The organism is Nostoc sp. DedQUE09 (genome assembly GCF_034530915.1).
In the GTDB taxonomy this organism is placed as follows: Bacteria; Cyanobacteriota; Cyanobacteriia; order Cyanobacteriales; family Nostocaceae; genus Nostoc.
The window spans coordinates 1-57,671 of the sequence record NZ_JAVRCE010000037.1 but is presented as its reverse complement, the minus strand read 5'-3'; the positions used below and the strand labels follow the sequence as shown (position 1 = coordinate 57,671).

The window sequence follows — 57,671 nt, the reverse complement described above, 5'->3', positions numbered from 1 at the left end:
TGATTCAAAGATGCTATGGCTTCTGGTGAGATAGTCAGTATTATTTCTGGTTGAGCATTATTTGTTAAATCAATCACTTGAACGGGCCAATCACCCAATTTTTCCTGCATCTGTTCAAAGCTAGGAATAGCACCAGATGGAACTTCACCGGATTTTTGTAAAGATTGCCACAGGCTCGATAGCATTACTTTCACCCCTTGGGGATTTTGTTGATGCAGCTCTTGTAGAGTAATAGGAGATGGTTGCACCCATTCCAGTGCTGCATTTGTCAAAGCTAAAGGTTTGGGTTGGAGAACATCGTTTTGATTATCTGGAATTTTTGGACCGGCAGCTAATAGGCGCAAAACTTTACCCCGTAGTTGCACCGCTTTGATAGCGGCTATAGTAATTTTTTGTTCTCCGTTAGGCAACCAGACTACAATCTGGATTTCTGGGTCAGAACTGATTCCCAAAGTTTTCCAGAAAAATTTGGCGGCGTCAGGTTTCGGTGGGTTGAAATTTTCAAAAGGAAAATTTAGCCAGCGTTTCCCGTCATTAAATGCACTCACCTCCACCTGATACCAAACTTGGTTATCCGTAAGTTTCAAATCTGCTGGGGAATGTGGTTGCAGCCATTCGGTGTTGGTAACTTGAGTAATTAGTTGCACCGTACCAACAATCTGACTAGGGTGAGTAGAGGATATTTGCGATGTCCTCTTACCATTGAGTCTTGCCAACAAACCTTGAATATACGCAAGATTCTCTTTTGTAATTTTTGGTTGCGCCTTTAACCAAGAATTAGCGTGTTCTTCTCCTCGCTGAACTGCTAAAATCAACGCGAACCAAGCTTGCACCTCTCGTCTATTTGGGTTTACCTGCAACGCTGCTGTTGTGCGATTCCACAATCGTTTTTCATCAGCTTTGAGTAGAGTAGCAATTTCTTGGGCATTATGTGGCGACGCTTCAAACACCTGTAAAGCTTTCTCCCAGCGGCCATCAATCAAATCTGCTAGCACTTCTTGACTAGGACTTGCCCAAATTTTCTGGGCTTGGGTTTTAGTAAGTTGAGAATGCAAGCGAATCAAATCCATTTGCGCTTGCGCTGCTTCTGGTAAAACTCCTTTGCGCTGTTTCTTGACGAATTTCAACCATTCAAAAGCTGGTGTCCACAATCCACTACGGGCAATTAATAGGGCATTTTGGTATCCAGAATCCTTGAAGGTCGATGATTTGAGGCTAATCGCCTCCAATTGAATTGGTTTGAGGAATAACTTCAAAGGTTTGACTTGGTAAACCTGTAAGTGCGGTTCTAAACCTACTGTTTGCTCGACAACTAACTCTTTTGTACCATCACCAGTTACCTGCTGCCATTTAGGCAATTGTCCATTAGGACTAGTCCAAGACAACATTTGTAGTAAATTCGTGCGTTCTGGATTGTAGTATACGACGTAACCGTAGCGGATAGAACCAGTTCCTTGTTGGCGTTTACCGCGCAAATCAAACCAAACCCCTGATGATGGTGTCTTACCTTCAAAGCGTTGTACTTCAGTTAAAGGTAGGGGAATACTGATATCCTGGGGTTCTGATGTTCCATCAAGCAAAGAAGAAATCACAAAAGATTCATCTGGACCAGTGATAGGTAATTTAGTCGCTAAATAGTAGTAATTTTCTGACTGAGATTTAAACTCTAACTCAACTGAGCGCTCGTAAACCCTGAGTTCCACCAGTTCTTCACAATCAGATTGACAATTAGCACGTTGTTGAAAAACTGGTAGTAAAAATGAGGTTTTCACATCCTGATGTAAAGGCAGAGTTTCCCCAAATATTTGGTTTTTTTTACTCAAATCGAGTTGAATTTGTTTGAGAGTTTTGGGGCGTTCGTGTTTACCAAGGGGGATTTGTGCCCATGTAGGTAAAATTTTATTGAGCCAGCTTACCTCGTCTGGATTGAAGATGAAGAGAACACTAATCCAGGCAAAAGCCATAATTAGACTAGCACTACTTAATAGAATTGCGATCGCTAGCATTGACGACAGCCAACTTCCCCGTTTTAGCTTTTTCTGGGGTTTTTTAGCGACACGTTTCATCGCACCAGCACGAGGTTGATTTGGTTTAGAGGCTTTTGGCGTCAGCTTGCGTGAACGATTTGCCATAAATTCGGGATTAGAGAATTGAGGATTAGGGATTGAGAAACTCTTTCCTAGTCCCCAGTCCCCACTCCCAATACCCTGTTATACTCGCCCTTGCAAAAGTTGCCCAGAAGCATTAAGTCTAATTTGCGACAAAATCCGTAAATGTCCCCATGTGAACCCTAGATGATCGCGAATACACTCTTCACTTAAGTATGTGAGCAGAGTGTAAAAAATTGAAAGGTAGACTTATTAGCCGCAGTCATCGCAAAACCTGGATGCTCGCATCGTTACTAATTGCGGGAATAAATGGAGTTGCACAAAAATCATTAGCACAAGAGTACATCAATCCAGAAACTACTCAGGAGATAGGAGTTAAGAGCGATAATATTATTCCCTCATCCCCCTCTCTCTCCCCAGAAGAACCGATGGCTCAAGTTACATCGGTATCTCAACTCAAGGATATACAACCCAACGATTGGGCATTCCAAGCCTTGCAGTCTTTGGTAGAACGTTATGGTTGTGTAGCAGGTTATCCAGATAGCAGCTATCGCGGTAATCGCGCCTTAACTCGATATGAATTTGCTGCGGGTGTAAATGCTTGTTTAGATAGAGTCAACGAATTAATCACTACAGCCACCAACGATTTAGTCACTCGTGAAGATTTAGCAACATTACAAAAATTACAGTCAGAATTTGCTCCTGAATTAGCAACTTTGCGGGGTCGTGTCGATAATTTAGAAGCAAAAACTGCTGAAATTGAAGCCAACCAATTCTCAACAACAACTAAACTTAGTGGATTACTAATAGTTGGCATTCAAGGACGAACTAACAATCGTGGTGATGTTAATCCTAGAGATGGACAAAAGGATACAGATGATGCAGGGACAAATATTAATGTTATATCTCTGGCACAGCTGTATTTAACTAGTCAAATCACTCCCAGTAGTTACTTGTTTACAGGTCTTTTAGATGGTAACGGAAAAACTACACCTAGATTTACCAATAGTGTTTCCCGAAATGATGTTTTACTTGGCTATGAATTTCCTACAGATAGCTTGATTGTAAGTGACCTAAATTTTCATTGGCTGGTGACAAATAAATTAGCAGTAATGGTAGGAACAGAAGGCGTAAGTATGCCAGCAGCTTTCCGAGGCCCCAATCGGGTAGAAAGTGCTGCAACAGGACCATTATCTTATTTTGCCCAAAGAAACCCAATTTTAAATATGGGATATGGTCACGGTGGTATAGCTATTGATTGGCAATTTGCTAAACGCGCTAGTTTGCAGGCAATTTACACTAGTTATCAACCAGGAAATTCCGGTAAAGGTAGCGGTTTATTTGATGGAACCACTACTACAGGCGTGCAATTACTGCTAACACCAACTGATACTCTAGATTTAAGTTTATATTACGTTAACAATTACGCTTCAGATGGTTGTTTGCTAACCTTTGTTGGTGATGAGTGCTTAACTACAGTTAATACCGCTACCGGAAAATCAGCACCACTACAAACTAACGCGGTGGGTGCGACTCTCACTTGGCAAATTTCTCCCCGCATTAGCGCAGGTGCGTGGGGTGGTTATACTAAATCTTATATTCCTGGGCAATCGGGAAGTGTAGAAACGACAAATTATATGGTGTTCATGAATTTTCCTGATTTATTTGCTAAAGGAAATTTAGGAGGAATTTATGTCGGTCAACCTCCTAAAATCACTAGTAGCGACTTACCAGTAGGAAATAATGTCCCTGATTTTATCAATACAGGTTTAGGACGAGCGGGTGGACAACCAGGTACGACCACTCAAATTGAGGCATTTTATCGTTTCCAGCTAACAAATAATATCAGTGTTACGCCAGGGATAATTCATCTTATCCAGCCTGGTAACACACCAGATAGTGACTCAGTTACTGTCGGCATTTTGCGGAGTACTTTTAGTTTTTAATTTTAGTTTCACATAATAAGAAGCTTCTGCCCCTTAGTACAGGATGCACTGCAAGCCAGCGCTCAGAACTTTGGAAGATGCAGAGATTAATTTATAGGGAAATGTTATAAATTTGGTCTAAACAATCAACATATCTCCTTTTATGCTCAATGCTATATTTTCATCTTTTATAGTTGCTGTTAAAATCATTTACAAAAGTTTTCAATATACTGAATTTGAAACCAATAAAAATAAGCCTGCCACTCGCGGCAAGCCTAAATGTATTCATTTACTAAATTCTAGGTAGATGTTTTCAGGATTAACCACCAGCAACAGCAGGAACAATACTGACTTCATCGCCATCTTTCAAGGCTGTGTTAATACCATCTAAATAGCGGATATCTTCGCTATCGACGTAAAAATTTACAAATCGGCGTAGCTTGCCTTCTTCATCGCACAACCGAGATTTAATACCAGGAAAGCTTTGTTCTAAGGAGTCTAACAATTCAGCAATGGTGCTACCGTTAGATTCTAGACTAGCTTGATTATTAGTAAAACTCTGAAGAGTTGTAGGAACTAAAACTGTTACAGCCATAGAAGTGAGAAGTGAAGAGTTAAAAGTGAGGAATACAGTTAAGAGTTAGGAGTCATGAATAAAAAACTCATAACTCATAACTCCTAACTAAACGAGGACTTGTTGCCATTCCAAGCGATCCAGAGTACGCGATCGCTCTAGCGCACGTTCAAAACTATCGAGTTTCGCATCAATCGTCAAGGGTTCACCAACGTAGCCTTGGATTGCTTCTTGGGTTTTCAAACCATTGCCTGTGATGTAAATCACGGTAGTTTCATCTGGATCGATTTTGCCAGCTTCTACCAGTTTTTTCAGCACGGCCACAGTTGTACCACCAGCCGTTTCTGTGAAGATGCCTTCGGTTTCTGCCAGCAACTTGATGCCATCAATAATTTCGGCATCATTGACTGATTCAATATTACCACCAGTCTTCTGAGCTAACTCCACAGCATAAATACCGTCTGCTGGATTACCTATTGCTAGTGATTTCGCAATTGTATTCGGTTTGACTGGCTTAATAAAGTCGCGTCCTTCTTTGAAAGCTTGGGCGATAGGCGAACAACCATCAGCTTGAGCGCCGCTGAAACGGACGCTCTTGTTTTCTACCAAACCAACTTCGACAAATTCTTGGAACCCTTTATAAATTTTTGTAAAGAGCGAACCAGATGCCAAAGGAGCAACAACATGATCGGGTAGTTCCCAGCCTAATTGTTCCGCAACTTCAAAACCTAGCGTCTTAGAACCTTCAGAGTAATAAGGACGCAAATTAATATTGACAAAACCCCAGCCATGTGTATTCGCAACTTCCGAACAGAGACGATTAACTTGATCGTAGTTGCCTTTGACGGCCATGAGGGTGGGACTGTAGATCAAGCTACCGAGAATTTTACCGGCTTCTAAATCTGCGGGGATGAACACACAGCAGTCTAAACCGGCGTGAGCTGCGATCGCAGCTGTAGAATTTGCTAAATTACCAGTGCTAGCGCAAGAAACAGTAGTGAAACCTAACTCCCGCGCTCTGGATAGAGCGACTGACACCACCCTATCCTTAAAGCTTAGGGTGGGCATATTCACGGCATCATTTTTTATATAAAGCTTATTTAGACCCAGGCGACGAGCAAGACGGTGGGAACGAACTAGGGGAGTCATACCAGTTCCCACATCTATAACATTGTTAGTTGCGACAGGCAAAAAGGGACGGTAGCGCCAAATTGAATTGGGACCAGCTTGAATTGTTTCACGAGTGACAGTCAGACGTAGGGCGTTGTAGTCATATTTAACTTCTAACGGGCCAAAACATAACTCACAAACATTACTGGCTTTGAGTTCATATTCCGCACCACATTCCTTACACTTCAAGGCTTGAAAGTAGGCAGTGCTGGTTTGGGTTTGGGTTTGGGTTTTGATTGCCTGAGTCATAAACTAGCTTTCCCTGTTTGTCTCGTCACTTGTCGCCTGATACTAACACGAGCAAAAATACCAGTCAAACATACCCGACTAAAAATGTCGGGTATGTTTAGTATTGAGAGGAATGATTCTTGTAAAACTTTAATACTAGTAATCTCTATTTCTAGTATTTACACGTACATTATTAACGTTATTAAAAAATAAAATAGCTGCTCTTAGTCAGCATTAACACGGTAAAATTATATGATTGAACTGCATTTTTTTATGACAAAAATGCATTTATTCAAATTGCTATCCTCTTTAAGCGATTTAAATCGCTTAGTTAACCTTCAATTTTTTTATCTAAATAACTCTCCAGAGCAGTGTATATTTCTGATAACAAAGACTCAAAAACACTTTTATATATAAGTTTTAGTGTTTTCACCATCTGAATCAAACCACTGAGATTGCTATGTGTGTTGCCAAAATAAAGTTAATTTTTCAACTTTGATGCACTCATTCATAGCTTAAGAAGTTACTTATTTATACGGAAGATTTTTTTTGCTTTAAAAGCTACATTGCTATTTACATCTCTAACTAGGCAAAATACAGTAATAAATTATACATATTTGCGATTGCCAGTCTTGATTCTCAAGGGTAAGCGTAAAACAAGTAGACAAGTAGTTTCTGGTTATTGTCTCAATATAATTTCCCAGGAGTGTCAATAATTTAACTCCTTAAATATACATTCCCAAAACGTTGAAGTTTTGGGCAGCCATAATCGGTAATTCCTTAAAGGGAATTGCCGAACTTTATCCTGTCTCAAAATCCAAGATACAAGTTCAGCAGACAAACTACTTATATGGAAAGTCGAAATCAATCCGTAAATAAGCAGCGTAAACTTTACCAATTTCTAGTAGCAACAGCATTATTAACTGGTAGCCTTTTCCAATTTCTCGCACCCGTATTAGCTGACGGAACGACTGCGGGTACATCTATCAGTAACACTGCAACAGCAACCTACGAAGATCCTAACAGTCCAGGGACAACTATAAATGCCACTTCTAACACTGTCGTTGTCACCGTGGCAGAGGTTGCTGGTATCACTGTTAGTGCGTCTGGTGTTACAGATGCCACTTCTAGTCCTACCAATACAACAGTCCAGGTTGGTGACTTACTCATCTACACCTACACTTTGACGAACGTAGGTAACGACCCCACCCAATTTCGGATTCCTAACTTAGCTACAACAACTGGGCCAGGTACAGTTTCTGGCACATTACCAAATGGTGGTATAGCTAATAGCCTGCAATATAGTATTGACGGTGGTCAAACCTGGCAAAATATCACTAGCACTGAGGTATTCACACCCTCGGTTTCGCCTGGTGGTACGGTATTGGTGCGTGTGCCAGTTACCGTACAGGCTGGCGCTCAAACCAATGACATAATTACCGTTACCCTTGGTAATACTCCTGGTAATGCTCAAAATCAACTGCGAAATCCAGACGGTGGTGACATTTATACCGTAGATAATCCTGATGGTAGTGTTGTTGGTGAAGTAGCTGGCACACCAGTTAATGGTACGCGGGAAGCTAGCGCCACCAATCAAATTCAAGTTGGTTTAACGGTGAAAACCTATACTTTAGCCACCATTCTCAAGATTCGCAGTGGCTATAACAATGCTGGCACGACTCAAATTACAGATGACAAGCTGACCTATGATTTGAGTTTACGAGTTGAGTCCAACGATCCCACAGGGCAGGGAATTACACCAGCAGCTTTGACGGGTACAAGCATCAATGTTAATGGTGTTGCTGGCACTTATATCTTGGTTTCTGATGCGATTCCTGCGGGTACAGATTTAGCAGTAGCGCCAACTGCGCCTCCTGGTTGGCAAACTGTCTATACCACCACTCCAATTGGAACTAATGCTAATACAGCTAGTTGGACTACGACAGCACCAGCCTCTTTGGCCTCAGTCACTCGCGTTGGTTTTATCAATAATCCAGCGACTATTACTTCCATCGCTCCTGGTACAACTGTAAATGGCTTCTCGATTCAGCTAGCCGTTGAATCAACTGCAACTTCACCCTTAACTGTCGCCAATATCGCTCAATTGTTTGGTCAAACGCCTACTAGCAACTTACCAGTTTACGACGAATCTGGCGACCAAAATCCCAGCAATTATGACGGTTCCCCAGGCAGTATGACACCTCCTGTGGGTACAGATACTAACGGTGATGGTATTCCTGATACTCTACCGCCCGGTAGCGTTGATGATGGCTATATTAACACTCCAGCAACTCCAGAAACTGGAACTGACACGGGTAATAACAACAGCGGTACTGGTACAGGTGGTGAGGCGAACGTCTTCACAGTGCAAGCACCTGTTACTTCGGCGTTACTCAACGGGCCACAGAATGCACCGGATGCTACTGGGCCATCAGGCCTGACCAACGATGATTTCACTAATAAATCTTCTCTCGTTCCTGCTGGTACAGCGCCTGGTAGTACACTTGATCCACAATCAGTTGGCTTCACCAACACTGTTAAGAATAGTGGTACTGACTCAGGTGTTTTGAAGATAGAGCCAACTAAACCAACAAATATAGGAGATTTGCCAAATAATACGAAGGTGACTATTACTTATGGTAGTCAGTCTGCTGTTTATACTTACAATAGTGCAACGGGAGTGTTTACAACACCTGGTACAGCAATTACAATCCCCAACGTTGCTCCTGGTGCAAGTATCAACTATGGTGTAGAAGTTGATTTACCTCCAGGTACGCAGTTATCTACTGATATTAATAGAGGCTTCCCAGTACCTATCACTGCTTCGATTGACAATTACACGACGGACACCAACGGTGATGGAATTAAGGATACTGGCAACGATAATATCTTTGATTCATCCAATATCACTATTGATCGCGTCTACACTGGTTTCCTGAAACTGCTGAAAGTGTCGCGAGTTTTACAAGGAACTGGGCCTGTAGTCCAGGGAAATGATGGCACATTCAGTACCGATGCGAAGAAGCCTGCACCAGGAAACATTATTGAGTACCAAATTCAATACACAAATATTTCCGATCCTCAATCTGGAACTGGGAATGTGATTTTGAATGCTAACAAAGTTGTGATTACTGAAGATGGTACGCAAAGCCCCAACAACTGGGCGCGAGACAATGATAGCAGTGGTCAAATTGATACTAGCAACATTATTGGTTCAGCGAAGGATTCTGGAACTGCAACCATCCAATTCTACAGTGGTAATCCAGCTACTAGCTCTGGCATAGATCAAACTGGAACTACGGTAAACACTGATGTCACCAAGTATGTAGATAGTGTAACAGGCACGATCGCACCGGGTATTCAAAGAACATTTACCTTCCAACGCAAGGTGAACTAATTCGTTGGGATTGAGGACTCTGAAGTTCGCAGACTTAAAGAATCTGCGAACCATTTGACCTTATCCCCACCCCCAAACAGCAAGCAAATAGGAGAGTGACTTTTTCTTACCAAAAGCTGGGAAAGATAAGTCAACAATTCACATTCTGGAAGTTTTTTGAGGTTATTTATATGAAGCGTGTTTCTCTTGCAGGTTTAGGAGCATTCGCTCTCATTACTACAGTTCCCTTTATCGGTCAAATTCCGGGAATCGCAAATGTATGGCATTCAGGAAGTGCTGTTGCTCAGAATATCAAAACTCAAGGGCAAATACAACTGCGTTTAGAAGCAGAAAAGCAAGTAGTGGCAAAGGATCAGCAGGGTAAGCAAAGCCAGAAATGGGAACCTTTGAAAGGTCAAGTTGTGGTGCGACCAGGAGATGTATTGCGATATACCTTGAGTGGCGAAAATCAGAGCGATCGCCCGGTGAAAAATTTGATTTTTAATCAACCTATTCCTAAAGGAATGGTCTACGTGCTGAATTCTACCAATGTCGCCAACAATGCCAAAGTTATTTACAGCATTGATGGTGGGCGTAGCTTTGTTGAAAATCCGACGGTTAAAGTTACTCTTCCTGGCGGCAAAGTGGAAACAAAACCAGCACCAGCCATTGCTTACACTCATATCCGTTTGCAGATTCCATCACTTGCAGCGAAGACAACAGTCAAGGCAACTTATCAAACCCAAGTGCGCTGATTCACACGCCGCCTTGCTAACTCGAAAAAGAGCCGCAATCAAGAATATTTTCAGATTCCACTGGAAACGAGATTTTTAAAGGGTTTTAGCTTAATTGGATTTCCCCGAATAAATAAGTGCTTTTATTAACAACAAGCTTGACATTTCAGAGGAGATGTGTTAGGTGAACCGTCCTCAAAACCAAAAGCAAATTACTTCTAGCGGTAGCTGGTGGCGACGGTTAACAGCTACTGTTCTTCTGGGAAGTTTTTTGCATACTACTATATCTATGCCAGCGATCGCGCAACAGACTAACAATCTGGTTGCGTCTGTGCCATTAATAAATCAAGCTACTTATACTTATACAGATTCTGCTAGCAACGATCAATATCAAGGAAGTTCTGAGCAAATTAATGTTAGTCCTATCCCCTTACTCGATCCATTAGGACGGATTTTAGGTTGCGCTGGGACGATTTTACCTGACTATACAGGTTTTTCAGTTGGGGTATACGAACCCAACTCTAGCGATCCAACGGGGATAGAATTGGGCAGTTTGGTTGCTTTGACTCGAACAGAGTTACCAGATATTCCTAATAACAACGTTCCTGGTGGGAAATCACCGAATACTGAGAATAGTAATCCCTACTTCGTTACGAATAACCCTGCGGGTGTCTACAATTTCCTACTCGATCCAAATAAGGGTCAAACTGCTCCAGGTAGAACCTACATTTTTGTAGTTAATCCACCACCAAATTCTATCTATAAACAGCGGCGGGTCAAGATTGAAATCCTTGCTAACAATGGCACACAAGCTAATGGTGTTGTGCGATATGTCGCAACTTCTTTAGATGGTCAACCAATCAGTCTTACAGGTGAAACCAGGGTAGAGCAAACAGTTGTTTTAGTTCCCAATGCAGAAACAGTGGGACTGGATTTATTAGCCTTTGAATTCACTACAAATTTGTGTCAAGCCAATCAGTTACAGATTATCAAAACAGGCGATCGCGCTACTGCTGAACCTGGAGATACGGTAATCTACCGCCTGTCGGTAAAAAATCTTGCTGATGCTGGTTTAAGTAATATATTTGTCACCGACGATCTACCTTTAGGATTCCAGTTTTTACCGAAATCTGTGCAGGGAGAGCTAGATGGTCAACCAGTCGCGATCGCTTCAGAACGCAACGGTAACACAGTGACATTCCGCACAGACGTAACAATTTCCCCAGAGAAAGTCTTGAATATTGCCTACGCTGCTCAAATAACAGCTGATGCGCTGCGTGGTACTGGTCGTAACACTGCGATCGTTAATGGTCAACGAGCTGATAACCGTTTTAGTACTAAGGATGGCCCAGCAACCCACCAATTGAAAATTCGTCCAGGGATCGTTTCTGACTGTGGCACGATTATTGGTCGCGTGTTTGTTGATAAAAACTTTGACGGAGAACAACAGCGTGGTGAGCCTGGAGTAGCCAATGCGGTGATTTTTCTGGAGGACGGAAACCGCATCACTACAGATCCTAATGGTTTGTTCTCTTTAGCTAATGTCTTACCTGGATACCACACAGGTGTACTAGATCTTAGCAGTGTAGCGGGTTACACCCTAGCTCATAACGAAAAATTCCGCGAACGAAATAGCCAATCTCGCTTGGTGCATTTAGAGCCTGGTGGCTTAGTACGCATGAACTTCGCTGTCACCCCCACATTTCAGGAGCCAGTCAAGAAATGAAAACCAGACTGCACTGTATAACTACATTTAACCTGAGATTGATGGGGGCGATGCCAGTAGCTCTCTGCCTTGTTTTGTACCCGACAATTGTCAAAGCAGAAATCACTAGTGAAAACCTTCTTTTCCCTGATTCCCATTTGCAAGCCGATAAAGGTGTTGAAGATCGAGCGGATCGGAATAAAGTTGCTGAAAAAAGTATAGATTCAAATTCTCCCGATCTCTTGGGAAGTTCCGAGCAAGATTCTCCACCTCTTGAATTTGCCTCAACTTATAAAGCATCGGCTCCTGAAATTCCAGATATCCAGCCAAGTGAAACAGAAATATACCCATTTCAACCAGAAACTTCTATTGATTTGCCCAGTGGCTCACGCAAAATAGTAGGAATCAAGAACGACGGAGGTAAAGATACTGAGACACTGTTTCATGCTTCTCCAACGGAAATACAACCATTTCAACCAGCAACTTATGTAGATTTGCCTAGAGGCTTAGGCAAAATTGCTGGAGTAGAGGACGCGGGGACAAAGGGACAAGAAGTAAATGAAAATCTTCCTGTGTCCCCCACTGTCCCTATCTCTACAGCAATCAAAATCCTGACTCCGACGGCTGACAGTGTTGTAGACGTACAAGCTAGCACGGTAATTGTGCAGTTTCCCGCTGGTAGTCAAGTGGAATTGCGGGTAAATGGTGCGTTGGTAGACCCTTCTTTAGTGGGACGGACGGAAACTGATGCTACCAGCAATTTGGTAACGCAGACATGGTATGGTGTCTCGTTAAAGGAAGGTACAAACACCATCTCTGCACAGGTCGTTGGGGGAACAGAACCCCCTGTAACAGTGCAAGTTGCAGTGCGGGGAGCGCCGCAGCAATTAACTTTAGAAACAGTTGAGTCTCGTATCCCTGCGGATGGACGTTCTACGGCTACAATCCGGGGTCAACTCATTGATGCAACTGGTAATCGCTCGAATCGTGATGCTGTTGTCACCCTCATACCCACTGCTGGGGAGTTAGTCGGGAAAGACTTCAAGCCTGATGAACCCGGATTTCAAGTGGAGGCGAAAGCGGGGCAATTTACAGCGACGTTGCGATCGCAATTAAAGGCGGAAACTGTCACAATTCGCGCGATCGCTAATGATTTAGAAGCCTTCACCCAACTACAATTTGAAACGGCACTGCGTCCGAGTTTAGTTACTGGAGTCATAGATTTACGATTGGGTGCTAGAGGTACAAATTATTACGGCAGTTTCCGTGATTTCCTCCCTCCTGACAAAAACAACGGAACCCAATTAGATTTCCATTCAGCGATATTTGCCACTGGTGCGATCGGAGAATGGTTATTTACAGGCGCATACAACAGTTCTCGTAGCCTCAATGAAGATTGCAACTGCGATAATCGCCTGTTTAGAACTTACCAATTCAGCGAACAAAACTATCCTGTCTACGGTGATAGCTCGAAAGTTGATGTAGTCGCTCCTTCCATTGATAGCGTATTTTTGCGTTTTGAGCGTTCAGCTCGTACCCCCGGCTTCGATCCTGATTATGCGATGTGGGGTGACTATAACACAGAAGAATTTGCGCGGCGATCGCAGCAATTTACTTCTATCACCCGTCAACTCCACGGTTTTAAAGCTAACTACAACTTAGGAAACCTCCAAATTACAGGTTTCTATGGCGACCACTTAGAAGGATTTCAACGAGACACTATTGCTCCTGATGGTACTAGTGGTTATTACTTCCTCTCTCGCAGACTATTACAAGCAGGTAGTGAAAATGTCTTTATCGAGTTAGAAGAACTCAATCGTCCTGGGACTGTATTAGAACGCAAACAACTTAACCGAGGCCCAGACTACGAAATCGACTACGATCGCGGTACTCTATTATTCCGCGAACCGATTCTTCGCACCGATATCGATCGAACTGGACAAGTATTGGTGCGTCGGATTATTGTTAGCTATCAATATGACAGCGAAGACTCTGACGGGAACATCTATGCTGGTCGTTTGCAATATAATCTTTCCCGCAAACTTAACCAAGAAAGTTGGATAGGAGCAACTTATGTTCAAGAAAATCACGGGGTGCGCGACTTTCAACTCTACGGTGCAGATGCGCTGATTGCTTTGGGTGACAACGGTAAGTTAATCGCAGAATATGCCCATTCCACCAATGATTCTGATGTTGTGGGAAAGGTCAGAGGTGATGCTTACCGTTTAGAAGTTGAAGGAAAAATTGTTAATGGGATTCAAGGTCGTGCCTATTATCGCTTTGCTGATACAGGTTTTGCCAATAATGCCACTATCAGCTTTGTCCCAGGACAAACCCGTTATGGAGCGCAGGTTACAGCTAAACTCACCTCAACTACCAACGTCAGAGCGCAATACGACCACGAAGACAATTTTGGGATTGCTCCCCAACCCTTAGACACCTTTGAAGAACTATTTGCACCGCGTTATGAGGCGATACCTGGTAGTAAGGTTAATAATTCACTGACGACGATTTCTGCTGGTATTCAACAACGCTTAGGTAGCGCCACTATCGATCTGGATTGGATTCACCGTCGTCTGGAAGACCGTATCCCCGACAGTACCCTAAGTAGTAATTCCGATCAACTGCGATCGCGTTTTTCAGTTCCTCTTGCTAAAAACCTGACTTTTCAAGCCCAAAATGAACTAAGTTTATCTTCCCAAAAAGATACTGTTTACCCAGACCGTACCATCTTAGGGTTGAATTGGGCAGTAATTCCTGGTGTCAACGTCAGTCTGGCCCAACAGTATTACAGTAGCGGTCAATATTCGGGTAATTCCATCACTAGCTTGAGTGTCAACGGCGAACACAAACTCGGTTCGGATACTACCTTGACTGGTCGTTACTCAATTTTGGGTGGTGCTAACGAAATGACTACTCAAGGAGCAATTGGGATAAATAACCGTTGGACTATTGCTTCGGGATTGCGATTGAACGTTGCTTACGAACACGTATTTGGCAACTTCTTCGGACGCACTTTGGCGGGTCAACAATATGCCCAACCATACGCCTTTGGTCAAGCAGCATCTGCGATCGGATTTGATGGTGGCGATAGCTACAGTGTAGGACTGGAATACAGTGATAATCCGCAGTTTCAAGCCAGCGTCCGTTATGAACATCGTTCCTCTTCTGGTGGTAGTAATACAGTAATTACCGCAGGTGCTGCGGGTAAAATTTCTCCGGCTCTCACAGCTTTAGTACGTTATCAACAAGCTGGTTCTTCCAATCAAAAGCTTTCAGGATTGGGAGATACCGCTAACCTCAAGTTGGGTTTAGCCTACCGCGACCCCAATAGCGATAAATTTAATGCTTTATTGCGTTATGAATATCGCCAAAATCCATCAACCATCCCTGACACTATTCTGTTAGGAAGTGGTACGGGTTCTCAAGACCATACCTTTGCTTTAGAAGCGATTTATGCTCCTAACTGGCAATGGGAATTCTACGGGAAGTATGCTTTGCGTAACAGTACCTCTTACATAGCTAACGATTTAGTCGGTACTAGCACAGCAAATCTGGCCCAAGTACGCGCTACCTATCGTTTGGGATATAGCTGGGATTTGGTGGGTGAGGCTCGTGTAATTAGTCAGTCTAGCTACAGTGAGACAGGCTTTGTTCTGGAAACAGGCTACTACCTCACACCTAACCTGCGCGTTTCGGCTGGTTACGTTTTTGGGAAAGTTGATGACCGAGATTTTTCTGGCACACGTTCTGCGGGAGGCGCGTACTTAGGCTTTACGGTTAAGCTCAATGAATTGTTTGACGGCTTTGGACAACAAAAACCTGTAGCGCGCCAGCCACAGGAATCGGCGATGAAAACTTTGGTGGGTAAACTCAAGGCTGCAATGAGGGGAATGCAAAGGCGTGAAATATAAACAGGTTATTTGATGTAAAGACGTTGAATGAACCTCTGTTACGAATTTAACCCTTTCTTGTGGGAATACTATTGTCGTAACGATTTTTATCCGCTTTGAATCTAGTGCAAAAACGTTTCGATTTTCATTCTGGTATTTGTATATTTATAAACTCAATATCATTACTTACATATTATGTATTTTTATTGGAACTAAATAATGAAATCTTTATTTAAGAAATTAAGAGCGATCGCCACAGTAAATATTGATGAAAATGATAAATTTTCTCTGACTGTGGACAATCCAGTAAAAAAAAATATGGAAAAGCCATTAACAAGTAGACGCCAAAAACTATGGCTCAGTACCTTGGGCTTTTTTTTATGTGTTTTAGGGAATAGTATCCAACCTAGCTGGGCTGAAGGCAGCAAAGAGTTAGTTTCCGATGGCGGATACAGACCTTACCTGGAATGGTCAGATTTATTACTGGCAGGTATTGTTCGGAAAACCATACTCAAAGTTTATGTTCAAAAAGGAGAAACTGTTAATCTTGGCTCTAGCGTGCATACTAGCTTTTCAGACCCACAAGATATTGTTTACCGCAGTCCCTTTGGTACTCAAAATGGCTCTTGTAATGTTCTAACTTCTGGTTTTGGTTTGATTGACACCGTTGCTAAAGAAACGACCGGCCCTTTACCTAATGCTGGTGGCTATACCCCTTGTACTTTCGTCGCTACAGAAACAGGTATTTACGAAGTTGAGTTTCATTCTCCGAATACAGCTGGTGCAAGCAATCCGCCGCCAACAGCTGCAACAGCGGCATTTCCTACAGGTAATACTCAATTTTCAGGGGTAGCTGCTTGGGATATCACAGTTCGAGATAGTAACGGTGTTGCCAAAAAAGGGCGAGTATTTACTAGCTATATTGCTATGAATATGGGGGCAAATGCCAGTGGTGGTACTCCCGTAGGACTCAACTCTAAGCTTTATATTCAAACCAAAGATGGGTATCGTTACGAAACTGACATGAATGGAGTCGATCCTTTTGGCTTCATCTTTTTTGCTAATAACCGGGGATATATTGACACAACAAATAACAGCACTCTTTACCATTCTGCTGGCGGTGCTAGTAATAATAGTTTGATCTTTCCCGGCAATGTGCAAGTTCAAAATCCAAATGTTTCTGATACTACAACAGACATTACCCACCTAGTTTTCTTCAATCGACCCGACACGGCAACTCTCAATTCTTTGAGTATTCCTATTGCAGCGACGATCCCCACAGTACCGACTTCGTTCAAATTCACTGGGGGTAATGGAGGTAGTGGGAACCAAACTTCTGTGGGTGTGGGAGGCAATTTTAGTTTCAATGCTGCCTCAACTGGTAGCTATCAAATCATTATTGACACCAACAATGATGGCATTTTTGACCCTAGTAGCGATAGAGTAATACAAAATGTGCTGTCTGTCGGCTCAAATGTGGTGCTTTGGAATGGAAAGGATGCAAGTGGGACAAATCTCCAACCTCTACCAGGAAATGCAGCATACAATGCCATAATCACAACACGATCGGGTGAATATCACTTTCCCATGTTGGATGCTGAAAATAATCCGTTGGGGTTTAAAATCACAATGGAAAATCCTCCTGCTGCTTTTCCTAACCTTGTAGATCAAAATGGACAGCAGATTGGATCGACTACCGTTTATTATAACGACAACAATTATACTACTGCTAACGGCACAGCGATTAACTTAAATGGTACCGGAGCTACTAACCCGCGTAATGCTGCTAGAGGGATGAATAGTGCGACGGGAGAGCATGAATTTAATAGTAATTATGGTGACTTTAAAGGAATAGATACTTGGACATATTTCCCAAGTCAAGCAATCCTTACTCCCTTGGTAATTACTACTAACACTCAAGCAAATGTCATAGGAACTAAATCTGTTCGCTTCCTCGCAGACAATGATACTAGTGGAACAGTGACTGTAGGCGATCGCATCGAATATACCATCACTTACTCCAACCTAAATCCAGGTAATAGCAATGCAATTAACTTTGTCATTAACGACTCATTACCCTCACAATTAACCTTTGTGAGTGCAGCAATTACTGCTGCAACTTCAGGGAATAACATTACACTCAATCCCAGTTACAACGGTGCTAGTGTTGTTGCTGTAACAAATTCTGGAATTCTCCGTGTAAATGATACGATTACCATTAAAATTACTGCCACAATTAATAATGCCAATGGCGGTAATCCAATTAGTAACCAAGCAAATGCTACTTTTAACACACCTGATAATCCTACAGGAACTGTTGGTACAGTGTTCACAGATGCAGACTCTGCTGGTGCTACCAATAATCCACCTACTCTTGGTAATTCGTTCTTACAAATTACTGATAATGGTATAAATATCGGTAATAATCCTGCCAGTACAGCAGATGATGACCCCACTTTATTTACAGTATTAAATCCTGTTAGTTCTACTCCTAAAGTTTTGTTAATTAAACGCATCACCCGCCTCAATAACCAAGATTTAACTGATATTGTGGATGGCCGCAGTGACGTTGCTACTAATGCCAGTAACTATGTACCAGAACCTTATGCTACTAATGATAGCGATCCTAAATGGCCTGTTGGCTACTTGCGAGGATTAATTAATGCTGGCACTGTCAAACCGGGAGATGAATTGGAATACACTATATATTTTCTTTCCAATGGTTTTGGTAATGCAACTAATGTAAAATTCTGTGACTTAGTTCCAACTAATGTTAATTTTATTCCTACTGCTTTTAATGGCATGACTCCTAGTGATGGTGGCTTACCAGGAGCAGATCGAGGAATTGCCCTAGCTATTGGTTCTAATACACCTACGCTTTATTTGACTAATGTTGGAGATAGCGATCGCGGGCATTTTTATACAGTTAATGAATCAGGTACACCATCACACTGCGGTACTAACACCAATGGAGCAGTAGTGGTCAATATTACTACAGTTCCAAGTTTACCCAATCTACCCGCAGCCACGGGATCTGGGACACCAGCTAGTTCTTATGGTTTTGTCCGCTTCCGCGCTAAGGTGAAATAGTTGTAACCACGGCTAACTAGTGGAATTAAGGCCATTAGGAGAGTTCTGGCTGTTCGGTAACAAAGCGATCGCAGTTTTGTAAAAATATCTTTTGAATAATCCGAAAAGCAATAACTTCAGTTTGGAGATTCAGCATATACCTACAAATAAGTCATGGTAAATATGAATCTAAAACTGAGATTTAAACCAGTTTCTCACAGTTGGGTTGCTCTACATCCAAAGCCTAAAGGGGTAATTCAATTTATTGCTGGGGCTTTCTTTGGTACATTTTGCCCTATGCTTTTTTATCGTTATTTGCTTCAATCTCTATTTGAGCAAGGATATACAATTATTCTTTTGCCGTTTAATTTTACTTTTAACCATTATGTAGAAGCTGGTTTTCTCATGAGAGAACAGTATGAAATTCTGCCAGAGCTTGTGAAAATGGCAAGTGTTGCAGGATATGATTATGAAGCTTATCTAGATGATAAAAACTTTTTTTGGATTGGACATAGCCTTGGCTGTAAATATATCTCGCTGTTAGAAGGATTTACTGCTCTATCTCCAGATGCTCAAGATAGAGAACAGTTTATTCGGAACCTGCTATCTAATACTTCCAATGATTCAGAGATAGCAAGTGTGATTGCAGACATTAACATTCTCTTTGATGAACTAACGCGAAAAAGGGATGAAGTTGAAAAATTAATTTGTACTTATGTAGGTCGGAAAATCAAAATTAATAGTGTTTTCATTAAAGGACAGGTTTCTATCCTCTTAGCACCTGCCATTGCTGACACAGGAAGCGCAATTCGTCCTCAATTTTTAGCGGATATCATCGATAATCTTGGTTGGGGTGTGAAACCAACTGTTGAAGAAACTCAGTATTTAATCAAGGATAGTGAGCTATTTAATATCATGGGTTTAGTCTGTTTCAAATCAGATGATATTGCTAAATCAACCTGTGAATGGTTTACTAATATTCTGCAAAAGCCACCGCAAGATTTTCGTAACACTGTAGCAGGTGGACATTTAAGACCTTTAGGTATTCAGCTAGCTAAGTATGTCGTTAATCTTTTTGATAAACCATTAATTGAATCAGTTCAAGAGCGAAACAAAGCATTTGAGCATAATGTAATTCAATTGCTTGAAGAACTGAAAGAAAAATCAAGATAATGGGCATTGAGCATGGGGGCATTGGGCATAAAAGGCAGAGGTGCAGAGGAGCGGAGAACCCAGGGCAAACGCATCTAAATATTGAAGACGAATGATCAAGATGGAATTCTTCAAAGTGTTACCACATAAGACTTTCAAATTGGTACTTCATTAACTTATAAATAGGTTTAGTAATGTACTAGAAAACACAAAGTAAATGTGCGTAGGTGCAGCCCCTAAAAGTAGACATCGCTCCTCTTTTCCTTTAAGAATTGGGGGAGTGATCGCTTAGTTTCCTCGCTTGAATCGTGTGGGAGCGATGTCTACGACCTGACTTTTCCACATCCTGCGATTTAATACCTACTAGACTTGTGCTACAAATCCCTGATTTGGCAACTCGAAGGAAGCCGCCGTAATGACAGGTGCATTTGGATCAGACACTGTAATTCCGGTAGGTTGAGATTGAGGCAGCAGTCGGTAGTCAGTACGCCAGCGTTCGCGGTTCAGATCGCAGCGAACATAACCGCGCAGTCTCCCATTGAAATATTTCACCCACGGGTTCTGTGGCAATGCTGCTTCTACGTCGAATGTCCAAGGACAACTTGAACTGATCGAAGTACCAACAAACTCAGTCGCTACTGTTTGTGAGTTGGGGTCGTCGAAGTTAACCTTCAGGTCATTAACCCAGCTAGAATGCCAGTCACCAGTAATGACTACGGGGTTTGAGGGGCGGCGTTGCTGGATGAAACCGAGAATGCGATTGCGAGAGGCAACATAACCATCCCACTGGTCAAGGTTGAAGACTTCTCCCGCTCCGGTATCATAGTCAAACTGAGCCATGATAGTCTGTTGGGCAATGACGTTCCAGCGTGCGCCAGAGCGATCTAGTCCTTCAAATAGCCACCGCTCCTGCTCCGAACCAGTCATTGTGGCAGTTGGGTCAGTAGCCTCAGCGCATCGTGGCTTACGCCCGTCACCACAGGGTTGATTGGTACGGTACTGACGAGTATCTAGGACGTTGAATTCAACGAGGTCGCCAAAAGTCAACCGTCGGTAGAGCTGCAAATCAAGACCTCTAGGCTTTGAGAAGTCCCGCAGTGGCATGTGTTCGTAGTATGCTTGAAAAGCAGCAGCACGACGGGCAAGGAACACCGAGCGTAATTGGACTTCGGGATCTTGAGGAATTTCGTCTGCCCAATTATTGTCAACTTCGTGGTCGTCCCAAGTGACTAGCCAAGGAAATGCAGCATGAGTTGCTTGTAGGTGTGGATCAGTCTTGTACAGAGCGTGGCGGTTACGGTACTCCTGCAAGGTAAATGGTTCACCATTGCCATCGTGCGATCGCAGCGCAGTTGTACTCGGTGGGCCTTCATAAATATAATCACCGAGATGAACCACTAAGTCTAAATCCTCTTGAGCCATATTTTTGTAGGCTGCATAATAACCACTTTGCCAGTTTTGGCAGGAAGCAAAGGCAAAGCGGAAGCGATTAACGCGATCGCGCGGGTTAGGAGCTGTGCGAGTCCGCCCGATTGGACTAACTTCATTGCCCACCCTAAACTGATACCAGTACCATCGTGCAGGTTGTAATCCTTGCACTTCTACATGAACAGAGTGTCCAAATTCTGGAGTAGCCATCTGTGTGCCACTGCGGACAATTTGCCGCATCTTTTCGTCGCTAGCAATCTGCCACTGCACTGGAACATTATATGGGGGCATCCCACCACCATTGAGCGGATCGGGGGCTAAACGCGTCCACAGTACTACATTATCTGGAAGTGGTTCACCGGAAGCAACACCTAGACTAAAGGGATAATTAGAAAATCGGGGCAGGGCTTGAACTTTGTTAGACCATTGATTGGCGATCGCAAAACCAGTTAAAGCTCCAGTTCCAATCAAAACTTGTCGCCGTCTCAAGCGACTTGATAGCAAGCGCTCGAAGTTGAAGTTCTGCATATACTCCCCTGATTGTCACGTTTGAATCACAGCAAAGTGTAACAGCGCAACTTTAATCCCTCTTTGCAATCAGGTTAAGCGTTGATTATTCCAATACAACCCTAATTGTTTAATCTAAACAAGGCGTTCAGCGATGCCGAAGGCGGCAAGCATCGAGTGCCGCCTTCGGCATCGCTCTCTTTTCCTCGCTTGAATGAGTAGTAATTATTAGCTTAGAGGCTATGCCTTGAGCAACTATGTTACCTTTTTCAACTTTAGAAGCTCTACCTATTGAGTGACAACGAGCAGAGGATTCATAATTTACAATGAGCCAGGATTTAACTAATTGATAGTTATATGCTGGCTGTCTTATAAAACTTCTAGCATTAACAGAGAGATACTATAAAACTCAATTAATTGTGTCTTTGGAATTTATACAGCTAAATGAAGATTATGACTCCTAAACTTGCATTATGGTTACTGTGGACTGGATTTATCGCCTATATTTTATTGTTGGCACCGCCCTTGCACTTAGATGAAACGCTAACGCTGCTAAAAAATATATTTACTTTTCAGTGGGCTGCTATTAATCCAATTATCCTTTCTTTATTTTCTCTAGTGGGTATTTGGCTATTAATTTACAGTAGTTTATTGTTCATTGATGGCAGGATGCAACCAATTCCTTTTTGGCCTTTTGCCGTAGCATCAGTAGGCTCAGGTGTAATTGGTCTTTTGCCGTATCTGGCTTTGCGTAAACCTAATCAACAATTTTCGGGACAAAAAGATGTTTTTTTGAGTCTGCTGGATTCTCGCTTTTACGGTATCGTCTTAACTTTCAGTACAGTTGTTGTGCTTGTCTATGGTTTTGCCTTCGGTGATTGGGGAGATTATGTGCAGCAGTTTCAAAACGATCGCTTTATCAATGGTATGAGTTTGGCATTTTGCCTGTTTTATCTTTTATTTCCTACTGTTGTTGGTGATGACATGGCTCGTCGCCGTTTCCCTGATACCCAGGTATTTTTAGCAGTGGTGTTTGTTCCCTTACTCGGTTCTCTTGCTTATCTTTGCCTGCGCCCACCACTAGTGTTATCAAGTATTCGTGAAGAATCATTAATAACTAATCGCTAAATATCGGCATTTTTCAATTAGTTCCGTGAGTCAAGATTGGGCGGGCTGGGCGATCGCTTAGTTAACTTTAAGAACCTGTTAACTAATTCGTCTGCCAATCGCTTTTGAGAATCCCATAATCAACAATATCTACGTAATCAACCCCATTTAAATCTATGTTGACGGCGACAGCACTCATAAACCATACCAATTTTTTGCATAACTTATGCTAATGCGGGGTTATGGAAAAAGTGTCTCGAATGAATGGGGTGAAGCCGCAATATTTCTTTATATTTAATATAAGAAAGATCGTTAACAAATAAAAGTTTTAATTTTTACAATGTGCAGGAGAATAAATAATGGCGTGGGTATATTTGTTGGTTGCAGGGTTATTAGAGATTGCATGGGCAATTGGTCTGAAATATTCACAAGGCTTTACTAAGCTGGCTTTCAGTATTCCCACAGTTGTTTGTATGATATTGAGTTTTTTCTTTTTATCGATAGCACTACGCACATTACCAGTAAGTACTGCTTACGCCGTTTGGACTGGGATAGGAGCAATGGGTACGGCTTTATTAGGAGTCTTATTATTTGGTGAACCTGCTTCTGTAAAGCGTTTTATTTGCATTGGCTTAATTTTGTCAGGTGTACTGGGACTCAGATTAGTATCAAGTCATTAAACTTCTTGCAAAAGTCGGGGTAAAGGGAAGGTGGGGCCCCCTCTGGGGATAAGGGGCAGGGGAAAAGGGTAAAGAAACTCAAAATCCTTTCCCTTTAACCTTTTTCCTTTTCCCTAAGAGTGCAAAAATATATTTTTGCAAGAGGTGTATTAATCCTGCCAAACAGAAGCCTAACTTTTCCTGTTGGCGATCAGAGGGACAATCGATTGGGGAGGCTATGGACTATGTGCCCCACATTAGGAGCGATCGCATTTCTACAGTTACAGGAATTGCAAATAAAACTAATTTTTTAGTCCCATGATTAACTATTAGGAGTTGGTAGTCTTGAAATAGTTAACTGTAAGGCTTGCATTTGAGGAAAATCACGCTTAATAATTTCGATAGCTTTTCTTTGACTCTCTTTATTTTTAACGATCAGTTGTGCAGTGCCATCCCCTTGAGAACCTACGCCTTTTCCTCCGAAGATATAAGGCTTAAGTGGCTCGTGATGGAGAAGCAAATGCAGCTTTTTTGCAGTTAATTGCTCAGGACAAGCCGGAACTACGTGTAGATCAAATTCCGTTTGGGCTTTTGTCATTAAAGCTCCAAGAAGTTGGGCATCTCCGAGTTGTATTGCTTCAACTGCTGCCTGGGTAATTTCAGAGCTAATAGAACCAAAATATTTTTGCACATTTTGCTCTATTGAATTAGTAGCCAAAGGATAACACTGATTCAATCGTCTTAGTATTTCTTGTGTGTTTTTGGTACCGCCGAGATCGACAATCACAAAAAACAAATCCTCACTCACTTTCAATTCGAGTAGGTCGATTTTTTCACCATCAAATATCATCAATATTGGGCGATTTCCATAAGCACAAGCCTGATCCATACGGCCACAAAGGCTAGGAGTGGTTCTTTCTCCCAGATAGGCAAACTCCATTTCTGAACGAATTGTCATCTTCAAGTCATACACACGATTAAAAGACCGAGCAATCAAAACACAAAAGGCAGCACTCGAAGATAATCCCTTTTGGATGGGTAAGTCGGTTAGATAATTATCAACCTCAAGCCCGCCAACATCATAGTGAGTCAGAATTTGATAAGCTGTACCAGCAGCATAACTAAAAAAACCACCCTTTGCCGCTATGCGTTTCAAGGTATTAGATTCCATAGGTAATCTCAACGGTTCATAACTCCTGCCATTATTGAGAGAACTATGAATAATTAATTCAGTAGAATTAGCTTTAATAGAGGCATAAATTCCTTGATTAGTACCAACAATTAAGGTGTAGCCCTTTTCGATAAGAGGATTAACACTGCGATATTCTCCTGCCCAATCGCTGTGTTCTCCGAACAAACAAAGACGCCCTGGAACAAAAATTTTCATTTTAAGTTTCCTGTTCTTAATCGAGGTATATTATTCTGATTAACTTGAATAAACAACATACCATTCATCACTCCAATAGCTCACGTCAGCAAAGCTTTCGGCAATAAGAGAGAGAATCGATTGGGAAACGATGGACTACCCTCCATCTAGCGAAGCGATCGCTCTTTGAAAAAAAATTTTTGGTTTACTGTTTTTTAGTTAATGTGTCAGTTTAATTATTGTCCACTCAGTAAATACAACAAGCTTTAGGCTAGAATTACGTTGTTAGTAGGTGTAATTATCCAAATATCCTTATTTTAGATAATATTGCTATTGTCTAAAATCAGGAATACAAGGATTAGCGATCGCACTGAAATTTGGTTGTTTACCGATCATAAGATTTGTAGAGGGTACTACCATGCAAAATATGCTAAAACGCGCATTCCTACCTGGATTGATGGCTGCTACTTTAGCTGGCACTGGCTTAATCCCGGTTCAACCTGCTTCTGCTGATGACCGAGTTATTAATAATGCAGCTATTGGAGCCGGGGCAGGTGTATTAAGTGGGGTTGTAACAAATTGTGGTTCCGTATTAGACAATGCTTTTAAAGGTGCTGCTGCTGGTGCTGCTGTTAATGCTGCCAATGGTGCAAGAAGTGCCAGAGCCAGAAGAAGAAACGGACGTTTACCTGTTCAAGATATCGGTGTAGGTGCTGGTGCTGGTGTATTGGCAGGTGCAATTTCTGGTGGTTGTGGAACTACCTGGAAAAATGGTGTCAATGGTGCTGCGGCTGGTGCTGCGGTTCATTTATTAGATAAAAGACCCAGGAGAAGATAATCTGTCATTGATAACTCGTCATTTAGTCACCCAGCACGAATTATCAATAAAAACCTTCAGGCGCAGAGCGAACATAGTGCCTTGCGGTACTCTTTAAAAGATTGGGGACACGACTCGCTTAAATAGCCAAAGTTGCGTATGCCCTCTGTAATGTGGTGTACTTAGCCCTGTTTTATTACTTTTGAAAAACAATAATCGAAGCCAAAGACTAAAACTTTGATTTCACCAAGACTTAAAGCTTTATTTTCTAATAGAAACTAAAATTTATAGACAAAAACTGGAAAACAAAGCTTCACGACTCTTTTGGTTATCGCATTCTCTCAAAGGGAGAAAACAGGGTTAAGTTTAAATATTCAAGCGACTTGTAGTACAGGGCAAAGGGGCAGAGGGGAAAACTTACTGCAACTTCTCCTCCTGCTCCTCTGCTCCCCCGCTCCTCTGCTCCCCCGCTCCCCCGCTCTCTGCTCCCCTGCTGCTCAACCCTTTTTCATGACAATCCCAACTCTTCTGGAAAACCGAGCATGATGTTTAGGTTTTGGACTGCGGCTCCTGATGCGCCTTTACCCAGATTGTCAAGACGAGCAACTAGCAAGACTTCTTTGGTGGTGTCATTGGCAAATACAAAAACCTGAACAATATTAGTACCGTTCAGTGCGATCGCATCCAGAAATGTTCCGTCTCTGAGCAGTGTAGAATCTTGGTATGGAGCAACCTGCACGAACTTTTCACTTTGGTAGTAGTCAGCGATCGCTTCATAGATAACTTTACCTGATGGTGGATTATCCAAAGTTCCCAGTGGTAAAGGTACTTGTACTAACATCCCCTGCTCAAAATCCCCCACGGCTGGTACGAACAGCGGCGGTGATGCTAACCCTGAATACTGATGCATTTCTTTGACGTGCTTATGCCCAAACTGCAAACTGTAGATACCATAAGGGTGGAGCGACTTTGTGCCGACTTGCTGTTCGTGGAAGGTATCATATTGTTTAATCAGATTCTTTCCGCCACCAGAGTAACCTGACACTGCATTAACGGTGATGGGAAAGTTACTGTTCAGGATTCCTTTAGCAATTAACGGACGGATACAAGCTAAAAATCCTGTGGGATAACAGCCCGGATTGCTGACAAACTGCGCGCTGGCGATTTTCTCTCGCTGTCCTGGATTTAGTTCAGGGAAACCATATACCCAGTCTTTAGCTGTGCGATGGGCACTACTAGCATCAAGGATCTTAATCCTATTATTACTGACTAAGCTAACAGCTTCACGAGCCGCATCATCAGGCAGGCAGAGAATGATAACATCAACAGCATTGATTAGTTTGGTTCGCTCATTTGCATCTTTACGTTTAGATGCTTCAATGCTAACTAACTCAATATCATCACGCTGGTTCAGGCGTGAGTATATTTGTAAGCCTGTGGTTCCTGATTCCCCATCAATGAAAATCTTCGGTTTAGTAGTCATGCGCTTCTTATTATATGAGAGTGATATTTTGACAAAGTAAGAGTTATTTTAACGATAGATTTTTGAATGAAATTAACCTGCTTTCACCATCCACACCAAAAAGCTCAGAATTGATTCGATAGGAGGAAGAGAATAATCCATTAAATCAATTGTGACTGTTTGACCCTCTAGTTTCAGAAATCGCCATTGGGTTCCACTGCTTACAGTACCGTAAACTGCTGTTAAAGGTTGTTCTCTGGCTTGATTGAATCGCTGCGCAGCTACCATTTCTGCAATGCATTGTCCCAACCCAGATTTTAAATCTGATTTTTTTGCTTCAACAATGACAATTGCAGGTGCTTCCACCGTTAATTGTTCAGGTGAACGGCAAAGTAGGAAGTCACATACACCGTTGAGTCCAATACTCGCATCAACGTTAAACTCTTCCCCTGAAAATACGCTAATTGTAGAATTAAAGATGCGTCGCACTTCCAGCAAAATAGGATTAATTATCGCCTCTGAACGAGCTTTTTCTGTATCGACTGCGATCGCCCACGGTAGATCCTCTAAAATACCTTGCAGTCTCAAACTTGGAGTAATGGGTTCAATCGAGTCTGGAAAAAAGCGGACTCCTTCTACAGTATTTAGATGAAAATCTTGTTTCACTCGGTCAATGTTGAATTGACTGTAGGGCATGATAAATCAATACTCCATCCATTTGCTTGATTGTAATAGTATTTGTTCCTTCGCCTTCCCCGTTTCAGGATATGGATTTCGCTTTAACTCATTTTTGGATTGGCTACTCCTCCCAAGCTAGAGTACGTTTCACTGCTTTTTGCCAAGTACCAAATTTGGATAAGGGGAAATCACTCTTCGGCTCAAACACACGCTCAATTTGCCGTTGTTCCACTAGTATTTCATAGCTCTGCCAAAATCCTACAGCTAAACCTGCCGCAAATGCTGCACCTTGAACGGTCGTATCGCGCATTATCGGGCGTTCAACTGGAATACCTAACACATCAGCTTGAAACTGCATCAAAAAATTATTCTCGCAAGCACCACCATCTACGGTTAATCGCCCAACTGGAGTACTACTAGATGCATTTATCGCCTGCACCACTTCCAGAACTTGATAAGCGATCGCTTCCAACACAGCCCGAACTAGATGCTCTGGTTGTACACTGGCGGTAATGCCGAAAAAGGCTCCCCTGGCGCTCATATCCCAATAAGGTGCGCCCAGTCCACTAAATGCAGGTACAAAGTAGACTCCACCATTATCTTTTACCTGATTGGCCATCGCTTCAGTTTCAGCAGCAGTTTTAATCAACTTCAGGCGATCGCGCAACCATTGAATACAAGCACCACTAGTAAACATACTACCTTCTAAGGCATAGCCTATATTTAAAGTATCGCTGGTATTTGCTTGTGTCCATGCCACTGTCGAAATAAGTTGATGGTGCGTAGGCGTAGCCCCTCGTAGAGAACGCACAATTTTTGATCCTGTGTGAGCTACTAAAAAGCTACCAGTACCATAAGTGCATTTCACCAAACCGGGGCGATCGCAGCCATGACCAAATAGAGCTGCTTGCTGATCTCCCAAGATGGCAGTAATGGGAATTTCAGCACCCAACAAAGTCGCATCAGTGACTCCAAATATTCCTAAACTCGGCTGAATCTGGGGCAAAATATGCGCCGGAATTTGAAACAGATCCAGTAAAATCTCATCCCACTCACAGGTTTTGAGATTCATCAACATTGTCCGGCTGGCGTTGCTGTGGTCAGTGGCGTGGACTTTTGCACCTGTGAGGTTCCACAACACCCAGGTATCAATAGTACCTACTAACACATTGTCCAGGTCAATATCAGTAACATTGTCTAATAGCCATCTGAGCTTAGTAGCTGAAAAGTAAGCATCAATGATTAATCCGGTGCGATCGTAAATTTCATCAGCGTAGCCTTGCTCTTGTAACTGGTGGCAAAGGGGAGCAGTACGCCGATCTTGCCAGACGATCGCTTTATGGAGTGGTTTACCAGTAGTTTTGTCCCAAATCAAACAGGTTTCGCGCTGTACAGTTAGTCCCAAAGCTGCGATCGCTGATGGTGTAATCTGGGCATTTGCAATTGCGGTTTGCATTACCCAACAGGTATCCTGCCAGATTTGTTGAGGGTCATGTTCTAACCATCCTGGCTGAGGATAATACTGAGTTAATTCTTTATATGCCTGCCCAACAATCTTGCCGTCTGCGTTAAATACAAAGGCGCGGTTGCCTGTCGTACCTAAATCCAGTGCTAAGATATAGCCCGATGATAGAGTTTTTTTGCCAAGTGTGTGCATAGCCGCTTTTAGTGTTGCGTAGGCGTAGCCCAACCTAGACATCGCGATTTTAGCAATACGCCTTCAATCACATATACATTATTTTGGGTACATTTTGAATTTCCTGTTTGAATAGCATTACGTCTCCGTAAGTCTAAAAAAGCTACGATTTTATGCAAAGTTGTACTTAGCACAATGGGTATTGATGTCCGCCTCAAATCCCAGACCTTCACAAGATTACAAGACGCTGTGCAGAATGGCACGCTTGTAAAGCCCAAAGACTTATTGTATCCTCGTTCCCAGCCTCCAGGCTGGGAACCAGTTGGGCAAGGGCTGTATTTTAACTTAGTGCCATTCGACGCTGTGCATTTTAATTATGTGTAAGTAAGTATATTGGCACAGAAAATAATTATCAAAATGCTGTTTTCAGAGGAATATTACACACAAATTCATAGAAGTTTTAGGATTAAATTTATGTGGCAATATACAAAGTGTCACTTTATTCGAGTTTAATTATGATGCTCATGTTTTATAGTTTGCATATAAAAATTAATAGTAAACCAATACGGTTCACCAAGATGTGAAAATCATCATCAAGACACAAATCGCCGTCTCTAATTATTGTGAAAACGGCGATTCATCGCGTCTCTTGCTTGAACCAACAGTATTAATAGTAAACCTGATTAATATAAATTTTATTACAAGTAATCATCCTAACTTGATATAAAAACTATAGATTTCAAAATAGATGCGATCTAAAAGTTAAAACCATCCCATGTTAAAAGCTAACCAAAATCAAAATGCACTACTAGCTTTGTTGTTACTTGTGCCAGTTCCGAGCATTGGTATTGCAACTCAGCTATATATACTCCCTGGCTTACAAGGACATTTAGTAGCTTTATTAGCTAAAATTTGGTTATTGCTAGTACCCATTATTTGGTTGTTATTTGTAGATAAAGAAAATTTAAAAGTTGAATATCCTAAAAGACGCGATTTATTAGCTGGAGTCGCATTAGGGCTATTAATGCTAGGCATCATGTTGATTGTTTATTGGCTGCTGGGTGCAAAATGGATAGATGTTGAATATGTTCGCAATCGAGCAACACAAGTGGGATTGAACAGTTTTGTGATTTACTTAGTAGGTGCAGTGTATTGGATATTTGTTAACTCTTTACTTGAGGAATTTGTCTGGCGTTGGTTTGTTTATCGTAAATGTGAAATTTTGGTATCAAGTCCTTTAGCTGTAGTACTGTCTGCACTATTTTTTACGATTCATCATGTTGTTGGTTTAGCAGCTTACTTCGACTGGCGTGCGACAACATTATGCTCATTGGGGGTATTTATAGCAGGGGCGGTTTGGTCATGGTGCTACTTAAATTATTGCTCGATTTGGCCTGGATACATCAGCCATATTTTTGCAGATATAGCAATTTTCCTGATTGGCTGGCAACTGATTTTTGCTAACAGCAGTTTTCATATATTTGAACCACATCTCTTGTAGGGGCGCGAGACCTTGCACCCCTACTGCGTGGTCTATTTACCTGAAAAAAGCTGTAAAAAAATAGACTTCTTGCATAAGTCCAGAAAAGGGGAAGAGGTTCTGTATTGTTCCCTTCCCCTTTAACCTTTACCCTTTCCCCCCTCTTGCAAAAAAACTTTTTGCAAGAGGTCTAATGTAATCAATCTACAGCGAACTAATCAATCAACATCTCTCAAGATAATATGTTTTTTTAAGTCGAAACTGATTATACCTTCGTCTTGTAATTTACCTATCAATCGTGTAATTGTTACTCTGGTGGTGCAGCAGGCGCTAGCAAAATCTTCGTGAGTAAAACGAACACTTAAGCGAGTTCCCTCTGGTACAGTTTCACCCACTTCTCGTTTTAAAAGTTTTAATAGATGGTGCAAGCGTTCTTGTACCCGCCGTCTTCCAGAAATGACTAAAAAAGATTCTGTTTGCTGTAACCGCTGATTAATCTTTGGTAAAAGTACATGGCTCAGTCTTGGAGAAGCTGTTATCTCTGCCGCGTAAATTGACACCAACTCAACATCAGCGAGGGCTGTTGCTTGGTAAATGTTTAAAGATGTCAAACTAGAACCAAAAACCATTCCTGGTGTTGCCAATCCAATCAGCACTTCTTCACCCGTTTCACAGTAGGTACTGAGTTTAACCAAACCCTGACAGACATACCAAACTACTAACGGGTTGAGGGGAATAGTTTCTCCTTTAGAATATTTATCCACGGGACGATTATTGAAGAGATCGTCGTCATTCTTGACTACTGCTGATTCTACTCTTTTACGTTCAGTAATATTACGTACTACCCAGCGGAGAGAAGTTGCCTTTCCCTGCGAATTGCGGGCAACTGCGACTGTCAAAGCTGCATCAAAAAACTCACTATGACGTTGTTGCAAGCGTATCAATAGCTCTCTAACTCTGTCTGATTGTGATAGTTGAATGAGTTCGCTACGAAGGTGCTGACGTTCTTCTAGAGGGACGAAGCTAATCATTGGTTTACCCACCATAAATTGCTTTGAAACATTGAGTAACTTAGCTGCGGTGGAGTTAGCTTCTTGGATAATTCCTTGTGTATTAGTCACTAAATAGGCGTCAGGGGCCGACTCGAATAAATCTTGGTAGTGTTGGCGTTCTGCTTCTAGCGAATTGCGTGTTTGTACTAGTTCCTCATTTTCATGATAAAGTTCCTCCGCCGCTAACTGTACTATCTTTGAGGTGTTATACAGTTCCTTAAAAGCTTGCGGCAGCAGATCCGGGGAAATCCAAGGTAGTACATTAGCAGTTTCGTATAAATCTGCTAAACGCTTGTGCAATACTTCTGTGCGTTGGATAAATTTTTCTATGTTCACCTTATAATCACCGCTACTTGCTTGCAGAGGTTGAGCATTTTCCCAAGGAATAATTTAGTGCTAATAATTCGTTTCCATTATTACTAAGTATAACTGATAAGACTGTCGCCAACTTCCATCACAAGAATCAAGCAACTACTACTAAAGACACATAATCTAAGTTAAGTTTGTTTGTGATTCTGAATACCCCGATAAAATTCATAACAAGATTCCCAGCTTTTTTAAGAAGTTGGGAATCTAAGCCTTTCGGTTTTCAAATTTATTATGGAAATATGTGGCAAAGATAACGAGTAAAACTAGTGAGAACAAGCAATAGACCTCTTGCAAAAATCGTTGAATCACCCCTCCCCAACCCTCCCCGTATGTATTGGGGAGGGAGCAAGATTTCAAGTTTCCCCCCAATATATCCGGAGGATTAAGGGGGGTCGATTCGACTTATGCAAGAGGTCTAAGATCGAACTAATATATCTAAAATTGTAAAGATAGATATTAATAAGTTAAAAATGTTTGTATAGGGAAGCACGTATTAACTTAATAATGATCCGCCTCTTTAGTTAGAGGATAAATGAAGTAGTAAGCTGGTGTAATTTAACAATGCGTAACAGCTAATCAACGCGCAAGTTATAAGGAGTGGTGGGTAAGGTGTCAATGCTATAAAGTCTCATCACTCCTTTTTACTTACATCAGTTTATGAGTAGGGGAACAAGGCCTTCATTGGTGTAAACTTAAGCCGAAAACTGTATCAGACAGGCGTTTTGCACATCCCTCATGCCCTCATGCCCTCATCCCCTAACACCTTCTCCCAAGGGAGAAGGGGAATTGAATATCTAGCTCCCCTCTCATATCATGTTTGCATAATTAGTTATGATTTCCACAGTCATTGCACCCTACACGCCAGATGCTCCACTTGGGGAGACCCCAAGACCGCACTGGCTCCCCTTAATCCCCTCCCCGCAAGCGCTACGGTGTACACACAAGTCCTAAAAACCTAGCTTGATAAGACTTTCCTGTTTTTCCTCGTTCCCAGTCTCCGACTGGGAATGCATTCATTGAGTCAGAGACTCAATATCTGACTGGAGGCAGAGCCTCTAAATCAGGCATTCCCATGCTCTTCATGGGAACGAGATCGACGAGAAAACAATGGAAAATCAAGCTTTTTTCGACTTGTGTGTACACCGTAGCTTGTAAAGAGGAGGGAACTGGATTTTTCTTGTTTCCCCCCTTTACAAGGGGACTAAGGGGGGTGACAACGCAATTAAAATCACAGTCAAACACTTTTCAAACATCCTCTAATATCCGTTGTCAATTAATATTCATCTAAAAATTGAGGATGAACCCAAAGAAATTCACGGCGTTTGTTTTGCACCCGCACTAAACCACCAAAACTAGGATCTTTTTCTTTCAATAAGGCGTGTAATTCTCGCAAAATCGAGCCTTGAGCGCGGATTGCATCGCCTTCCAAGAATGAGGCATCGCTCTTGGACTTTCCAGCCAAAGCCATATCACTTGCCTTTAAAGTAGACTCGATGCTTTTCTGTCCCAAATCGAGTTGTTCTTCAATGGCTTTGTAGGTGGTATCATCCAGTATAAATTTAGTTGCCGAACCTGCCACAGGTAAGACTAAGCTCAAAGTTCCAGTCAAAATTCTGAGATAGGGGACTGCCTTGGTGAACCACTCACGCGGCAAGTCTAATTCATAGACTCCCTTTTTCTTGTCGTTGGGATTTAAGGCTGGAAGTGGTTGACGTGCGTGTTCGCACCAGAGGGTGAGTTGAAACTTGGCACTAATCCATTTGGGGCGATCAAAAAATTTCGGATCGATAGGCTTAAAACTGAACAGGCGCGGGCCGTCTTTTGCTTCATCGGTGAGCATCTGCATTAGTTCTGCAAACTGCTGATCGACTTGGCTTAAAATGGTGCGTTGCTCCTGAGATAATACCTGAAAGCGTGCTTGATCTAGGCGATCGTACATAACCAAATCTTTGCGGATGACGTTTAACTCGTCTTTCACAATGTATCGGAATTGCTCAATGCCAATTTCTTGGGATGGGGGTTGAGCAGTTGGCGCATTATTCAGCAGTTGATCTATGTTTTGCCATTCACCACACCCGGAAATGGGACACGGGAATTCATGACGATTTTTCTTTTTGCTTTCAATTAGTTTTTGTACCTCAAACAGTCCGCTTCCAGGTGCATTCATGCTGCAAGGCGCAATGCAGGGAACCATGACGTTACAACGCAACCCTTCCCAGAAATTCTCGACTAGCCATTTAATCTCTTCTGTAAGATAGGACAGAAACCTTTCTGGATAAGCTGCCCGTACTGTAATTTTTACATCAGTGCGAACATACTCCAGCAATGCCCGACCGTTGTAATCATTGTCAAGCATTAAGCCCCGTTGCCAATGGATGCTGTCTTCGTAATTCGCCCGCCCCAGTGAGTATTTGTGCAACCGAACAATCAACTGGTAAAATAATCCTTCTGCTACTGCAAACTGTCCGCGACTGTCCACAATGCGGCAGATTTGTATCTGTTGCCTGTCTCCCGCTTCTGGTTGCTCTCCCCAATTGGGCAATGGCTCCGGGCGTGTGTCGGGAACGAGTTGAGCAATGAGGCTGGTATTGCTAGGTTCTGACGGATCGAAAACCACTTTGTAGGATAGATCAAAGCGTTCCATCAGCCGCAGAAAAATTGGATGCAATTTTGAGGGGTAGCCTTCTTCGCCTGCAAATGGCGGATGGCTCCACAACTGGCTAAGATGCTGAAATTCCACTAAACCGTTGCGTTTGCGTGTCGTTTCATCATCCAGCACGAAGCTGATCGCCTTTGCCAACCAGTCGGGTTTGAGGATGACAATATCGCGTAGTGTTAGGTCGTAATGGTAATGGATGAAATGCCCCAGTATATGGGAGATGCGAAGGAACAGTTCTGCTTGCTCCTCATCGATTCCCTCTTTAGCGCAGATGGCAATGACATCATTGTAGGGGAGATAGGCTTTGTCACTTGTCTGTAAGGTTTCCCGCACCCGTTGCCACTTTGCTGGAACGGAACGCCCCATTTCGGGAAGAGATGCAGCGACACGAGCAATAGTATCTTTTAATTCTGCAAGACCAGCGCAATCCGTCGTATCTTGGTTCGGTTTGCTGTCTACATGGAAGAAATCGATTACCGTATCTTTGCCGAATTGATCCAAAATTTCTTGTCTGTCAATGTCTGGTTGTCGCTGTCCGGGACCGCCGTGGGTTGCGACGACCAACACCTTTGCATCTGGTTCTCGATTTTTGATCAGCGTAATCCACTCTTTGACAAAGCCCTGTTGGGGGCCTTCCCGTGGTTTCCAGAGAACCAGATACACGGCTGGCGCACTGAAAAACAATTGGTGCGTCGGTCGATAAACCCTTTGACCGCCAAAATCCCAACCATTCAACGTAATTTCTGTGGCAGTATCAAGAAGATTGACTATTACAGGCTTAATCTCAATCCCATGAGTTGTAGGGCGATCTTCCACCCATTCATCCCCGCGCAAAGCCCCCAACAGACAACTCTTGCCCACCTCACCCTCACCGATTAAAATCAACTTGGCTTCGTTTAGCACAATCTGCGCTTCTACCTTTGCCCGAAGATACACCATAACAGCGTCGAGTCCCTGCTCGTATGCCGCAGCTAGTTCAGGGTTCAAGGGGTTTTCATCAAGATTAAGTTCAACTAGTTGAGCGAGCTGAGTAAAACTATGGGGCAGTGATGTCAGATTATTCCCAGGAACCACGTGTTGATAAAACGCATTAGAGGAAATCTGCTTTCCTCCTAAATGAAGTTTTATTAACTGTGTTAAATTGCCGAATTCATTGGGAAGCTGCTCAATTTCATTGCCGATCACATAAAGCTCTCTTAATTTTTGCAAGCTCGTGATTACGTTCGGAAACGAGACAAATTCATTTCCAGAAAGTGACAGTACAGTTAGTTTCGTTAGATTTTTGGTTGATTCTGGCAGTTCCGTCAGTTGATTAAAAAACAGGTCAAGCTTTTGCAACTGAGTCAGAAAGCCGATTGCGTCCGGTAATGTTGTTAGATGGTTGTCGGAGAGGTCAAGCTTTTGCAACTGAGTCAGGAAGCCGATCGCCTCTGGCAGTTCCGTTAGTTGGTTGCTGAAGAGGTCAAGCTCTTGCAACTGAGTGAGAAAGCCGATCGCCTCTGGCAGTTCTGTCAATTGGTTTCTGGATAGGTCAAGCTCTTGCAACTGAGTGAGAAAGCCGATCGCCTCTGGCAGTTCCGTCAATTGATTACTGGAGAGGTTAAGCGTTTGCAGCTGGGTCAGTGATGCGATCACTTCTGGCAGTGTCGTTAGTTCGTTGTGGTAAAGGTTAAGTGTTTGCAACTTGGTTAGGGATGCGATCGCCTCTGGTAATGTCGTCAGTTGATTGTCAGAGAGATTAAGCTGTTGCAACTGTGTGAGGGATGCGATCGCCTCTGGTAATGTCGTCAGTTTATTATTGGGAAGGTAAAGCGTTTGCAACTGCGTCAGGGATGCGATCACTTCTGGCAGTTGGCTCAGTTGGTTGTTGTCGAGGTTAAGCTGTTGCAACTGAGTCAGGGATGCGATTGCTTCTGGCAGTTGGGTCAGTTGATTGTTGTCGAGGTTAAGCTGTTGCAACTGAGTCAGGGATGCGATTGCTTCTGGTAGTTGGGTTAGTTGATTGTAGAAAAGGTCAAGATTTTGCAACTGAGTCAGGGATAAGATCGCCTCTGGCAATTCCGTCAGTTGGTTGTCGGAGAGGTCAAGCGTTTGCAACTGGGTCAGGGATGCGATCGCCTCTGGCAGTTCCATCAGTTGATTGCCGTTGAGATCAAGCGATTGCAATTGTGTGAGGGATGCGATCGCCTCTGGCAGTTCCATCAGTTCGTTACCGGAAACGTCAAGCTGTTGCAACTGGTTCAGGGATGCGATCGCCTCTGGCACTTCAGTGAGTTCCATGTTGCTGAGATCGAGTTTTATTGATCCCTGTTGCCTCGCCTGTTTAATACGCTGCTCTGCTTTCCGATAAGCCTTATCTCTTACCATGACCAAATCCTTTCTCTCACTACCAAAATCAGAGTAATAGCCAGACTTTTTCTAGGTAACAGCCTATACAGGTGGTTTAGCCAGAAAATCTCAGCCTAACATTCTAATAAATAGCAAGCAACGCCAAAGGTGAAAATTTAACCACGCCAGATGATGTTGACAATTAGATAGCTTGCTGATTTAGCGGAATTACAATTATAAATTCTGTTCCCTTTCCAGGAGCAGAAATACATTCTAATTTTCCCTGATGTTTTTGGGTGATAATCTGATTACTAATAGATAAACCTAACCCAGTACCTTTATTAACTGGTTTAGTCGTAAAAAATGGTTCAAATAATTGTTTTTGTACCTTTTCGGGAATGCCTATACCATTGTCGCCAATACGAATAACTACCTGATTTTCGCTAGTGAGTTTAGTCTGAATGCTTATCTGAGGAGTAGAGAGCGTTTCTTCCCTTACTTCCCATTCACCATTTTCCACTGCCTCTTCTAAAGCATCGATCGCATTTGCGATAAGATTCATAAATACTTGATTCAGTTGTCCAGCATAACATTCTACTAATGGCAGGTCGCCGTATTCTTTAATCACCTCAATTGCTAGATTATTAGAAGATTTAGGTTTAAGGCGATGTTCCAAAATCATCAACGTATTATCTATACCCTCATGGATATTTATAGCTTTCATCTCTGCGTCATCTAACCGGGAGAAGTTTCGCAGAGATAAGACAATTTCTGTGATTCGTTCCGCACCAACTGTCATTGAAGTTAGCAAGTTGGGCAAGTCTGCAATCAGAAAATCTAAGTCGATCGCTTCTGTTTCTTCTTGAATTTCCGTTACTGGATTAGGATAATTTTGCTGGTATAATTGCAGCAATCTTAATAAATCTTGGATATATTGATTGGCATAGGTGATATTGCCAGAAATAAAGTTGACTGGGTTGTTGATTTCGTGCGCTACACCTGCTACTAACTGCCCCAAACTCGACATTTTTTCACTATGCACCAGTTGAGATACTAGCTGCTTTGCCTCTTGGCGCAATTGTGCTTCTGAGTATCGCAATATCTGTTCTGCTTGTTTGCGCTGGGTAATGTCGTGGAGAATGACGACATATTCCTGAAAATCCTGATGGGGTCGGTCTGAGATGGAAACTTCCAGGGTTCTGTTTTTCCCATTACCGATTAAAATTTGTTCGCTACGCTTTGTCCACTGCTCTGGATAGTAAACTAATGCAGGTAGCCATTTGTTGAGGTGATTTCCTGGCAACTCAGATGGGTTGACACCAAAGAACGATTCAATGGCTGGGTTAGCTTGCTGGATAATGCCTTGATCGTCTACGACTAAAATACCATCTTGGGCGACAGTAAACAGGTGTTCGGCAGCTTCTCGCGCTTCTGCGATCGCCACCACTTGCGGTAAACTTGTCCAACAAGCGATCGCTACTCCCACAAATGCCACGCTCATCAGTAGTACCACAAATATATTCTCACCGCCCGCAGTCGCTACTTTATTAAGTTTGACACCAAATAACCAGCCAACTGCCACGGCGCTGCACAGTAAAAAAATCAGGATGCTCACTTGAAGAATTACTGAATCTTTAATAATTACTACAGGGCGCGTGCGATATCGCCGCATCCACCAATTGCGATGGAAGACAGGGAAATTCACACGGCGAATTACCGCATCTATTCCCATAACACTAATGGGAAATAATAGCCCAATTAGCAAGTTGAGCCAACCCCAGGCAAATCCGCCCACCAACAACACCACAACTTCTAATAGCAGAATGCCCAGAGATATGCGAGGAAACAAAACTTCTGGGCGATCGCGCCGAAGCCAAAGCCCCAGATGCAGTAACATAAAGGAGACAAACCAACCGATGTTACCAACAGCGACGATTCGCGCCACATCTCCCCAAATCAGATAGATTAAACACAACACTAGTGTCAACGTCAATGCTGGGACAAACACACCCCGACGTGAGACAACAGAAAATACTGGCGAAATATGGTTATCTAACGCCAGTTGATACAAAATTCGCGGGCAATTAGAAACTACCGTTGCCGAACCTAATAGACAAGCAGCTACTAGCAAAAAAGAAACACTTACACCAGCGAATCTTCCCCAAAAGGGCAGGGAAACTGCCGCAAGATTCAGGAAAGCATTGTCTTTCAGGTCAGGATTTGTTGCTAACCGCATCACTACCCAAGAACCTCCCAAAAAGATTGGTGGCATCATCCAGGCGGCAATGTCTAGAAACCGCAGCGTTTGAGTAGGGTTGCGGCTATCGGCGACAAAGGAAGAAGCCGTTTCACAACTGTAGGTTGCATAGGTGACGAAAAAGAACCACTTTGCCCAATCCACGAAGCTCAAAGATGACCAACTATTAGGAAAAAACCCAGGACTCACCGGAGAAAACGCTAACCAGCCAAGACCTTGTACACAGAAGGTCATTAGTAGTCCAAAGGCTGGAATGACAAAAAACAAATGTAAAATACTCAGGGCGCGAGTCCCACTAAACGCCACGATAAAGGGTAACAGTGTAAAGCTAATATCCAGAAATATGTCTGAACAGGCAATACCCAGCGTCTCCAAATTTACTTTAATTAAATCTCTAAGTACGATTGTATTAACTGACAGGTAGGAAATCCAATTGAGGAGGTATCCAATTGCTGCATAGCGAGCTAATCCTGGGTAGTTTTGCAGTAGCTTAGTAGCATAGTTAGGTGTTCCTCCAGCTACATTGATGAAATGAATACCTAAGCGTTTCACTTGATAATTGAGCAACATTCCGAAAATCACCGCAGGTATCCAGACAAAAATAGCTTCGGAACCGAGAGCAGCATGAATCGCTGGAACCAATGCCGTCCAAGAAATATGAGCTGTCAAACCAAAGCCCCAGCTTTCAACAGCACTTAGGCTTCTAGTTAAGCGAGGGTAAGAAGATTGGCCCAATGTGGAGTGAGGAGGATGGGACATGATTGGCAATGTTAAGTGGGATACTGTAATTAAGCTTATTAGCTAGAGTTCCCATCTCGTAAATCTTCTGAACAAAAACTTTCTCTACGGAATCATACTTAGAGGTTAATACATATATATATCAGAAAAAATTAACTTTCCAATACCAGTGTTTATTGCCCTCATCCCCCAACCCCTTCTCCCAATTTCGGAGAAGGGGAGCTAATTTCAGGCGTTGCATATGAGTATCTATGCAAAAGGCGAAATCATCTCGTTGGGGACGGGCTTGGATACGAAAAGCATTCCACAATGCTAATGCCAGATTATTAGGATCGGTTTCTTCGATAGAGTTTGTTTTGAGGACTCTTTTGGCTGTTTCCACAGCAGTGGAAATTGCCCCGTAGCTCAGGTTAAATTGTGATACTAGTGTTTCAACTCGTCCGTTTAGAACAAATACACTTGTACCCAAGGCATCTTGCCAGAGGGTAAGCTGTTCGGAAGTTGTTAGTTTGGGGATATCGAAGGTGATTAAAGAATGGTGGGATAATGATAAGCGATCGCTATTGCTTCCAAAGAAATAAACCTAAATAAAGCCCTAGATTTAATTCAAGAGCTTTTAGTCGCAGATATAAGCAATCAAGAAAATTGACCCAAAATTCATTAAAAACTAACCATACTACTTTTGAACCAACAATAAAAACACTGTCTGAAATAACCCCACAACAAAACCCAAAACACCACCTAAAGTTACAATCGCCTGTAATTCATTTTTGACAATTCCTTCAATGGCAGCTTCCAAATCAGCAGGTGAAGTTGATTTTACACGGTCAACAATCACTTCATCTATCGATAAAATTGGAATCGCCTGTGCCACAATTGCTTCTAAATCTTTTTCTAAATATTTCTCTAAAATTAGAGCCAACTCTTGACTCATTACTTCTAAAGAAGTACTGACAACTGGTGAAGTACTAACACGATTCAGTAGGACTACAGCAATATTTTCCCAATCAACAGAATCAGTTAATCCTTGTAAAAAATCACTACCACTATTCTGTAGGTAATGGCGGACACTTTCGCGGGTAGTCTTTCGCAGTTGGCGAACCGTACCCATTGGCAAGTTTTGTAATGTTAAATTTTGCAGTAATTTCCGAATGCGATCGCGGATCTGCAAATCTTGAGTCAATTCCTGCAACCGAGTATTAGCAGCCTCCTTTTCATCCAAACAAAAAGTTCGTAGGCGTGTAAGAGTGTTACGTAAGCCAAACAAATTTGCTACTACCCAATAAGTCCCACTGGTTTTTTCGCGGAAGCCTTCATCGATAATTTGAATGGTGCGATCGGTCAAAAAATCAACTATCGTTTGGCGTAAAAGATCCGGCGGTAAAACTACTTGTAACAACCAATCTGCAAGTCGCGTAGATTGTTCTTCAGTAAGTTGAAATTCCAGCAATATCTGGTCGAAAATTTGATTTATCTGCGCTTCCAAAAAATCTTCACGCCGCGCTAAAACCTTAAGCAATCGTGGCAAGGACTCCCCTAGTAAATCCCGCAAAATTCCTGCTACAATTTTGGCACTTTTCTCGTTTTTATCTGTTTTGATTTGTTCAATTGCCAACCGCAACAACCAGAGAATTGCTGATTGCACGCGTTCTGTTTGCAACAAACGTCGTGCCAGATTTTGCAATTCTTGTGGTGTCAATAGTGACCCCATGATTGTATTAGAAATGTTCTTAGCCAGACGTTCTTGATTGCGGGGGATCAATCCAGGGGTAAAGGGTACTCTTCGTCCAGCGATATAAATTGCTCGGTAAGGACGGAACAACATTTTGATGGCTATATCATTTGTGAAATAGCCAATAATTCCACCCAGTACCGGGGGAGACACATAAAGCCAAAGATGAGACCAGTCCAAGGGAAGAATTAAAAAAGTTAGGAGGTTAGAGCTTAGAGTTAGGAGTTAAGAGTTAAGAGTTAAGAGTTAGGAATGATAAATTTTAAATGAGAATTTACCACTACTTATAATTCATAACTTTTAACTAATAACTCCTAACTTACTAAGCACTAGCACTCCCATCATACCGTTCGCAATGGGGTAGTGTGTGGCAACTGCAAAACCAACTTGATGAGCTAACTCTATTTGCTCTTTGCCGATGGGAAAACGATCTAAGCTGGGACTGATGTAAGCATATTCTTGTTTTAAGCCTAAATAACTGGCAACTGGCACTACAAAACTGTCCAGATACAACTGCTGAAAGGCACGTAGCTGAGGATTACTAGGTCGATGAAAGTCTAAAATTGCGGCTTTAGCTCCCGGCTTCAAAACCCGGTATAACTCTTGGAGACTTCGAGAAATATCTTTAACATTTCTTAAACCATAGCCCATTGTTGCGGCATCAAATTGGTTGTCGTCAAAGGGTAAATTGAGGACATCAGCTTCTACCCAGCTGATAGCAGGTTGGGGGTACTGCCTTTGGGAGCGTTCTTTAGCCTTTTCTAGCAGGTTTGGGGAAAAATCTACACCATACACCTGTCCTGCTGCTCCTACACGCCGGGCCAAACGTAAGGCTAAATCACCACTACCGCAACACAAATCTAATGCAGTATCTCCTGGTTTAGCTGCACTCCATTTTACTGCCATTTCCTTCCAGATTCGATGCTGTCCCAGGCTCAACCAATCGTTCAACTGGTCATAAACTGGAGCAATACGATTAAAAATGGACTGAATTTCGTTAGTCATTGGTCAATAAGTCATTGATCGTTAGTCATTCGTCATTTGCCAAAGATAAGGGACAAATGACTAATGACAACTACACAATACCTTAATGAGAGTGACTACTAGTCAGAGCGATCGCCACCAGTTGTGCTGATAAATTAATTAGCACCAATTCATCTTCCCGCAAAGTGCAAGGTTGTTTCCACTGGAGCGACAATACACCCAAAAGTTGATTGCGGTAGCTAATTGGGATCACTAAATGTGCTTGCACACCCGTCTTTTGGTAGTGAATCGCATCAACTAATTTAGTATCTTTAAGTACATTTAAGGAAACTTGCATTTGTCCCGTGGCGATCGCTTCCTTGGTTAGTGGGTCTTGAGATAGCCAATTTTCTATTGTACCTGTGTCGCTGTAAGTTCCTTGAGTTGCAACCAGAGTATTTCCATCTGTAAGTTGTAAAATACAGCCGTCTGCCCCAAAAGTTTCACTCACAGCCCTAGCAATAGGAGCAAGAGTTTCTTCTAAGTTAGAAGCTGCTTGAGTTACCTGTACTAAAACACTCAGCAACGCCATTTGAGCATGAGCACGGCGTAATTCTTCTGTACGTTGCTTGAGCAAATCATAGGTTTCGGCTGCTCTTTGCACTACTGCCTTCAGTTCCCCTGGGTCCCAAGGCTTGGTGATATATTTGTAAACTTGTCCAGCATTAATTGCTTCTACCAAGTCTTCAATATCAGTAAATCCAGTGAGAATTATTCTTACTGTATCGGGAAATTGAGGTACAGTCTTGCTGAGAAACTCAGTCCCTTTCATTTCTGGCATCCGTTGATCGGAGATAATCACCGCTACCTCCCCTTCTGCTGCCAAAACTTGTAGAGCGTTCACCCCACTATCAGCTTTCAGAACATTAAAGTCACGTCGAAATGTGCGATAAAGTAAATCGAGATTATCTGGCTCATCGTCAACTACCAGTATTTTCAGCTTTTTTGGTCGTTCGAGAGTCATAACTTGAGATTGGACTTTATCAATTTCGAGATTGGGTTTATCCATAGATATTTCCTTTAAATATTCACTCTCTTGTTATATTCCATACCAAGTTTAGTTGAGAATAGCCGAAAATCACCAAGGGTTTATACGGAGTTATTTTGCATATATTAGAACGCTAATAGTGAGCGCTACAGAGGAAATTTGCTTGCCCAAATATCTGAATTAAAAAATGGTGCGCTATAAAGACCAACTAAATTAGCGAAACTATAGCAGTTTTGATCGTAGATGAGGTGTAGGTCTGGGTATAGATTAGAATAATACTTGCTCATGAGGTGTTAATTAACCTCTCAAGTTGAAGCTTGCACTCCGATTATGACTGATCTACCACCCAATACTCAGAATCCCGAAGATAATGCTAACGATGATGTAGCACAAGAGTTACTGCGAAGGCTGAGGCAAAAACAAGGCAACTGGGTGGAATGGGGAGCCGCGATCGCCTCATTGCTAAAAACCGGTTTCAACCCCCAAGAAATTTTTGAGGCGACTGGATTTGAGCCGATTCAACAAAACCAGGTGGTTGTTGGTTCTCAAGTTTACAATTCTTTGGAAAAGTTTGGAGTATCGGAAGCCACGCGATCGCACTACACCGCACGCGGCAGCGATGTTTTATACGAGCTACGTTTACTTACTCAAGAAGAACGCGCCGCCGCTGCCGAACTAATCTTCCTCCACAACGTTGATGCTGATGAGGCACGGGAGATAGCCAAAGCAATTAAAGAGTTCTCCTATTTCCGCACTTTGCCAGAAGGGTTTTCTGCTCATCCTGGGGATGCTGTTGCTCACCAAGTTTGGAAACTGGCACGCCAAAATGCAGATTTACAACAGCGATCGCGCCTGATCGCCAAAGGTTTGCGTTTTGCTCACACGCCAGGTGCAAGGCAAAAAATCGAACAACTACTGACTGATTTTACTACCGTTCCCCAGCGTCCAGCGCCAATTTTACCGTTTTACCGCCTGGAATTTGAAGAACAGTTACCCCGAATATTGCCTGTAGTAGGAGAGTTACCATTATCACGCCAAGACTTGCAAGCTGTGCCTATACTGACAGAAATTGAACCATTTCGGTTGGTCAAGTTTTCTGGAGAGCAAGCTTGGGTACCCTTACCAGGTTGGCAAGTGCTATTGGCGGCAGAAGATCCAGTGGCGATTTTAGCGAATAGCGATCGCTTCCCCATCCAAAACCAAAGCCAAACAGGGCCAGTCGTAGTAGTAATAGATCGTGCCCAACGAGAATGGGATGCCTCTAGCTATTTCGTCGTTGAAAATGGTGGTGAATTAGATTTTCAATGGTTTGAAACTGAGCCAGAAATTCCTCTATTAGGGCAAATTATTATCATTGTGCGTCCTAAGAAAATTCTGGATGAAGAATTAACTAAGGATTCATGGCAGATTGACGAATAAATTCAATTTTAGAAGAGCTAACTGCGTAACACTCCCACACCTTAAGGTGTGGGAGTGTTGAAGATTAAACTAACTAGAGCAAAAATCTCAACACAATTGAGTTAAAGAAAATCGGATGTGGGGTTGAAGAACTAAACCCAACATTTTTGGTGAATTGTTAGGTTTACCTTGATACTATTACTAGATAAGCAAGCTACGCAGTTTACGGTTTTTGAAGCTAAGACCAACCGTATTACAACAAATTTATCAAAACAGAATAAAGGCGTCAGGAAGTCACTGAGCGTAGTCGTTGGCGCAGCCTCTCGTAGAGAAGTGAGCCAGAATTCAGTTGCGTATTTTGAACGAAAGAGCGTATAGGACAGCGTTAGCGTTTGCGCAGCGTCTCGTAGAGAGCATCGCGTCAACATTGCTGACTCCTAAATTATTCAATATAAGAGCAAAGTTATTAAGAAATTAAGTATTTTTTTGGTTATTTTAAATTTTGCTGTATTTTCATATTTTATCACCAAAATGAACTATTGAAAAAAAAATTCCGGTTTTTTTCAATTTAGTTCCATCACAAAAAAAAAGGCAATAGATTTTTTGTTGACAGCAATGAATTAAACATTGTGTAACGTAACTATTACTCATTTGTAGCTGAACAAGGAATTTTCCAAAAATGTCTCTCACAAAACGTTGCTTGGCAGAATTTATCGGCACATTTTGGCTTGTTTTAGGTGGCTGTGGTAGTGCTGTTCTAGCCGCAGCTTACACAGCAGATGCTGCAAAAATCAGCGAGAATACTTCTTTTCCATTGGGTATTGGATTAGTAGGGGTATCTTTGGCATTCGGACTTACTGTCCTCACAGGGGCTTATGCTCTTGGTCATATTTCTGGTGGTCATTTCAATCCAGCTGTTTCCTTTGGACTGTGGGCAGGTAAGCGCTTTTCGGGATCTGACTTACTACCTTATATCGTCTCTCAAGTAATCGGTGCAGTTGTTGGTGCGGGCATTATCTACCTGATTGCTAGCGGCAAAACTGGATTTACCCTGACTGGCTCCAACCCACTGGCTACCAACGGTTACGGTACTCATTCTCCAGGTGGTTACACGCTGTTTGCTTGCTTCATTAGTGAAGTTGTGATGACTTTTATGTTTCTGCTAATTATTCTGGGCGTGACTGACAGCCGCGCTCCTAAAGGATTTGCACCACTGGCAATTGGTTTTGGACTCACCTTGATTCACCTGATTAGCATTCCTGTAACCAATACCTCGGTTAATCCTGCGCGTAGTACTGGAGTTGCTCTATTTGCAGGTGTACAAATGTTTTCACAAGTTTGGCTGTTTTGGATAGCTCCGATTTTGGGGGCAATTTTAGCAGGATGGTTGTATGCAGCCGTTTTTAGTGAATCAACTGTGAGCGAACGGCAAAACATCGAAGAGCTAGTCTAACTTTCTTAACAATCCCCTCACTGAACAAATTAACCAAGTGTTATATGTTTAGTCAGGGGGTTGACATAATATTTAAGTATATACGCACGCATTTGATGCAGATAGTTTACTAAAACAGTTAAGACAAGAACGGTGAAGTATTTTGTTAGTAATTTGGCATTAAGAATCACCGAAAATTATTCATATCTGCGGTTTGGGAATTAAATTTAATCTCTATTTAAAATATATAATTAGGACTTACGCACTTTACACATTGACCATTATGTGAAAAGTCAGCTTGTTAAACTAAAAGTCTTACCCTGCCTCGTTCCCAGGCTGTGCCTGGGAATGCGCTCAAGTAGGCTCTGCCTACTTGTTTGACGGGAGGCAGAGCCTCCCATAAGAGCATTAGAAGGCTCTGCCTTGTAACGAGAGGTAATCCACAGTTGGCTGTCTTTGCCAATGCGTAAGTTCTAATAATTTGATATGTCCGACTCTAAATTTACGACTCCTGTTATTCAAGAATTACTTGACTCAGAATTGTCTGAGCGATCGCCTATTGCTTCTTTGCAGGAGAAGATTCTCGCAATCCGCAACAGTCTCCGCCCTGGACAGCAGCAAATGGCTGATTGGCAATCTGGCCCTTTGGCGATTTCAGCCGTTCCTGGTGCGGGTAAATCTACTGGGATGGCAGCGGCAGCAGCGATCGCGATCGCCCGTCAATATGAACGTTCATCCTCCCGCCGTCAGTTGGTAGTCGTTACTTTTACTCGCTCTGCTGCTGCCAATATTAAAGCGAAGATTCGCAAATTTTTACGAGATGATTTATCTTTACCTCAGACAGGATTTTTTGTCTATACCCTACACGGTCTAGCGTTGAACATTGCCAACCGCCATTCTGATTTATCGGGTTTGCAGCTAGAAAATGTCATATTAATTACGCCAACCCAAAGTCACCGCTTTATCAGAACAGCTGTAGAACAATGGATTGTAAATAATCCAGATGTATATTTGCGGTTATTGGAAGGTCATCAATTTGATGGAGAAGAGACAGAAAGGTTGCGTCGTCAATCAGTACTGCGAACAGAAGTATTACCAGAGTTGGCTAATACAGTAATTCATGAAGCAAAAAGTTCTGGGATATCGCCAGAATTGTTGCGGGAGTGGAGTAAGCAAACTACAGACGAATATGCCATTTTGAGCGTAGCAGCGGGATTGTACGAGCAATATCAAAACTTAATGCGATCGCGTGATTTTATAGATTACGACGATATGATTTTAGCTGCACTACGCGTTTTAGAAAACGACAGTGCCCGTCGCATTGAGCAAAACCAAATATTCGCCGTCTTTGAAGACGAAGCCCAAGATTCTAGTCCTCTTCAGACGCAGCTATTAGAAATTTTGGCAAGTAATCGGGAATATCAGCAAGAAAATTCTTCACTCCCAACTCCCAACTCCCAACTCCCCACTCCCAACTCCCAACTCCCCACTCCTAACTCCCCACTCCTAACTCCCAACTTAGCACTCAGCACTCAGCACTCAGCACTCCTAAATCCCAACTCAGCACTCAGCACTCAGGACTCAGCACTCCTAACTCCCAACTCCCAACTCAGCACTCAGGACTCAGCACTCCCAACTCCCAACTCAGGACTCAGCACTCAGGACTCAGCACTCCTAACTCCCAACTCAGCACTCAGCACTCAGGACTCAGCACTCAATTTAGTCCGAGTTGGCGACCCTAACCAGGCGATTAACTCTACCTTTACTCCGGCCGATCCGATTTATTTCCGGCAATTTTGCGAAGAGTGCGATCGCATCGAACGATTAGCAACGATGGATCGAGCTGGTCGCAGTACTAGAATTATCATTGAAGCTGCTAACTTTGCCCTCAAATGGATCAACAATCAGTGGTTAGCAACAACTAAAACCAACAACAAACAACAAATTCCTGACAACCGACAAGTACCGTTTCGCTTGCAGACAATTCGCCCTGTGGAAGTTGGCGATCCGCAAGCTAACGCCAACCCAGCACCCGTAGGACGAGGATTAGAACTTCATACACCGCGCGATATTCATCACACCGTTGAATTGTTATCTCAAAGAGTAATTGAGTTATTTGGTGAAGATCCAACAAAAAATAGTGCCGCGATTTTAGTCCGAGAAAATCGTCAAGGACGATGGTTAGCAGAAGCTCTGACACCTCTGTGCAAAGAGCATAAAATTACACTTTATGATGTGGGAGAACGCGATCGCCGTTCCCATGTTCCTCAAGAAATTTTGGCATTATTGCAATTTTGCGATCGCCCCCACTCCCCCGATTACCTCAAAGCCGCTCTAGAAGCATTAGTACAGCGCCAATTAATTCCTACCCAAGACCTCAACGCCCTTGCGAGTTTACCAGAAGAGTTTTTGTATCCTGGCCCCCTAGCAGCACCCCAGCCAGAAACAGTACAAAAAGCTGCTCGTTTGTGTCGCAATTTACTTCGCGCTCGTTTAGAACTGCCTTTATACCAGCTAATTTCTTTTCTCGCCTTGACTTTAAATTACGACCAGGCAGAATTGGCAACTGCTGATAAACTCGCAGAACGGGTAAACCAGCAGATAGCTGGCAATAGTTCGATGGGGGGAATGCTTTCAGCTTTAAGTGAAATCGTTAGTTCTGAACGGTTTGAACCAGTGGAAACCGAAGATTCGGAAGAACGTTATACCCGTCGCGGTCAACTGACAATTATCACCATGCACAAAGCTAAAGGGCTAGATTGGGACTATGTGTTTCTTCCTTTTCTCCACGAAAACTTGATTCCTGGCAGATTTTGGGTTCCTCCCCAAAGCCAATTTTTAGGCGACTTTACCTTATCAGAAGTAGCCCGCGCCCAAATTCGCGCTACTCTCCACGAAGAATCTATCATACCTGATGTTAGTCAGGCATGGGAGGTGGCAAAGAATTTGAAAACATCTGAAGAGTATCGTCTACTCTATGTTGCCATGACACGAGCAAAGCTTCTGCTGTGGATGTCTGCGGCGCAGAAAGCCCCCTTCACTTGGAGTAAACCGGACAATTTACAAGAACAAGCGCCTTGTCCAGTGTTTCCAGCATTAAAACGCCAGTTTCCTGAATGTGTGGTGAATTCGACTTTATCCAAAATGAACAACTAAGTTTTCTTTATCCGGCAAAACCCTGTTTTAGCAAATACTTTTTCCACGTCACAGATTATCGATAAGGTTCCAAAAGTAGAAATACTGTTCCACAGATATTTCAGCTTCAGCGTTCGTGCAACGACTCCGCAGGAGTATCGCGCGGCAAAAAAATGGCTCAAGTTAAGAAGATGCTTAATGCTGTATAATTAGTGGCAAGGAATATATAAATAAAAAAGAAATATTTATACTCAAAACGGGTAAAAATCGTACTTCTTTGCACTGTACCAAAAATGTAGCTTTTTAAGCCTCTCCCGATGTACGGGAAGAGTTTTGGAGAGGGGTTCTAAGTTCAGTTTTAAGGGGTTCGCAGCATACACGTTAAATTTGAGTCTGGATAAGAGTTGAAGATATTTACATATCGCAAGGAATCATGAAACTTATGAAAGGATGTGTATTGACCCTAGCGTTGACAACCTTCCTATCGTGGGGATTTGGGCTTACCGAAAACAATTCTGCTGGAGCTGTTTCTCGCTTAGACACCACTCAATTGGCCGAAACACTTCAGGCGAAATCAAGCAGTTTGCCGAGGGCAATCGCCAATAAAATTTTACGGGATGCGTCCACCCGTTCCGGCGTACCTGTAGGGGAATTACGGGTTATCCAAGTTACATCGAAAACCTTTAGTAATCCCTGTGAATTCAAGTTTGGAGAAATTTGCACCAGGGAATACAACCCCATTGAGGGCTGGGAAGTAGTTGTCAGAGTTCGGCAAGATTCGTGGACTTACCATGTAGATAAATCTGGAACACAAATCGTTTTAGATCCCAAGATAAGCGCTTTACACATATTGCCGAAAACGATCGCCTATGCAATTTTAACCGATGCTTCAAACCGTTCTGGGGTAGCAATTGCTGATTTAAAAATTACTCAAGCTACACCAAAAACCTTTGGAAATTCCTGCGTATTTGGCTTTGGTGAAGTTTGCATCCAGGTGTACGACCCCATTGAGGGCTGGGAAGTTATTGTCAAGGTTAAAGGTCAATTTTGGACTTACCATGTCAATAAATCTGGTTCACAAATTGTTTTAGATCCCAAAGTCACCGCCATTAAGAAAAATTAAATAATCAATGGCTTTGGCTTTTTCCCATATTCTCATTCCGTGCTTTGACCATCAAAGCACGGATATAGTCATTTTTACCATTGGTATAAGCTTCGCGATCGCTCCGAAAACTTGCCGCCAAGTCGCGTTTTAGAACTTCGTAGCGTTTTGCCTCTTCAGGATGCTTTCTCAGATAGTCACAAAATAGCTTGCGCTCCCAAAATTCGCTGTCAATCTCGACTATGTGAACATGATGAGTACGTTGCTTTCCGTATGGTGGCATCCCTTTGACAAAAAACATCCGTCCAGGACGCGGATCTTCACGCCAATAAACGTATCCCAAAGATTCCAAAGCCAAAATAGCAGATTTTGCATCTACTAAGGAACGCACTCCCACCATGATGTCAATAACTGGTTTGGCTGCCATTCCTGGTACTGCGGTACTACCAATATGTTCAATTTCTACAACCAAGTCATTGCCTAGTGCCTGGCAAATACGCTCGGCTTCTTCTTTAAACAAAGTCGCCCAACGTGGGTCATATTCAACTATATTGACCTCATCCATAAGTGAAGCTAAGTTTATCTACAGCGATCGCCGTTGGCTAAATCCTTTATTTAATTGCAGTTATAGCGATTTTAATAGTATATAATAATGGATCGTGTCGAATCAAAGCTAGACCATGCCTAAACTAAAGACTCGTAAAGCCGCGGCAAAGCGATTCCGTGCCACCGGTAGCGGCAAAATCGTCCGTCGCAAAGCGTTCAAAAGCCACCTTTTAGAACACAAATCTTCTGACAAAAAACGTAGTATGCGTCAGAGTGCCCTTGTACACGAACGCGATGAACTTAACGTGCGCTTGATGCTCCCATATTTGTAAGTATTTTAGGAAATAAGTTATGACTCGGGTAAAACGCGGTAATGTAGCTCGCAAACGCCGCAATAAAATTCTCAAACTAGCTAAAGGTTTTCGCGGTTCCCATTCAACTCTGTTTAGAACTGCCAACCAACAAGTGATGAAGGCGCTACGGAGTGCCTACCGCGATCGCAAAAAGAAGAAGCGCGATTTTCGTCGCCTTTGGATCACCCGCATCAATGCTGCTTCCAGGCAACACGGCTTGAGTTACAGCCAGTTGATCGGTAACTTGAAAAAAGCTGATATCCAATTAAATCGCAAGATGTTGGCGCAATTGGCAGTCCTCGATCCAGCTAGTTTCGGCAAAGTTGCTGAATTGGCACTTCAAGCTAAAGGATAAAGGTGGTGAGGGATGTATAACAGATGTAACAGACGGCAAGCAATTACTCGGTTACATCTGGTATTATCCGCCACTATTTTTTTGATTTTTTGCTTTTCTTTAGTAGGGACGGGATTAACTGCATCTGCTGCCGAAATGTCAGAAATTCAGCAGCGGGGCTATTTAAATGTTGCCGTGAAAGATAACTTGCGTCCCTTGGGATTTAAAGATGACAATGGGAATTTGCAAGGCTTAGAAATTGACTTGGCCAAGCGTTTGGCAGTTGACTTGGTTGGTAAAGCCGAAGCTGTAAAATTTCAACCTGTAGCGAATCGCGATCGCCTGTCTGTAGTTTTAGACAAAAAAGTTGATTTTGCGATCGCTAGAGTCACAGCAACCGAGTCACGCGCCCGCATAGTTAATTTCAGTGTTCCCTACTATTTTGATGGCACTGTATTAGTTACAAAAGATGCCTCTGTACAGCAGTTGAGCGATCTATCAAAACAAAAAATTGCCGTACTTAATAACTCCAGTACCATTGCTCAAGTGCGGTACTATCTGCCAAACGCCGAGTTAGTAGGAGTAGATTCCTATAAAGAAGCGCGAGAGAAAATAGAAAATAATGCCGCCGTAGCCTTTGCCGCAGATGTTAGTGTTTTAAGCGGTTGGGTGCAACAATATCCTCAATATCGGCTACTGCCAACAAAATTATCAACTGAACCCTTATGTGTAGTAATGCCCAAGGGATTGCAGTACGATGAGTTTAGACGAAATGTGAATCAAGCGATCGCTCGTTATTTAGAAAAAGGTTGGCTCCAGGAACGCTCTCAATATTGGGGTTTACCGTAAATTGGTCATTGGTCATTAGTCATTGGTCATTAGTGAATAACAAATGACAAATGACAAATAACAAACTTTATAATATTTGTATTTGCAGTAATGGATAACAGTCTAGCCGTTGTTTATCTCTCAGTTTTGGTGGTCATACTCACAATTGCAGCCGTGAGTGTTTTTCGCCAGATTTTTAAAACTCGCAAGGTTGAAGGCTCTTTTGCAAGATTGCGAAAGAAATTAGAGAAAGAAAAGGGTACGACTCAAGAATATTATGAGTTAGCCAGTATTTATTCAGAAAAAAAAATGTATTCTCCAGCGATCACGCTATTTCAAAAAGCTCTCAAAGTTGCTGAAGAAGAGGGAGAAGAAAATATCGCCCCTATCTACAACGGGCTGGGCTATGTTTATTTCATCCAAGAGCAATATGACTTAGCAATTCGTCAGTACAAAGAAGCTCTCAAATCTAAACCAGACTACGTGACAGGATTAAATAATCTCGGTCACGCCTACGAAAAGAAAAAATTAACTACTCAGGCGTTACAAGCTTACGAAGAAGCACTCAAATTAGCTCCAAATAACTCTATTGCTAAACGTCGTGCTGAATCTTTACGCCGTTTAGTTTCTGCGTAAGATAAGCATAATACCCGGAACCCCACCCCGCCAAAGCCTTGCTTTAGCTCCCCTCCCCGCAAGCCTACCGTGTATACACAACTCTGAAATAGCTGAGTAACTAAGTTTTACCCCACCCTAACCCTCCCCTTATAAAGGGGAGGGAACTAGATTTATTTCTTGTTTCCCCCCTTTATAAGCAGGGCTGTTTCATTCGTTCAGATCGCGATTTTGTCAACAGTATCAGCCAAAAATTTGAGTAAGTTGGTAATCGAAAAATTACGGCTTCAACCGATAAATTTAAGTGCGATCGCCTGGTTTTTGTCTGAATTGGATTGTTAACAACCTGATTTTTTTGACTGATACGCTTGTAAATTAAGGACTTTTAGGGAATGAAACAGCCCTGCCCTTTATAAGGGGGGATTAAGGGGGGTAATTCGACTTATGTGTACACCGTAGCTACTTGCGGGGTGGGGTTATTTTCTTATAACTAATTTCGCTTTAGCCTCTTAATTTATCGGTTTTCAATCTTAAGTTTGGAAATAGATAACTATAAGTCTTTTGTAAAAATGTAAAAGATGATTAAGCGGCTAAAGCATTTTTTATGGCTAGCTATTGCCATCATTGTTGTTATTTCTTTCTCACTCGGATTAATGGAAACATTGACGGCTCAACAGCCTTCGATTTCCCATCCTCTCACTTCGCTAACTGAGGTAGAAATTAGCACAGCTGTTTCGGTCATCCAAAGAGAAAAAACTTTGAGCGAAATGGCAGCTTTTTCACTTATTGCTTTACAAGAACCAGATAAAGAAGAAGTTCTAAATTTTACACCTGGTAAAGTCTTCCAGCGAAAAGTTTTTTTGGTAATCTATGAGCGATCGCTAAATAAAACCTATGAAGGTATTGTTAACCTGAAAAGCAAAACCTTAAGTTCTTGGAAAGAAATACCGTCTGTTCAACCTGCGATCGTTAATTCAGAATATGAACTAGCAACTCAGGTCGTTAAAGCCGATCCCCGATGGCAAAAAGCGATGCAAAAGCGGGGAATTACCGATTTTGATCGAGTTAAAATCAGTTGGTGGGCACCAGGAATTCTCAGCGAACAGGAAGAAGCAACAAGTAATCGTCTTTGTCGCGGTTTATCTTACTACAAAGGTAAAGGTTGGAACTATTACGGTAGTCCCATTGAGGGAGTTTTAGCAACAGTCAATTTGAACACAGGTAAAGTTGCTAGTTTTATTGATAGAGGAAACGTCCCTTTCTCTAAAGAAAACTGGAATTATGATACTAAATCTTTGGGTAAATTACTTTCACCATTGAAAGCATTGAAGATTCTCCAACCGAATGGTAGAAGTTTCCAGATCGAAGACAATGAAATTAGCTGGCAAGGTTGGAAGTTTCGCTATTCAATGCATCCTCGCAATGGATTAATGCTCTACCAAGTGACACACAAAGACGGGGAAAATATTCGACCAGTTTTATACCGCGCTAGCCTCTCAGAAATGGTAGTACCTTATGGCAATCCTGAGCCTAATTGGTCGTTTAGAAATGCCTTTGATGTTGGAGAATACAACTTAGGTTTACTAGCAAATACGATGGAATTAGGTAAAGAAATTCCCGAAAATGGCTTGTTGCTAAATGCTGTATTTGCTAATGAACAGGGAGAACCTTATCAAATACCAGGGGTTATCGGTATCTACGAACGCGACAACGGAATGCTGTGGAAACACTATGAGTATAATACTCAGCGTAATGATGTCCGTCGCAGTCGAGAATTAGTGATGAAGATGACTGTAGCGATTGACAACTATGATTACAGCATCAATTGGATCTTTCACCAGGATGGGACTTTGGAAGTCCAAAATGAATTAACGGGTATCGTATTGACGCAGGGAACGGCTGCCCAAAAGCAATCTGATGATGATTCTTATGGTAGGTTAATTGCTAAGAATATCTTTGGAGTCAATCACCAGCACTTTTTCAACTATCGCCTAGATTTTGATGTTGATGGTCAGGCTAATTCTGTGATGGAAATGAATGTGAAAGCTTTGCCGATGGATGAGAAAAATCCTTTAGGAAATGCGATCGCACTTTCAGAAACTCCACTAGCTAAAGAAACGGCTGCTGTGCGCGATTTGGATCTGAAAAACAGTCGGGAGTGGATGATTGTTAGCGCAGACAAAAAGAATCCTCTCGGTGCTGCACCTGGATATATGCTGATGCCTGAAGGAAATTCCATATTTTTCCCTGTGGAAGGCTCAAAAATCCGGGAAAGGGCAGAATTTGCGACTCATCACCTTTGGGTAACAAAATATAAACCTACTGAATTTTATGCTGGTGGCGATTATCCCAACCAAACTCAACCCGGACAGGGTTTACCAAAATATATCGCAGACAATGAGTCTTTACTGGGTGAAGATATCGTACTGTGGTACACAATGGGCGTAACTCATATTCCGCGATCGGAAGATTGGCCTGTAATGCCTGTTCACCGAGTTGGCTTTAAGTTAGTCCCTAGAGGATTCTTTAGCCGTAATCCAGCGATAAATTTGCCTGAGTAAAATATTTGTTGGCTCAAGTTTCCTGCCTTCAGGTTTATTTTTCATGTCTAAAGGCGGTAACTTGAATGCTGATAAACTTATATAGTTCAAATACTGGCACTGGTTAAAATAGGATATCTAATGAATTTTCCAGAAATTAATATTCCCGGTGATGGAACACTGCACGCTCGTTTAATTACTTCCTTGGGTGAAATTGTAGTTCGTTTGGAGGAAGAGCGAACTCCTAACACCGTCAAAAATTTTGTTGGTCTAGCAACTGGAACAATCGACTGGAAAGACCCTAAAACGGGTCAATCTGGTAAGGGAACTCCAGCTTACGATGGAGTTCGCTTTCATCGGGTCATCCCTAATTTTATGATTCAGTGTGGCGATCCTCTGAGTCGTTATCTAGATACAGCCAACCGATGGGGTACTGGTGGCCCAGGATATCAATTTGAAGATGAGTTTCATCCTGAATTGAGACACACTCGTGCAGGTATCTTGTCGATGGCTAATGCCGGACGCGGTACTAATGGTTCGCAATGGTTCATTACAGAAGCACCAACGCCTCACCTTGATAACAATCACAGTGTTTTTGGTGAAGTTGTCCAAGGTCTAGATATAGTTAGCAAGATTGCGAATGTGCCTACAACTAGAGATCGTCCAAATCAAGAAGTGGTGTTACAAAAAGTAGAGATTTTTAGGCAGTAATTAACACCTCGGTTTGTAGTAAGCACTTTATTTCTTGTACAACAGATTGCAAGTTAATGAAGTACAAAAATACCCCTCTCTAACCCTCTCCGTATGTATTGGGGAGGGAACTAGATTTCTTTTTTCCCCCTTCGAAAGGGAGGGAACTAGATTTCTTTTTTCCCCCCTTTCCAAGGCAGGGCTGTTTCATTCGTTCAGATCGCGATTTTGTCAACAGTATCAGCCAAAAATTTGAGTAAGTTGGTAATCGAAAAATTACGGCTTCAACCGATAAATTTAAGTGCGATCGCCTGGTTTTTGTCTGAATTGGATTGTTAACAACCTGATTTTTTTGACTGATACGCTTGTAAATTAAGGACTTTTAGGGAATGAAACAGCCCTGCCTTTCCAAGGGGGGATTAAGGGCAGGGCTGTTTCATTCCCTAAAACAGGTAAAATTGCAAGGGTTGAGGGGATA

General features: G+C 42.4%; 38 protein-coding genes (1 of these 38 running past the window's edge). 22 read left to right on the top strand and 16 right to left on the bottom strand.

All coding sequences use genetic code 11. The features are described from left to right. Window positions 1-2,132: the 5' portion of a hypothetical protein gene (locus tag RMY27_RS21905; protein ID WP_322666744.1), read on the bottom strand. The gene continues 226 nt to the left of window position 1, outside the view; 2,132 of the gene's 2,358 nt are visible here — the first part of the coding sequence; the start codon lies at window positions 2,130-2,132; its stop codon lies off the left edge, out of view. Between the two features lie 254 nt (window positions 2,133-2,386). Here RMY27_RS21905 and RMY27_RS21900 point away from each other — a divergent pair, with 254 nt between their 5' ends. Further along, window positions 2,387-4,054 carry an iron uptake porin gene (locus RMY27_RS21900; RefSeq protein ID WP_322666771.1) on the top strand — a complete coding sequence of 556 codons (1,668 nt, stop codon included), beginning with the start codon at window positions 2,387-2,389 and terminating at the stop codon, window positions 4,052-4,054. Between the two features lie 298 nt (window positions 4,055-4,352). Here RMY27_RS21900 and RMY27_RS21895 read toward each other — a convergent pair whose 3' ends face one another. Both RMY27_RS21895 and thrC read right to left on the bottom strand, forming a co-directional pair. After that, window positions 4,353-4,628 (bottom strand): ubiquitin-like small modifier protein 1, encoded by a 276-nt coding sequence (locus RMY27_RS21895; RefSeq protein ID WP_322666742.1) that lies wholly within the window; start codon window positions 4,626-4,628, stop codon window positions 4,353-4,355. A gap of 87 nt (window positions 4,629-4,715) precedes the next feature. Next, window positions 4,716-6,026, bottom strand: a complete 1,311-nt coding sequence (gene thrC / locus RMY27_RS21890) for a threonine synthase (protein ID WP_322666740.1) — start codon at window positions 6,024-6,026, stop codon at window positions 4,716-4,718. Window positions 6,027-6,855: 829 nt separating this feature from the next. Here thrC and RMY27_RS21885 point away from each other — a divergent pair. From RMY27_RS21885 to RMY27_RS21860, 6 genes are all read left to right on the top strand, one after another. After that, window positions 6,856-9,402 carry a hypothetical protein gene (locus RMY27_RS21885; RefSeq protein WP_322666738.1) on the top strand — a complete coding sequence of 849 codons (2,547 nt, stop codon included), beginning with the start codon at window positions 6,856-6,858 and terminating at the stop codon, window positions 9,400-9,402. Window positions 9,403-9,572: 170 nt separating this feature from the next. Then, complete coding sequence (locus tag RMY27_RS21880) at window positions 9,573-10,136, top strand: hypothetical protein (RefSeq protein WP_322666736.1); 564 nt, start codon at window positions 9,573-9,575, stop codon at window positions 10,134-10,136. Window positions 10,137-10,404: 268 nt separating this feature from the next. Then, window positions 10,405-11,841: a hypothetical protein gene (locus RMY27_RS21875; protein WP_322666769.1), complete on the top strand. Its 1,437-nt coding sequence runs from the start codon at window positions 10,405-10,407 to the stop codon at window positions 11,839-11,841. Continuing rightward, window positions 11,838-15,734 carry a TonB-dependent receptor gene (locus RMY27_RS21870; protein WP_322666734.1) on the top strand — a complete coding sequence of 1,299 codons (3,897 nt, stop codon included), beginning with the start codon at window positions 11,838-11,840 and terminating at the stop codon, window positions 15,732-15,734. Before RMY27_RS21875 ends, RMY27_RS21870 begins: the two co-directional genes overlap by 4 nt. A 198-nt stretch (window positions 15,735-15,932) precedes the next feature. Next, window positions 15,933-18,803, top strand: coding sequence for a hypothetical protein (locus RMY27_RS21865; protein WP_322666732.1), 2,871 nt, complete (start codon window positions 15,933-15,935; stop codon window positions 18,801-18,803). 153 nt (window positions 18,804-18,956) lie between these two features. Then, complete coding sequence (locus tag RMY27_RS21860; protein WP_322666730.1) at window positions 18,957-19,955, top strand: DUF1350 family protein; 999 nt, start codon at window positions 18,957-18,959, stop codon at window positions 19,953-19,955. Between the two features lie 342 nt (window positions 19,956-20,297). Here RMY27_RS21860 and RMY27_RS21855 read toward each other — a convergent pair whose 3' ends face one another. Beyond that, window positions 20,298-21,890 carry an alkaline phosphatase D family protein gene (locus tag RMY27_RS21855; protein WP_322666728.1) on the bottom strand — a complete coding sequence of 531 codons (1,593 nt, stop codon included), beginning with the start codon at window positions 21,888-21,890 and terminating at the stop codon, window positions 20,298-20,300. Window positions 21,891-22,322: 432 nt separating this feature from the next. Here RMY27_RS21855 and RMY27_RS21850 point away from each other — a divergent pair, with 432 nt between their 5' ends. Together RMY27_RS21850 and sugE are read left to right on the top strand one after the other, a co-directional pair. Next, window positions 22,323-22,997 (top strand): hypothetical protein, encoded by a 675-nt coding sequence (locus RMY27_RS21850; RefSeq protein ID WP_322666727.1) that lies wholly within the window; start codon window positions 22,323-22,325, stop codon window positions 22,995-22,997. A 338-nt stretch (window positions 22,998-23,335) separates the two neighbouring features. Further along, window positions 23,336-23,656 carry a quaternary ammonium compound efflux SMR transporter SugE gene (sugE, locus tag RMY27_RS21845; RefSeq protein WP_322666726.1) on the top strand — a complete coding sequence of 107 codons (321 nt, stop codon included), beginning with the start codon at window positions 23,336-23,338 and terminating at the stop codon, window positions 23,654-23,656. A gap of 301 nt (window positions 23,657-23,957) precedes the next feature. Here the strand turns inward: sugE and RMY27_RS21840 are convergent, their stop codons facing one another. Beyond that, complete coding sequence (locus tag RMY27_RS21840; protein WP_322666724.1) at window positions 23,958-25,022, bottom strand: GHMP kinase; 1,065 nt, start codon at window positions 25,020-25,022, stop codon at window positions 23,958-23,960. Between the two features lie 397 nt (window positions 25,023-25,419). On the opposite strand from RMY27_RS21840, the gene RMY27_RS21835 reads away from it, so the two are divergent. Beyond that, on the top strand, window positions 25,420-25,839 hold the full coding sequence (locus RMY27_RS21835) for a hypothetical protein (protein WP_322666722.1): 420 nt from the start codon (window positions 25,420-25,422) through the stop codon (window positions 25,837-25,839). A gap of 487 nt (window positions 25,840-26,326) precedes the next feature. Here the strand turns inward: RMY27_RS21835 and argC are convergent, their stop codons facing one another. The 3 genes from argC to glpK form a co-directional block, all read right to left on the bottom strand. Beyond that, window positions 26,327-27,301, bottom strand: coding sequence for an N-acetyl-gamma-glutamyl-phosphate reductase (argC, locus tag RMY27_RS21830; RefSeq protein ID WP_322666720.1), 975 nt, complete (start codon window positions 27,299-27,301; stop codon window positions 26,327-26,329). A gap of 72 nt (window positions 27,302-27,373) precedes the next feature. Further along, window positions 27,374-27,976: a hypothetical protein gene (locus tag RMY27_RS21825; RefSeq protein ID WP_322666719.1), complete on the bottom strand. Its 603-nt coding sequence runs from the start codon at window positions 27,974-27,976 to the stop codon at window positions 27,374-27,376. A 103-nt stretch (window positions 27,977-28,079) separates the two neighbouring features. Beyond that, entirely contained in the window at window positions 28,080-29,615 is a 1,536-nt protein-coding gene (gene glpK / locus RMY27_RS21820) for a glycerol kinase GlpK (protein WP_322666767.1), read from the bottom strand. A 174-nt stretch (window positions 29,616-29,789) separates the two neighbouring features. Here glpK and RMY27_RS21815 point away from each other — a divergent pair, with 174 nt between their 5' ends. Continuing rightward, on the top strand, window positions 29,790-29,978 hold the full coding sequence (locus RMY27_RS21815; RefSeq protein ID WP_322666718.1) for a hypothetical protein: 189 nt from the start codon (window positions 29,790-29,792) through the stop codon (window positions 29,976-29,978). A gap of 391 nt (window positions 29,979-30,369) precedes the next feature. Further along, window positions 30,370-31,095, top strand: coding sequence for a type II CAAX endopeptidase family protein (locus tag RMY27_RS21810; protein WP_322666716.1), 726 nt, complete (start codon window positions 30,370-30,372; stop codon window positions 31,093-31,095). A 197-nt stretch (window positions 31,096-31,292) separates the two neighbouring features. Here RMY27_RS21810 and RMY27_RS21805 read toward each other — a convergent pair whose 3' ends face one another. The 7 genes from RMY27_RS21805 to RMY27_RS21775 all read right to left on the bottom strand — a co-directional run bounded on the left by RMY27_RS21805 (window position 31,293) and on the right by RMY27_RS21775 (window position 44,241). Further along, a complete protein-coding gene (locus RMY27_RS21805) occupies window positions 31,293-32,462 on the bottom strand; it encodes a PAS domain S-box protein (protein ID WP_322666714.1) in 1,170 nt (389 codons plus the stop codon). 1,306 nt (window positions 32,463-33,768) lie between these two features. Then, a complete protein-coding gene (locus RMY27_RS21800) occupies window positions 33,769-37,521 on the bottom strand; it encodes a leucine-rich repeat domain-containing protein (protein ID WP_322666713.1) in 3,753 nt (1,250 codons plus the stop codon). 163 nt (window positions 37,522-37,684) lie between these two features. Further along, complete coding sequence (locus tag RMY27_RS21795; RefSeq protein ID WP_322666711.1) at window positions 37,685-40,498, bottom strand: ATP-binding protein; 2,814 nt, start codon at window positions 40,496-40,498, stop codon at window positions 37,685-37,687. A gap of 121 nt (window positions 40,499-40,619) precedes the next feature. Continuing rightward, window positions 40,620-40,946, bottom strand: coding sequence for a hypothetical protein (locus RMY27_RS21790; protein ID WP_322666710.1), 327 nt, complete (start codon window positions 40,944-40,946; stop codon window positions 40,620-40,622). A gap of 207 nt (window positions 40,947-41,153) precedes the next feature. Next, on the bottom strand, window positions 41,154-42,389 hold the full coding sequence (locus RMY27_RS21785) for a DUF445 domain-containing protein (protein WP_322666708.1): 1,236 nt from the start codon (window positions 42,387-42,389) through the stop codon (window positions 41,154-41,156). Window positions 42,390-42,509: 120 nt separating this feature from the next. Next, window positions 42,510-43,214, bottom strand: a complete 705-nt coding sequence (gene ubiE, locus RMY27_RS21780) for a bifunctional demethylmenaquinone methyltransferase/2-methoxy-6-polyprenyl-1,4-benzoquinol methylase UbiE (protein WP_322666707.1) — start codon at window positions 43,212-43,214, stop codon at window positions 42,510-42,512. A gap of 82 nt (window positions 43,215-43,296) precedes the next feature. Then, on the bottom strand, window positions 43,297-44,241 hold the full coding sequence (locus tag RMY27_RS21775) for a response regulator (RefSeq protein ID WP_322666701.1): 945 nt from the start codon (window positions 44,239-44,241) through the stop codon (window positions 43,297-43,299). A gap of 309 nt (window positions 44,242-44,550) precedes the next feature. On the opposite strand from RMY27_RS21775, the gene RMY27_RS21770 reads away from it, so the two are divergent. From RMY27_RS21770 to RMY27_RS21755, 4 genes are all read left to right on the top strand, one after another. After that, window positions 44,551-45,639: a RuBisCO accumulation factor 1 gene (locus RMY27_RS21770; protein ID WP_322666699.1), complete on the top strand. Its 1,089-nt coding sequence runs from the start codon at window positions 44,551-44,553 to the stop codon at window positions 45,637-45,639. Window positions 45,640-46,297: 658 nt separating this feature from the next. Continuing rightward, window positions 46,298-47,071: an aquaporin Z gene (aqpZ, locus tag RMY27_RS21765; RefSeq protein ID WP_322666697.1), complete on the top strand. Its 774-nt coding sequence runs from the start codon at window positions 46,298-46,300 to the stop codon at window positions 47,069-47,071. Between the two features lie 465 nt (window positions 47,072-47,536). Then, window positions 47,537-50,206: an ATP-dependent helicase gene (locus RMY27_RS21760; protein WP_322666696.1), complete on the top strand. Its 2,670-nt coding sequence runs from the start codon at window positions 47,537-47,539 to the stop codon at window positions 50,204-50,206. Between the two features lie 421 nt (window positions 50,207-50,627). After that, on the top strand, window positions 50,628-51,308 hold the full coding sequence (locus RMY27_RS21755) for a hypothetical protein (RefSeq protein ID WP_322666694.1): 681 nt from the start codon (window positions 50,628-50,630) through the stop codon (window positions 51,306-51,308). Between the two features lie 4 nt (window positions 51,309-51,312). Here RMY27_RS21755 and RMY27_RS21750 read toward each other — a convergent pair whose 3' ends face one another. After that, window positions 51,313-51,852 carry a GrpB family protein gene (locus RMY27_RS21750; protein ID WP_322666691.1) on the bottom strand — a complete coding sequence of 180 codons (540 nt, stop codon included), beginning with the start codon at window positions 51,850-51,852 and terminating at the stop codon, window positions 51,313-51,315. A gap of 115 nt (window positions 51,853-51,967) precedes the next feature. Here RMY27_RS21750 and rpmI point away from each other — a divergent pair, with 115 nt between their 5' ends. The 6 genes from rpmI (at window position 51,968) to RMY27_RS21720 (ending at window position 57,214) form a co-directional block, all read left to right on the top strand. Next, entirely contained in the window at window positions 51,968-52,165 is a 198-nt protein-coding gene (rpmI, locus tag RMY27_RS21745; RefSeq protein WP_322666689.1) for a 50S ribosomal protein L35, read from the top strand. Between the two features lie 19 nt (window positions 52,166-52,184). Continuing rightward, on the top strand, window positions 52,185-52,541 hold the full coding sequence (gene rplT / locus RMY27_RS21740; protein WP_289795542.1) for a 50S ribosomal protein L20: 357 nt from the start codon (window positions 52,185-52,187) through the stop codon (window positions 52,539-52,541). A 12-nt stretch (window positions 52,542-52,553) separates the two neighbouring features. Further along, window positions 52,554-53,369 carry a transporter substrate-binding domain-containing protein gene (locus RMY27_RS21735; protein WP_322666688.1) on the top strand — a complete coding sequence of 272 codons (816 nt, stop codon included), beginning with the start codon at window positions 52,554-52,556 and terminating at the stop codon, window positions 53,367-53,369. Window positions 53,370-53,459: 90 nt separating this feature from the next. Then, entirely contained in the window at window positions 53,460-53,984 is a 525-nt protein-coding gene (locus tag RMY27_RS21730) for a tetratricopeptide repeat protein (RefSeq protein ID WP_322666685.1), read from the top strand. Between the two features lie 557 nt (window positions 53,985-54,541). Further along, window positions 54,542-56,524: a primary-amine oxidase gene (locus tag RMY27_RS21725; RefSeq protein ID WP_322666684.1), complete on the top strand. Its 1,983-nt coding sequence runs from the start codon at window positions 54,542-54,544 to the stop codon at window positions 56,522-56,524. Between the two features lie 120 nt (window positions 56,525-56,644). Then, window positions 56,645-57,214 (top strand): peptidylprolyl isomerase, encoded by a 570-nt coding sequence (locus RMY27_RS21720; protein WP_322666681.1) that lies wholly within the window; start codon window positions 56,645-56,647, stop codon window positions 57,212-57,214. The last annotated feature ends 457 nt before the right edge of the window (window positions 57,215-57,671 follow it).

Coding starts and splice junctions, on each gene's coding strand:
- RMY27_RS21900 (WP_322666771.1), top strand. CDS start 2,387: ATGCTCGCATCGTTACTAATTGCGGGAATAAATGGAGTTGCACAAAAA.
- RMY27_RS21895 (WP_322666742.1), bottom strand. CDS start 4,628: ATGGCTGTAACAGTTTTAGTTCCTACAACTCTTCAGAGTTTTACTAAT.
- thrC (WP_322666740.1), bottom strand. CDS start 6,026: ATGACTCAGGCAATCAAAACCCAAACCCAAACCCAAACCAGCACTGCC.
- RMY27_RS21885 (WP_322666738.1), top strand. CDS start 6,856: ATGGAAAGTCGAAATCAATCCGTAAATAAGCAGCGTAAACTTTACCAA.
- RMY27_RS21880 (WP_322666736.1), top strand. CDS start 9,573: ATGAAGCGTGTTTCTCTTGCAGGTTTAGGAGCATTCGCTCTCATTACT.
- RMY27_RS21875 (WP_322666769.1), top strand. CDS start 10,405: ATGCCAGCGATCGCGCAACAGACTAACAATCTGGTTGCGTCTGTGCCA.
- RMY27_RS21870 (WP_322666734.1), top strand. CDS start 11,838: ATGAAAACCAGACTGCACTGTATAACTACATTTAACCTGAGATTGATG.
- RMY27_RS21865 (WP_322666732.1), top strand. CDS start 15,933: ATGAAATCTTTATTTAAGAAATTAAGAGCGATCGCCACAGTAAATATT.
- RMY27_RS21860 (WP_322666730.1), top strand. CDS start 18,957: ATGGTAAATATGAATCTAAAACTGAGATTTAAACCAGTTTCTCACAGT.
- RMY27_RS21855 (WP_322666728.1), bottom strand. CDS start 21,890: ATGCAGAACTTCAACTTCGAGCGCTTGCTATCAAGTCGCTTGAGACGG.
- RMY27_RS21850 (WP_322666727.1), top strand. CDS start 22,323: ATGACTCCTAAACTTGCATTATGGTTACTGTGGACTGGATTTATCGCC.
- sugE (WP_322666726.1), top strand. CDS start 23,336: ATGGCGTGGGTATATTTGTTGGTTGCAGGGTTATTAGAGATTGCATGG.
- RMY27_RS21840 (WP_322666724.1), bottom strand. CDS start 25,022: ATGAAAATTTTTGTTCCAGGGCGTCTTTGTTTGTTCGGAGAACACAGC.
- RMY27_RS21835 (WP_322666722.1), top strand. CDS start 25,420: ATGCAAAATATGCTAAAACGCGCATTCCTACCTGGATTGATGGCTGCT.
- argC (WP_322666720.1), bottom strand. CDS start 27,301: ATGACTACTAAACCGAAGATTTTCATTGATGGGGAATCAGGAACCACA.
- RMY27_RS21825 (WP_322666719.1), bottom strand. CDS start 27,976: ATGCCCTACAGTCAATTCAACATTGACCGAGTGAAACAAGATTTTCAT.
- glpK (WP_322666767.1), bottom strand. CDS start 29,615: ATGCACACACTTGGCAAAAAAACTCTATCATCGGGCTATATCTTAGCA.
- RMY27_RS21815 (WP_322666718.1), top strand. CDS start 29,790: ATGGGTATTGATGTCCGCCTCAAATCCCAGACCTTCACAAGATTACAA.
- RMY27_RS21810 (WP_322666716.1), top strand. CDS start 30,370: ATGTTAAAAGCTAACCAAAATCAAAATGCACTACTAGCTTTGTTGTTA.
- RMY27_RS21800 (WP_322666713.1), bottom strand. CDS start 37,521: ATGGTAAGAGATAAGGCTTATCGGAAAGCAGAGCAGCGTATTAAACAG.
- RMY27_RS21795 (WP_322666711.1), bottom strand. CDS start 40,498: ATGTCCCATCCTCCTCACTCCACATTGGGCCAATCTTCTTACCCTCGC.
- ubiE (WP_322666707.1), bottom strand. CDS start 43,214: ATGACTAACGAAATTCAGTCCATTTTTAATCGTATTGCTCCAGTTTAT.
- RMY27_RS21775 (WP_322666701.1), bottom strand. CDS start 44,241: ATGGATAAACCCAATCTCGAAATTGATAAAGTCCAATCTCAAGTTATG.
- RMY27_RS21770 (WP_322666699.1), top strand. CDS start 44,551: ATGACTGATCTACCACCCAATACTCAGAATCCCGAAGATAATGCTAAC.
- aqpZ (WP_322666697.1), top strand. CDS start 46,298: ATGTCTCTCACAAAACGTTGCTTGGCAGAATTTATCGGCACATTTTGG.
- RMY27_RS21760 (WP_322666696.1), top strand. CDS start 47,537: ATGTCCGACTCTAAATTTACGACTCCTGTTATTCAAGAATTACTTGAC.
- RMY27_RS21755 (WP_322666694.1), top strand. CDS start 50,628: ATGAAAGGATGTGTATTGACCCTAGCGTTGACAACCTTCCTATCGTGG.
- RMY27_RS21750 (WP_322666691.1), bottom strand. CDS start 51,852: ATGGATGAGGTCAATATAGTTGAATATGACCCACGTTGGGCGACTTTG.
- rpmI (WP_322666689.1), top strand. CDS start 51,968: ATGCCTAAACTAAAGACTCGTAAAGCCGCGGCAAAGCGATTCCGTGCC.
- rplT (WP_289795542.1), top strand. CDS start 52,185: ATGACTCGGGTAAAACGCGGTAATGTAGCTCGCAAACGCCGCAATAAA.
- RMY27_RS21735 (WP_322666688.1), top strand. CDS start 52,554: ATGTATAACAGATGTAACAGACGGCAAGCAATTACTCGGTTACATCTG.
- RMY27_RS21730 (WP_322666685.1), top strand. CDS start 53,460: ATGGATAACAGTCTAGCCGTTGTTTATCTCTCAGTTTTGGTGGTCATA.
- RMY27_RS21725 (WP_322666684.1), top strand. CDS start 54,542: ATGATTAAGCGGCTAAAGCATTTTTTATGGCTAGCTATTGCCATCATT.
- RMY27_RS21720 (WP_322666681.1), top strand. CDS start 56,645: ATGAATTTTCCAGAAATTAATATTCCCGGTGATGGAACACTGCACGCT.